The sequence below is a fragment of the Salirhabdus euzebyi genome (genome assembly GCF_014207435.1).
Taxonomy (GTDB): Bacteria; Bacillota; Bacilli; order Bacillales; family Alkalibacillaceae; genus Salirhabdus; species Salirhabdus euzebyi.
Genome location: NZ_JACHGH010000011.1, coordinates 56364 through 114034, shown reverse-complemented (window position 1 = coordinate 114034; position 57671 = coordinate 56364). Strand labels below are relative to the sequence as shown.

General features: G+C 37.1%; 50 protein-coding genes (2 of these 50 cut by a window edge). 11 read left to right on the top strand and 39 right to left on the bottom strand.

Annotation, left to right across the window (positions count from 1 at the left end; all coding sequences use genetic code 11):
• Together addA and addB are read right to left on the bottom strand one after the other, a co-directional pair.
• Window positions 1-1865, bottom strand: the 5' portion of a protein-coding gene (gene addA / locus HNQ94_RS15850) for a helicase-exonuclease AddAB subunit AddA (RefSeq protein ID WP_174497229.1). It extends 1858 nt beyond the left edge of the window; only the first 1865 of its 3723 coding nucleotides appear in the window; it begins with the start codon at window positions 1863-1865; its stop codon lies off the left edge, out of view.
• Window positions 1862-5356 (bottom strand): helicase-exonuclease AddAB subunit AddB, encoded by a 3495-nt coding sequence (gene addB, locus HNQ94_RS15845; protein WP_174497228.1) that lies wholly within the window; start codon window positions 5354-5356, stop codon window positions 1862-1864. The genes addA and addB overlap by 4 nt, the downstream gene beginning before the upstream one ends.
• A 178-nt stretch (window positions 5357-5534) precedes the next feature.
• On the opposite strand from addB, the gene HNQ94_RS15840 reads away from it, so the two are divergent.
• Window positions 5535-6683, top strand: a complete 1149-nt coding sequence (locus HNQ94_RS15840; RefSeq protein WP_174497227.1) for an MFS transporter — start codon at window positions 5535-5537, stop codon at window positions 6681-6683.
• A 337-nt stretch (window positions 6684-7020) separates the two neighbouring features.
• Here the strand turns inward: HNQ94_RS15840 and HNQ94_RS15835 are convergent, their stop codons facing one another.
• On the bottom strand, window positions 7021-7695 hold the full coding sequence (locus tag HNQ94_RS15835; protein ID WP_174497226.1) for a TVP38/TMEM64 family protein: 675 nt from the start codon (window positions 7693-7695) through the stop codon (window positions 7021-7023).
• A gap of 224 nt (window positions 7696-7919) precedes the next feature.
• Here HNQ94_RS15835 and HNQ94_RS15830 point away from each other — a divergent pair, with 224 nt between their 5' ends.
• A complete protein-coding gene (locus HNQ94_RS15830) occupies window positions 7920-8309 on the top strand; it encodes a YhjD family protein (protein ID WP_174497225.1) in 390 nt (129 codons plus the stop codon).
• 66 nt (window positions 8310-8375) lie between these two features.
• On the opposite strand, the gene HNQ94_RS15825 is transcribed toward HNQ94_RS15830, so the two are convergent.
• Window positions 8376-8891, bottom strand: coding sequence for a competence protein ComK (locus HNQ94_RS15825; RefSeq protein ID WP_174497224.1), 516 nt, complete (start codon window positions 8889-8891; stop codon window positions 8376-8378).
• A gap of 257 nt (window positions 8892-9148) precedes the next feature.
• Here HNQ94_RS15825 and HNQ94_RS15820 point away from each other — a divergent pair, with 257 nt between their 5' ends.
• The 3 genes from HNQ94_RS15820 (at window position 9149) to HNQ94_RS15810 (ending at window position 12004) form a co-directional block, all read left to right on the top strand.
• On the top strand, window positions 9149-9619 hold the full coding sequence (locus tag HNQ94_RS15820) for a DUF3939 domain-containing protein (protein WP_174497223.1): 471 nt from the start codon (window positions 9149-9151) through the stop codon (window positions 9617-9619).
• 123 nt (window positions 9620-9742) lie between these two features.
• Complete coding sequence (locus HNQ94_RS15815; protein WP_174497222.1) at window positions 9743-10330, top strand: SCO family protein; 588 nt, start codon at window positions 9743-9745, stop codon at window positions 10328-10330.
• Window positions 10331-10567: 237 nt separating this feature from the next.
• Window positions 10568-12004, top strand: a complete 1437-nt coding sequence (locus HNQ94_RS15810) for an aldehyde dehydrogenase family protein (protein WP_174497221.1) — start codon at window positions 10568-10570, stop codon at window positions 12002-12004.
• A 262-nt stretch (window positions 12005-12266) separates the two neighbouring features.
• Here HNQ94_RS15810 and ald read toward each other — a convergent pair whose 3' ends face one another.
• From ald to HNQ94_RS15700, 22 genes are all read right to left on the bottom strand, one after another.
• The gene (gene ald, locus HNQ94_RS15805) at window positions 12267-13391 is read right to left on the bottom strand and encodes an alanine dehydrogenase (protein WP_174497220.1); all 1125 of its coding nucleotides are present in this window, start codon (window positions 13389-13391) and stop codon (window positions 12267-12269) included.
• A gap of 27 nt (window positions 13392-13418) precedes the next feature.
• On the bottom strand, window positions 13419-14765 hold the full coding sequence (locus HNQ94_RS15800) for an aspartate aminotransferase family protein (RefSeq protein WP_174497219.1): 1347 nt from the start codon (window positions 14763-14765) through the stop codon (window positions 13419-13421).
• 27 nt (window positions 14766-14792) lie between these two features.
• Window positions 14793-16253, bottom strand: a complete 1461-nt coding sequence (locus HNQ94_RS15795) for a CoA-acylating methylmalonate-semialdehyde dehydrogenase (RefSeq protein WP_174497218.1) — start codon at window positions 16251-16253, stop codon at window positions 14793-14795.
• A 363-nt stretch (window positions 16254-16616) separates the two neighbouring features.
• On the bottom strand, window positions 16617-18197 hold the full coding sequence (locus HNQ94_RS15790; RefSeq protein ID WP_174497217.1) for a GNAT family N-acetyltransferase: 1581 nt from the start codon (window positions 18195-18197) through the stop codon (window positions 16617-16619).
• A gap of 39 nt (window positions 18198-18236) precedes the next feature.
• The gene (locus HNQ94_RS15785; protein WP_217423894.1) at window positions 18237-19661 is read right to left on the bottom strand and encodes an NAD-dependent succinate-semialdehyde dehydrogenase; all 1425 of its coding nucleotides are present in this window, start codon (window positions 19659-19661) and stop codon (window positions 18237-18239) included.
• 39 nt (window positions 19662-19700) lie between these two features.
• The gene (locus HNQ94_RS15780) at window positions 19701-20798 is read right to left on the bottom strand and encodes a C45 family autoproteolytic acyltransferase/hydrolase (protein ID WP_174497215.1); all 1098 of its coding nucleotides are present in this window, start codon (window positions 20796-20798) and stop codon (window positions 19701-19703) included.
• A 710-nt stretch (window positions 20799-21508) separates the two neighbouring features.
• On the bottom strand, window positions 21509-22786 hold the full coding sequence (locus tag HNQ94_RS15775; RefSeq protein WP_174497214.1) for an NAD(P)/FAD-dependent oxidoreductase: 1278 nt from the start codon (window positions 22784-22786) through the stop codon (window positions 21509-21511).
• Window positions 22787-22816: 30 nt separating this feature from the next.
• A complete protein-coding gene (locus tag HNQ94_RS15770) occupies window positions 22817-23671 on the bottom strand; it encodes an ABC transporter permease (RefSeq protein WP_174497213.1) in 855 nt (284 codons plus the stop codon).
• Window positions 23672-23688: 17 nt separating this feature from the next.
• A complete protein-coding gene (locus HNQ94_RS15765) occupies window positions 23689-24465 on the bottom strand; it encodes an ABC transporter permease (protein WP_174497212.1) in 777 nt (258 codons plus the stop codon).
• 108 nt (window positions 24466-24573) lie between these two features.
• The gene (locus HNQ94_RS15760) at window positions 24574-25632 is read right to left on the bottom strand and encodes an ABC transporter substrate-binding protein (RefSeq protein WP_174497211.1); all 1059 of its coding nucleotides are present in this window, start codon (window positions 25630-25632) and stop codon (window positions 24574-24576) included.
• 156 nt (window positions 25633-25788) lie between these two features.
• Window positions 25789-26847 carry an ABC transporter ATP-binding protein gene (locus tag HNQ94_RS15755; RefSeq protein ID WP_376697755.1) on the bottom strand — a complete coding sequence of 353 codons (1059 nt, stop codon included), beginning with the start codon at window positions 26845-26847 and terminating at the stop codon, window positions 25789-25791.
• A gap of 238 nt (window positions 26848-27085) precedes the next feature.
• Window positions 27086-27727 (bottom strand): GNAT family N-acetyltransferase, encoded by a 642-nt coding sequence (locus tag HNQ94_RS15750; RefSeq protein ID WP_174497209.1) that lies wholly within the window; start codon window positions 27725-27727, stop codon window positions 27086-27088.
• An 8-nt stretch (window positions 27728-27735) separates the two neighbouring features.
• Window positions 27736-29379: an amidohydrolase gene (locus HNQ94_RS15745; protein ID WP_246200041.1), complete on the bottom strand. Its 1644-nt coding sequence runs from the start codon at window positions 29377-29379 to the stop codon at window positions 27736-27738.
• A gap of 33 nt (window positions 29380-29412) precedes the next feature.
• The gene (locus HNQ94_RS15740; protein ID WP_174497208.1) at window positions 29413-30795 is read right to left on the bottom strand and encodes an aminotransferase family protein; all 1383 of its coding nucleotides are present in this window, start codon (window positions 30793-30795) and stop codon (window positions 29413-29415) included.
• A gap of 320 nt (window positions 30796-31115) precedes the next feature.
• A complete protein-coding gene (locus HNQ94_RS15735) occupies window positions 31116-32714 on the bottom strand; it encodes a PucR family transcriptional regulator (RefSeq protein WP_174497207.1) in 1599 nt (532 codons plus the stop codon).
• A 418-nt stretch (window positions 32715-33132) separates the two neighbouring features.
• Window positions 33133-33930, bottom strand: coding sequence for an ABC transporter ATP-binding protein (locus HNQ94_RS15730; RefSeq protein ID WP_174497206.1), 798 nt, complete (start codon window positions 33928-33930; stop codon window positions 33133-33135).
• Window positions 33908-34924: an ABC transporter permease gene (locus HNQ94_RS15725; protein WP_174497205.1), complete on the bottom strand. Its 1017-nt coding sequence runs from the start codon at window positions 34922-34924 to the stop codon at window positions 33908-33910. The genes HNQ94_RS15730 and HNQ94_RS15725 overlap by 23 nt, the downstream gene beginning before the upstream one ends.
• 13 nt (window positions 34925-34937) lie before the next feature.
• Window positions 34938-35945 carry an ABC transporter substrate-binding protein gene (locus HNQ94_RS15720; RefSeq protein WP_174497204.1) on the bottom strand — a complete coding sequence of 336 codons (1008 nt, stop codon included), beginning with the start codon at window positions 35943-35945 and terminating at the stop codon, window positions 34938-34940.
• Window positions 35946-36346: 401 nt separating this feature from the next.
• Complete coding sequence (locus tag HNQ94_RS15715) at window positions 36347-37888, bottom strand: fatty acid--CoA ligase family protein (protein ID WP_174497203.1); 1542 nt, start codon at window positions 37886-37888, stop codon at window positions 36347-36349.
• A gap of 201 nt (window positions 37889-38089) precedes the next feature.
• A complete protein-coding gene (locus HNQ94_RS15710) occupies window positions 38090-38626 on the bottom strand; it encodes a hypothetical protein (protein WP_174497202.1) in 537 nt (178 codons plus the stop codon).
• Between the two features lie 171 nt (window positions 38627-38797).
• Window positions 38798-38977 carry a DUF6954 family protein gene (locus HNQ94_RS15705; protein ID WP_174497201.1) on the bottom strand — a complete coding sequence of 60 codons (180 nt, stop codon included), beginning with the start codon at window positions 38975-38977 and terminating at the stop codon, window positions 38798-38800.
• Between the two features lie 166 nt (window positions 38978-39143).
• Window positions 39144-39866 (bottom strand): type 1 glutamine amidotransferase, encoded by a 723-nt coding sequence (locus HNQ94_RS15700; RefSeq protein WP_174497200.1) that lies wholly within the window; start codon window positions 39864-39866, stop codon window positions 39144-39146.
• A gap of 123 nt (window positions 39867-39989) precedes the next feature.
• On the opposite strand from HNQ94_RS15700, the gene HNQ94_RS15695 reads away from it, so the two are divergent.
• Window positions 39990-40988, top strand: a complete 999-nt coding sequence (locus tag HNQ94_RS15695; protein ID WP_174497199.1) for a DUF3231 family protein — start codon at window positions 39990-39992, stop codon at window positions 40986-40988.
• A 51-nt stretch (window positions 40989-41039) separates the two neighbouring features.
• On the opposite strand, the gene lplA is transcribed toward HNQ94_RS15695, so the two are convergent.
• Complete coding sequence (gene lplA / locus HNQ94_RS15690) at window positions 41040-42044, bottom strand: lipoate--protein ligase (RefSeq protein ID WP_174497234.1); 1005 nt, start codon at window positions 42042-42044, stop codon at window positions 41040-41042.
• A 94-nt stretch (window positions 42045-42138) separates the two neighbouring features.
• Entirely contained in the window at window positions 42139-42870 is a 732-nt protein-coding gene (locus tag HNQ94_RS15685; protein WP_174497198.1) for an MBL fold metallo-hydrolase, read from the bottom strand.
• Window positions 42871-42999: 129 nt separating this feature from the next.
• Here HNQ94_RS15685 and yhfH point away from each other — a divergent pair, with 129 nt between their 5' ends.
• Window positions 43000-43128 carry a protein YhfH gene (yhfH, locus tag HNQ94_RS15680; RefSeq protein ID WP_174497197.1) on the top strand — a complete coding sequence of 43 codons (129 nt, stop codon included), beginning with the start codon at window positions 43000-43002 and terminating at the stop codon, window positions 43126-43128.
• Between the two features lie 124 nt (window positions 43129-43252).
• Here the strand turns inward: yhfH and HNQ94_RS15675 are convergent, their stop codons facing one another.
• Window positions 43253-43426 carry a hypothetical protein gene (locus HNQ94_RS15675; RefSeq protein WP_174497196.1) on the bottom strand — a complete coding sequence of 58 codons (174 nt, stop codon included), beginning with the start codon at window positions 43424-43426 and terminating at the stop codon, window positions 43253-43255.
• A gap of 162 nt (window positions 43427-43588) precedes the next feature.
• Here HNQ94_RS15675 and HNQ94_RS15670 point away from each other — a divergent pair, with 162 nt between their 5' ends.
• Complete coding sequence (locus HNQ94_RS15670; RefSeq protein WP_174497195.1) at window positions 43589-44830, top strand: aminopeptidase; 1242 nt, start codon at window positions 43589-43591, stop codon at window positions 44828-44830.
• 75 nt (window positions 44831-44905) lie between these two features.
• Entirely contained in the window at window positions 44906-45640 is a 735-nt protein-coding gene (locus HNQ94_RS15665; protein ID WP_174497194.1) for a gamma-glutamyl-gamma-aminobutyrate hydrolase family protein, read from the top strand.
• 285 nt (window positions 45641-45925) lie between these two features.
• Here the strand turns inward: HNQ94_RS15665 and hemY are convergent, their stop codons facing one another.
• From hemY to HNQ94_RS15645, 4 genes are all read right to left on the bottom strand, one after another.
• A complete protein-coding gene (hemY, locus tag HNQ94_RS15660; protein ID WP_174497193.1) occupies window positions 45926-47329 on the bottom strand; it encodes a protoporphyrinogen oxidase in 1404 nt (467 codons plus the stop codon).
• Entirely contained in the window at window positions 47322-48266 is a 945-nt protein-coding gene (gene hemH, locus HNQ94_RS15655; RefSeq protein WP_174497192.1) for a ferrochelatase, read from the bottom strand. Before hemH ends, hemY begins: the two co-directional genes overlap by 8 nt.
• A gap of 14 nt (window positions 48267-48280) precedes the next feature.
• Window positions 48281-49318: a uroporphyrinogen decarboxylase gene (gene hemE, locus HNQ94_RS15650; RefSeq protein ID WP_174497191.1), complete on the bottom strand. Its 1038-nt coding sequence runs from the start codon at window positions 49316-49318 to the stop codon at window positions 48281-48283.
• Between the two features lie 142 nt (window positions 49319-49460).
• Window positions 49461-51641, bottom strand: coding sequence for a transglycosylase domain-containing protein (locus tag HNQ94_RS15645; protein ID WP_174497190.1), 2181 nt, complete (start codon window positions 51639-51641; stop codon window positions 49461-49463).
• 131 nt (window positions 51642-51772) lie between these two features.
• On the opposite strand from HNQ94_RS15645, the gene HNQ94_RS15640 reads away from it, so the two are divergent.
• A complete protein-coding gene (locus tag HNQ94_RS15640; protein ID WP_174497189.1) occupies window positions 51773-52276 on the top strand; it encodes an antibiotic biosynthesis monooxygenase family protein in 504 nt (167 codons plus the stop codon).
• A 541-nt stretch (window positions 52277-52817) separates the two neighbouring features.
• Here the strand turns inward: HNQ94_RS15640 and HNQ94_RS15635 are convergent.
• From HNQ94_RS15635 to HNQ94_RS15610, 6 genes are all read right to left on the bottom strand, one after another.
• A complete protein-coding gene (locus HNQ94_RS15635) occupies window positions 52818-53228 on the bottom strand; it encodes a thioredoxin family protein (protein WP_174497188.1) in 411 nt (136 codons plus the stop codon).
• A 2-nt stretch (window positions 53229-53230) separates the two neighbouring features.
• Window positions 53231-53662 (bottom strand): disulfide oxidoreductase, encoded by a 432-nt coding sequence (locus HNQ94_RS15630; protein ID WP_174497187.1) that lies wholly within the window; start codon window positions 53660-53662, stop codon window positions 53231-53233.
• Window positions 53663-53791: 129 nt separating this feature from the next.
• Window positions 53792-54436 carry a response regulator gene (locus HNQ94_RS15625; protein WP_246200040.1) on the bottom strand — a complete coding sequence of 215 codons (645 nt, stop codon included), beginning with the start codon at window positions 54434-54436 and terminating at the stop codon, window positions 53792-53794.
• A gap of 12 nt (window positions 54437-54448) precedes the next feature.
• On the bottom strand, window positions 54449-55489 hold the full coding sequence (locus tag HNQ94_RS15620) for a sensor histidine kinase (RefSeq protein WP_174497186.1): 1041 nt from the start codon (window positions 55487-55489) through the stop codon (window positions 54449-54451).
• Window positions 55490-55500: 11 nt separating this feature from the next.
• Complete coding sequence (gene liaF, locus HNQ94_RS15615; RefSeq protein ID WP_174497185.1) at window positions 55501-56280, bottom strand: cell wall-active antibiotics response protein LiaF; 780 nt, start codon at window positions 56278-56280, stop codon at window positions 55501-55503.
• A 237-nt stretch (window positions 56281-56517) separates the two neighbouring features.
• On the bottom strand, window positions 56518-57189 hold the full coding sequence (locus HNQ94_RS15610; RefSeq protein WP_174497184.1) for a phosphatase PAP2 family protein: 672 nt from the start codon (window positions 57187-57189) through the stop codon (window positions 56518-56520).
• An 89-nt stretch (window positions 57190-57278) separates the two neighbouring features.
• Between HNQ94_RS15610 and HNQ94_RS15605 the strand changes: the two genes are divergently transcribed.
• Window positions 57279-57671, top strand: partial view of a ferritin-like domain-containing protein gene (locus HNQ94_RS15605; protein WP_174497183.1) — the 5' portion only. 39 nt of this gene lie beyond the right edge of the window; the window shows 393 of its 432 coding nt (coding positions 1-393); it begins with the start codon at window positions 57279-57281; its stop codon lies beyond the right edge, outside the window.

The following is a 57671-nucleotide window of genomic DNA, read 5'->3' as shown; positions in this document are numbered from 1 at the left end:
GACAATTCCGCATAGACAGGGATACCTTGTTGCTTTAACTCTTCAACAATGGTCGGTGCCCAAGTCATGGAACGAAGCAAAATAACAATATCACGGTATTGGATATTTCGGAGTTGCTCTGTCTTCTTATCCACTACCTTGTAAGACTTTGTTTCTTCGTCCCCAATCCACTGTTTAATTTTCATTGCATAAGCTCTAGCCTCTAACTGAGCTTTTTGAAGATCACGAAAATCCTCTTCCCCATTATGTTCTGTTTCCTCTTCACCTAACTCTCCTCCGTCAATAAGAAGGAGTTCGGCATCATTTTGCTCTGTCACTAACTCATCGTAAATCATATTGCTATAGATTAATTCTGCATCCTCGTCGTAGTTGATTTCCCCTACCTCTTCATCAAGTATTTGACGAAATACATAGTTCGTTGCTGCTAGCACCTGTTGCCTACTACGAAAATTCCGAGAAAGATCAATACGAACATTTTCATTATCTACCTCAGCAAATCTTTTATATTTAGAAATAAACAAAGAAGGTTCTGCATGCCGGAAACGATAAATACTTTGCTTTACGTCTCCTACCATAAACAAGTGTCCTGCATCAGGACCAGCTGTAATTAACTGCAAAATCGTTTCCTGTACTAGGTTCGTATCTTGATATTCATCGACCAAAATTTCTCGGAACTGCTTTTGGAACTGTGCAGCTACTTGTGATGGTTTCGCCGCTTCAAAAGTAGAATATTCATCTAATAAAATAGCTAAACAATAATGCTCTAAATCGGCAAAATCCACTAATGCTTGATCTTTTTTTCGCTTTTGATAACGCTCATGGAAGTCTTTCACCAAAGTAGCAAGCTGCTGCATAACCGGAAACAGATCCTGTAAGTCTTGCAGGTAGGAGGAAAGTTTACGGGAAAACCATTGTTTCTCTACATCCTGCCATCTTTTTTTGTAACGATCTCTTATTGTTTTGAATTTTTCTTTTTTATCTTCATCACAATCTACCTTTTTACGAGCAAGTGCTTGGAATTTACTATTTTCTGCAAAAAAGTGAAACAAATTATCCCATGGTCCATCGACTAGCGCTTTCGCATTAGCAAATTTTAAAAGGTCATCATCAACGGCTTCGGCATAATGATAAGGTCCATCACTTTCTCTAGTAAGCTGTAATGCCTGATTTGCTTCTGCGATCATTGCTTCTAACTGACTTTTCATTTCAGATCGAATAATGTCCATCCACACGAGCTCTTCTTCATTCGTTTCAGGCGTCACCTGATACATACTCGTCATTTGATCCAACCAGTTACCCGGAGAAGGGTTTTGCATCGAAAAATCATATAGCTTCATCATTAAGGATTCAATTTCCATGTCACTTCGATCATTCGAAAATCGATCTACTAGATCAAAAAATCTTTCCTGTTCTTCTCCTTCTCTTCCATACCAATCCTCAAATAATTCCTCTAATACTTCTTGCCTGATTAAATCTGCCTCCACATCATCCGCAATTCGGAAATTGGGATCAATATCAAGCTGGTAACTATATTTTCGAACAACGTCCATACAAAAGGAGTGGAGAGTGGAAATATGGGCACGTTGTAACAGTGAAAGTTGCTTTTTCAAATGCACAGAGTTTGGATTATCTTTTAAGGCAGCTTCTAGCGCACTACCAACACGATTTCGCATTTCTTGTGCGGCTGCATTCGTAAAGGTTACAACTAACATTTCATCAATATTCATTGCCTTCTGTTGATTTAATAGTTTTTGAATAATACGTTCTACTAAAACAGCTGTTTTCCCCGATCCGGCTGCTGCAGCGACTAGGACGTCGGTACCGTCTGTATAAATCGCTTTTTCTTGATCTGCGGTCCACCTCATGACTGACTCTCCCCCTCTCTTCCCATTTTGTATAAAATTTCCTCATCCCCATGCTTTTTCAAGATGCGGTATTTATTTTCTTCTAATGTTGCGTCAAACTGACAGACAGATTTATACGAACAAAACGTACATGCTGTCGTCTGTTCCTTTTGAAACGGGTTTAATTCAACTGATCCACTAGTCATCGATGTCCCAGCCTGCTGTAGGAGTGATCGAACATAGCTACGAAGTCTATGGAATAAATCCTTTTGTAACGTTTGGGATCCTTTTCGGAAGCTTCCATCTGTTTTAAAACCAGCAGGAACGACAGGACTAACACCTGATGATAAATCGATATCCATTCGCTTCACAACTTGTTCATCTTCCAGTAGTAACCCTTTCATTTTAAACTGCTTAAAAATTTCTTCCTCAATATCGTCCACTTGCAATGATTTCGGATCCGATATCATTGGATTGTGTACGTGGAAATAAAGCATTCCTGCGGGCTCCGCACCTTTGCCAAGCCACTGTTCGGCGTTACTTAGCACAACATCTAAATAAGCGAGCATTTGCAGGGATAAACCATAATACACTTCTACTAAATTCAAATCCTTGGCACTAGATTTATAGTCAATAATACGTAAAAACATTTCATCATTAATATCGGCCCGGTCTACTCGATCGATTCTACCTCGAAGTATGAGTTCATAACCGTCTGGTAATGGTAGATTCATTGCTGGTAGTTTTTCTTTCGGTCCAAAACCAAGCTCAATCCCAGCTGGAGAAAACTCACTTCTTTTTGCTTGCTCCGCTAACACATTTGCTGCACGAGTAATAACTTTTTCTAGCTTACGCAAAATATATTGATAACGGTTTGTGCTAAATAAAATTTGGTGTTGCAGGATAGGAGATAATTTTTGCACGGCGCGCTTCGCATACGCCTCGACTTCTTCTGCAGTTAAATCCCGATAACTTTTCCCATCCTGTATGACCCAATCGGTAATTTGCTTTAAGGCCTCATGAAACAATTGACCAATATCAGGCGCATCTAGCTTGTACACTTGTCGTTCACCAAGGGCTAGAGCATATTTCGCAAAATGCTGGTAACCACATCGATAGTACGATTCCATCCTTGAAACACTCGTATTTAACTGCTGCGGATAAATTTGTTTAACCGTTTCCTTTGTTAAAGTAACAGGTTTGTTTTCATAAAATAAACTCATAAACACTTTTCGTGTACTACCTAATTTATCTGTATTTTTGACATACCAATGAAACGCATCCCAAAAGATTTCCGGTACTGGATAACCACGTAAATATTTTGCAAGCTGTGATGTGAGTACGGAACGTGTTTTTTGTGGTACTGAAATAAAACGAAACGGATTTTGTTCGTCTTCATCCTCAAGGAGTAACGTCTCTTCTAATTTCGGAAACATCTCTTTTACTCGGTTAATTAATGGAGATGGGGTTTTTGTTTTTCCTTCGTCATTACTTAAGGGATAGCTAATCCACAAGTAATCCTTAGCAGCTGTGAATGCTAAATACACATAAAAGCGGTCGTCCAAAAGCTGACGTTCACTACTATCAGCGAGAGCAATACCATGCTGTGATAACAACGAGCGCTCCTCTTCGGAAATCATCCCTTCTGCTGGTGGTTTTAATGGCCATAGACCTTCGTTAACACCAAGAAGAAATGCCCCTTTTACATTCGATATTCTCGAACGGTCAACACTAGCCACAATGACATGGTCCATACTCGGTGGAACATGGGCAAAGTTTAACGACTCAAAACCTGTCTCAAGGGTTGTCCGGAAAAGAGATAAAGACATCTCTTCTTCTCCAATCATTTCAACCATTTCATCCAGCAACTGAATAATCGCATCCCATACTTGCTCCTGCTCTCTCGCTCTTTCTAGTTCCCCTATTTCATCATATTGATTACGCCACTTTTCTAATGTTGTTGCTACATCTAGCTGCTCTAACCATTCAAAAATAGCAACACATCGATCCTTAACTGTGTTTTTCTCCCTCATGTCCTCGTCTATTGTCGCTAACGCATCTGTTACCTGCCTACGTAGACGATTAATTTTCGTTTCTTTTTCTTGTTCCTGCGTTGTTTTTCGCATGGAATCAAAACCACGAAATCGCTGAAAAATCCAGTTTTTATTTTCAACCCAGCGTGAACGAGCTCGTATGCCGTATTCCAATACGTAATTTTCTAGCTCGTCAATGGACTCTTGATGAAGAGGGTAATCGGGATCCTTAGTCGGAATAAAATCCGTTTTTAATACTCGAAAAATAGCATCATAGCGCCAATTACCTTCTACCATATCAAGCATAGAACGAATAAGCTCGACTAAAGGATGATTGAGCATCGTTCGCTTTTCATCAACAAACACTGGAATTTGATAATCAGAAAAAATCGTTTGGATTAAATCCTGATATACCGCGGACTCTCTAATTAATATAGCAAGGTCCCGATAACGGTACCCCTTATCTCTTACTAGATGAAGGATTTCCTGTGCAACACCCTCCACCTCTGCTCTAGGATGAACTGCCTGTGCTAGTTTAATAGGAACTGGGTCTGGATACATCCGAACAGGATGGGTATCAAAGTTTCTTTCCAAGTGGGCAAAATAAGATCTGCCCTCAAATCGTTCCTTTTCTGGATCTAACCAAATAGGTTTCTCCAGCCTTACTTGTACTTGTTCAGCTAGCTCCAACAAATGAAGGTACGTTTGCTTCGGTTGGAAAAATAAATCAAGCTCCTCTATACCCTCTTGCGGAACCTCATCTAACGTTAGCGTGATTGTCACTTTTTTCACTTTTTTTAATAATGCTTCTAATACGAATAACTCCTGTGGGGTAAAACGATAAAACCCATCAAACAATACTTCTGCCCCATCTAAAAAATCCGCATCTTCTATTTTTTCGGCCAACAATTGAAGCTGATCCTCATTATCGATATAGTGCTCCCTTAACGCAAAGACGAGCTGCTCATAAATATGGGATAGATCCTCTAGCTTTTGATGCAACATTTTTTCTCCTGGATATTTATGAACGTAATTTTTCATTTGGTCTGTTAGTTCAATTAGATGATCAGGAGTAATACGGTATCGCTTAAACTCGGTAATCATTCCTTCTAGCTGCTCCATAAAACCTTGTTTTTCAACGGCTTTCTGGAATACCTTCCAATCACCTTTTCGTTCTTCGGTGATTTTTCTAAGCATCATTTGTACCCCTGTCGAGGAAATAAATTTCTTCGTTCCCCCTCCTGTTTCTTGAAAAACTCGCCATGCAAGTCGGGAAAAGCTAAATACTTGAGCACGTATAGATCCTTTAAGCTCTTCCTTCTGTAACAGAGAATACTCCTGTTGGAATGTCATTTGGTCAGGCACGATATACAAAATAGGAGCACCTTGTGGTAACTCTTTTAACTTTTGTTCAATCGTATTTAAGCAAAAATTACTTTTTTCGGTTCCTGATCTTCCTAAAACAAATTGTAATGTCACGTTTTTACGCCTCCATTCCTTAACCAAACTATTGCCTATTGCATAAATTAAACTACGTATTATTCTGCAAAGAAAAGTTGCCTTCACTTAGCTTTGTTTCTAAATCGTGATTACCTACATCTAATACCATTTTTGTTAACATGATGTGCTTTGATATGGTAAAAGAGAGGGAGTTCTTATGATCAAAAATGTAAAAGTCACAAGTACAATACTCATTATTGCTGGTATTTTTATCGCTAGTAATTTATATACAATGTTACCTGTTCAAACTTTTTTAACGGAAAAGTTCTCTATCTCCTTACAACTTTCCTCTTTAGCTAGTTTTTGTTTCATTATTTCCTATGCCTTTGGTTTACTATGCTTTGGTATTGGTACCGATCTATTTAATGAAAGGACCATATTACTTATTGGCATGCTCATTTTAAGCATCGTTACCTACTCTATTTCGTTTGTGAACGATTATGGTGTTTTTTTGTTTTCTAGATCTATTCAGGGCTTTTTTGCTGCTAGCTTTGCACCAGCTGCTTTTAGCTATATATTTAAATATTTTCAAGGAAAAACCCAGACAATGTCGATTGCCCTTATCAACACTGGCTTTTTATTCGCAGGGATATTCGGGCAAATAATTGCAGCCTATTTTGTGTTTTCACATTCTTTTCAAACTCTATTTTACGCCTTCAGTGGCTTCTATTTCATCTGTTTTGTCTTGCTCTATTTAACATTAGCAAAAGAAGAAAAAACGACTACTGCTAGTACAAATCTCCTCCGTTATATTGTAACATTAATCCGCTATTCCCCATTGCAGAAATTGTATATTACCGCCTTCTTCCTATTGTTTACAGTGATGCTTTTTTATGGAGGATTTGAACTTTATTTAGTAAAAAACGGTGAATCCTTTCCGTTTTCCCTCCAAGTGTTTCGAATTATTGGATTAATTGGAATTGTACCAGCATTTTTCGCGAGCCGTTTAGAAGCCAAATATGGAGCAAAAGATGTCCTACTATACAGTTTAATTTTAATGACAATCGGTTTTATATTCCCATTAATTACATTAAATGAGTGGACACTTATATTCTCTTCCATCTTCATGATCGCATCTACTTCCTTAACGATTCCAATGGTTATTTTACTTGTTGGAAAATGTGCAGCATCCGCAAAAGGTCGGGCCATTTCCGTTTATTCTTTCATGCTTTTAACAGGAGCAAGCATCGGAAGCGTCCTTGCTGCTTTTATTCCGTTTCACTTTATCTTGTTGGGAATAGCAATCCTGTTCATCGGTTTGGTTTATATTGTTAAAATGCTAAAGGTAAATAACAGTTATGGGTAGGATTTTACTTGTAAACAGCATAGTGAGATTTTTTTTGAGGTAGGTTCTATTCTGTGGATTTTTTCGACTAACTTCCTCTCCAATCAACTATTACTAGACCTGAAAAAAGTAATAGAACACATGCTTAGCGAAGGAAATACACGTAGACTCCTGCGGGACAGCGAAGACGTTGAGACCCCACAGCGAGCGATCTTTGCGAGTGAGGAGGCTCAACGCGAGCCCGCGGAAAGCGAAGTGTATTGCCGTAGCGGTAGGATAAAAGCACATTTAGTTACTTCGTAGTTTAAGGAAATTGTGTAGACTATTAGAAAACCGCCTACGTCGTTGCGTAGGCGGTTTATTCTGATCCTTCTTCTGCTAACTTGGCGATTCTTTCTCTTTCTTCTCTCTCCGACTTTTTATGTAGCTTTCTTTCAATTACTTTCCCTATTATCCAGAACAGTAAAATACATATTCCAACTATAATCGTTTTCACTGGTTGCTTAGCGAAGGACATAATACCTTCTCCAATGTAGGAAATAGTAAAAATCATTACGGCTTTTCCCATCAAAACAGCTAATAAAAACTGTTGAAAGCTAACTTTAGAAAGCCCAGCTACAACATTGATAACGGATGACGGAGAAAAAGGAAAACAAAGCAGTAAAAACAACGGTCCAAAACCGTGTCGTTCAAACCATAACATAACCTTTTGAACCTGTTTATTTTTCCGAATAAATAGAAAAAAACGTGTATTTCCTAATCTGCGAATTAAAAGGAATACTAGTATGGATCCAATTACCGATCCGGCCCATGAAAGCAAAAATCCCTTTAATAATCCATAAGCCATTGAATTTGCTAAGACAAACACAAACAAAGGTAAAAACGGTAGCAACGCCTCTAACATTGGTAATAATAAACCAGGTAATGGGCCTAGGTTTTCGTAGCTAGCTAATAACATTCTTATATAATCATCAAAAGTATCATTTTCAATCATTTGTCCTATATCAGAAAAATTCTCGATTTTGAGTAACATCGTTTAGCTCCTAACTTATGCGCTCATAACAACTTATATTAATAGTTTACTTCCTTAAAGTATAAAGAAAATGTAAGATTTTGCATACATTTTTTCGCATCTTTTTACAATATTTTCTCTCCTTTATCTTAGTGTTCCATAACTTTTTAGTTTTAAAATGGTTATTTATCGTATATAATGAAATAAGAACAAATGTTCTATTATGTTTTTCGGAGGGAAGCAAATTGCGTTACCTAAAAGAAGAAGATTTTAAAGTCACCTCAAGATTTTTGTTTCTTTCCATGGCCATTGTTGTAATGGAGCAGGATATTAAGCATATTGAGCAAGGAGCATTTAAAATTAAAGAACCATATTTAGAGTTACTACGAAAAATGGAACACGTTGCACGTTTGGAAAGAAAGAAACTTCAAAGTACGATGAAGCAAAAAAAACTTCAAGTTATTTTTTTACAAAAAAATGATACTTTTTCTACTTACCTATTTCTCGGAAATGGTTATGAGGAAGAAAAACGCTATTTTAATCCGGCTATACGTAAAAAGGTACAGGACTTATTATATGACCTTATGAATCAAGTACTTCCCTCTCCTTCTTTTCGTAAACCAACAGGGACATAAAAATGCATTAGAAAAAGGTACCCTACCGAAAGTTCGTTTTAGTATGGTACCTCGTCCTATTATTTTTTAAACAAAAGGCTCTGCAACCTTTTCATTTCCAGGCGTCCATTTATACTGAATTCGTTCGGTCAATTTATATCGAAATTGAGCTGTCCGTTGTACTTGATTCATCATGGAACCGTAAGAAACGGGAATTTTAATTGATTCTCCATTTTTAAAATGGACTTCTGTTTCATTTTGGGATATTGGTCGAATGTGAGAAATGTGCGAGTGGGCAATCCATGTGCAGTTTGAATTATGTGGGGATGTGGTTGGAAAGAAAAACATTCCACTGTGAGGATCAATAGCAATTGGGGCTTTATGGGTGATACCGCAAACACCTTTGGTTCCTTCTTGTCTTCCCTTTAGGCTAGAACCGAAGAACTTACATGCTTGGTCAATCAACTTGCGAGGTGATTGTGTAATGACATACTCATTATTCTTTTCAAGCACTCGTGCACCTGCTTCACCATTTTCAAGCCATTCTGGAATTACAGCAACAGTAAATGGGGAAATTTCATATTCTGTTTTGTCAAAATTCATCAATATCTCATTCCTTTCTTCTTTTTCTTCCATAATATAACACAATTTTTAATAAAATGGAAATTTTTTGAATAATTAGTCCTATAAAATGGATTGTACTTACAAATAAAATATTTAAAAACTAGATAAAATAATGACATATTTCAGTAGAAAACATATCTAAAAATGGAATTTTCATATATCTGTTCCACCTGTCATATGCGATAGTAAGCGTTTTCCTTTATAATAAAGAAAAAGAGGTAAAGGAGGAGAATTTGATGTTTTGGAAAAAGAAGCAAGATAAAAAACAATTAAACGAAAAGAAAACATACCCAACGCGTCCTATTTCCATCCATGAATTAAGACAAGCTGTTCAACAATATGCCAATACCCTTCAGCAAGGAGTTCCTCTGTCTGTCATCATAAATGATGATTTAACCATTGACTACCATCTACTAGCACCTTATTTAAAAGCTATTCCAGAAGAGACGTACTATATGTCGAAGGAAACATATGAAATATTTGAAGAAAAAGACAAAGAATTGGCTGAACATATTGATAAGATTCAAAGAGCTGTTGACCAATACAAAAAACAAAAAGGTGAACTTCCTATTATAGAAGGGGATCCTTATAAAAAAGTGAGCTACTATAAATTAGAATCACTTAACCTGATAAGCCAACGTCCTGACAAAACTTTTTATATTACGAAAGAAGAGGACTTAATTACCTACAATCAACCAACTAAATAAGTTCACAAAGCTGCAATCAAATCGTCGTAGATTATTCACAAATCAAAGCCTATCCTCTCCCTTTTTCACGTTAAGATGAAAATATACAGTATTTCAAGACTGGTATATGGGGGAGATTGGCTCATGAAGAAAAAGTATTATGTGTTTTTTGCATCGTTTATTGCAATAGGGATAGGATTGGGGATCCTATACTTAGAATTTTGGCGAGATGCAGGTGTTAAGCTACCTGAAGATATAACCATGGAAACTGCTTCTGGAGAAAGCTTTGCTTTTACGAATATGGAACCTAAAGTAAGATTAGTTGAGTTCTTCTACACGAAATGTCCATCCGTTTGTCCAATTACTACTCAACGAATGATGCACTTACGGGATCTGTTTAAAGAAGAGGAAGTTTTTGGGGATAAGGTGGAGTTTCTTTCCATTACGATTGACCCTGAAGTGGATACATTAGAGGAAATAGAAGAATACATGAATAGGTATGGAATTGTAGACGAGCAAGGTTGGGTATTTTTACGTGGTGATATGGCAGCAACGGAAAAACTCGCAGAACCGTTTCGTTTCCAGTTTAAAGATAATGGTACAGATTTTATCGTCCACACCTCCTATACGTATTTATTAAATGAAAAGAATGAACTCATTGAAAAATTCCCTATGGGAAAAGCATTTGATAAAGAGCGGGTACATGATAGAATCATGAGATTAATCGATTAACAGTAGAATAACAGTTTACGTACGAAGCGTTTGGACTCTAATTGTCCAAACGTTTTTTCGTTTCCACTCATAAGCAACATAGTATACGTCCACATGTTTTTCCTTTATCCTTAAAGTAAGTTGAGTTAAGTTAATGTCCAATCTTTTCATTAATTAATTTACATTATGAAACTAGGAAATGTTCCTTTCTTACACATAAAATAGAACATAAGAAAAAATAAAGGTGAGGTGTTAAGAATGAGTGCTAGTTGGGAGAACTATTTACAGACTTTAGCGGAGGGAACGATAGAAACGTATCCTCTTATAAACCCACATACTCGTGAAAAAATAACCGATATTCCCGAGTGCACAGAAGAACAAATGGAAAATGCCATTACGAAAAGTGAACAAGCCTTTCAACAAATGAAAGCGTTAACCTCTGAAGAAAGATCCACCATAATAGAAACAGCATGTACATTAATAGCAGAACAAAAAGAGACGTTCGCGAAAACAATCGTTTTGGAATCTGGAAAGCCGATTAAATTTGCCCGTGGCGAAGTAGATCGCACCATCCAAACATTAAAATTTGCCGCTATAGAAGCCAAAAAATTAGAAGGAGAATCCATTCGTTTAGATGCTGCACCAAATGGAGCAGGTAGAGATGCTTATACTATTTTCCAACCAATTGGTGTAGTAGGTGCCATTACTCCATTTAACTTTCCACTTAATTTAGTGTCACATAAAGTAGGGCCAGCTCTAGCTGTAGGAAATACTATTATCGTAAAACCTGCAGAAAAAACACCCCTCTCCTCTATTTTATTAGCTCAAGTATTTGAGGAAGCTGGTTTACCAAAGGATGCATTTCTAGTTATCACAGGTGATGGTCCAAAACTCGGTAAGGTTTTAATTGAACATCCTGCCGTTGCGAAGATTACCTTTACGGGCAGCCCTCAAGTAGGTAAATTAATTAAATCACAGGCCGGGCTAAAAAAAGTTACGCTTGAATTAGGAAGCAATTCCGCTTTATATATAGACAATAGCGTAAAGGATAAGTTAAAAGACATTGCTCAAAAGGCAGTTGTTGGAGCCTTCTCCTATAATGGTCAAGTATGTATTAGTACACAAAGGATATACGTTCACGAAGATATCAAAGAGGAATTTTTACATTATTTTAAGGAAGCAACAGAGTCACTCGTTTACGGAGATCCAAATGAAGCCTCTACTGATATGTCGGGTATGATTGACGAAAAATCCCAGCAGCGCGTATTAAAATGGATGGAAGAAGCTGTTACAGAAGGGGCAACACTTGTTACTGGAGGAGTGGCAGAAGGTTATGGGGTAAAACCTAGTATTTTAACAGATGTATTGCCCCAATCGAAAGTGTCATGCCAGGAAGTGTTTGGACCTGTTGTAATCGTAAATTCAGTCGCTAGTGCTGAGGGAGCACTTACAGAAATGAACAATAGTGAATATGGCCTAAATGCAGGCGTATTTACATATGTTCTCCCACAAGCATTTGAGTTTGCCCACAATTTGGAGGTTGGGCAGGTATTAATTAACGACTTACCAACTTTACGATTTGATCATATGCCGTATGGGGGATTAAAGTCTTCTGGATACGGATATGAAGGAATAAAATATGCCATCCGCGAAATGGTTCATATGAAGTTTATTAGTATGAATTATCGATTTTAACTGACTATACCCCGCATAAAATATGCGGGGTTTTATTAATTGTTCAATTAATCTTGTTAAAATGCAATATTAATTGTTGAATCAATCATTCTAGCTTCTGAACCTTTAATTTTCCCTACTAAACCTTTAATTCTATCCTGTGAACCTTTAATTATTTCAAGTGGAAGCTTTAAATGCCAGCACATACGCACCAAAACTGCAAACAAAAAACCCTGTATTCAGCATATTTACTGAATACAGGGGAAACAATCAACAATTTTCCTTACGCATAATCATAAAACAAAGAACTTGCCTCTTTATATTCCAATCCATGAGCATCGGCTACTGCTTTATACGTCACATAGCCGCCTAGTGTATTAATACCTTTAAGGATGCCAGCATCTTCTTCGCTTGCTTGTCTGTACCCTTTACCAGCAATTTTTAATGCATAAGGAATCGTAACATTCGTTAGGCCTAGTGTTGATGTTCTTGGAACTGCTCCAGGCATATTAGCTACTGCATAATGTACGACGCCATGTTTTTCATACGTAGGATTATCATGCGTCGTAATTTTGTCGGTAGTTTCAAAGATTCCACCCTGGTCAATAGCTACGTCGACAATGACAGATCCTTTTGTCATGGATTTAATCATGTCTTCAGAAATCAGCTTTGGTGCTTTTGTTCCTGGTATTAAAACTGCTCCAATCACAAGATCTGACTCAGCCACAGCTTCTGCAATGTTTAGGGGATTAGACATCACGGTGTTCACTTGATTACCGAAAATATCCTCCAACTCTCGTAAACGAGCAGGGTTTAAGTCTAGAATAGTGACGTCAGCACCAAGCCCCATTGCTATTTTTGCTGCATTTGTTCCAACGACTCCCCCACCTATAATAGCCACTTTTCCTCTTTTTACTCCTGGGATTCCCCCTAGTAAAATACCTTTTCCACCTTTTGGTCGTTCTAAAAACTGAGCGCCGATTTGAGAAGCCATACGACCGGCAACTTCACTCATCGGTGTTAATAAAGGAAGAGATCCGTCAACTGCTTGGATTGTTTCGTATGCAATACCCGTTACTTTTGCATCAACTAGCGCCTTTGTTAATTCAGGTTCTGCTGCTAAATGAAGATAGGTGAATAGAATTAATTTTTCATGAAAATATTTATACTCTTCTTTTAATGGTTCTTTCACTTTCATGACCATTTCTGAAGACCATACATCCTCTGCCCTATCAACAATGACAGCACCTGACTGCTTATATTCCTCATTTGTAAATCCAGAACCAAGGCCAGCCTCATTTTCAATAACGATTTCATGTCCCGCTTTCACAAGGGCATTTACGCCTGATGGAGAAATAGCTACCCGGTTTTCGTTATTTTTTATCTCTTTAGGTACTCCAATACGCATGTTTGTTATAAACCTCCTATCTACTAACTAGATTCGTATAATAGCTTCTTTCAACGTTTTGATCATATAATCCAAATCATCATCTGTTAAACTCAAAGGAGGACTAAGGGTTAAAATATTGTTAAAACCTTTGACGGTATCTCCATTTTTGCCAATGATTAAACTATGTTGTTTACAATAGGATATTACCTTAGCTAATTTATCAGGATGGGCTGGCTCTTTCGTTGTCTTATCTTCTACTAATTCGATACCTAACAGTAGACCTCTTGAACGAATATCCCCAACGTTTGGATGTTCGCGTAATTCGGCTAATTCTTCGCTTAAGCGATTTCCTAACTGTGCGGAACGCTCAACTAAGCCTTCCCTCTCCATAATTTCAATGTTTTTCAGTGCAACCGCACAAGAAGCTGGGTGGCCACCAAACGTATTAACGTGACGGAAATGATCATATTCCTCTGTTCCTTTAAACGCTTCATAAATATCTTTTCTAACAGCTGTTGCAGATAAAGGCATATAAGAACTTGTGATTCCCTTCGCCATTGTTACGATATCTGGCTTAATTCCAGCATGCATAAAGCCGAAACGTTTTCCTGTTCTCCCGAAACCATTAATAACCTCATCCATAATAAGCAATGCACCATGGCGATCACAAATTTCTCTAACTTCCTGTAAATAGTTATCATGCGGGATTAAAACCCCACCACCAGTAATCATAGGTTCCATGATTACAGCTGCAATGGTTTCATCTAATTCCCACGTCATTACCCTTTCTATTTCACTAGCACTATGGGAACAGCACTGACCGTCTGATGTATCAAAAGGACTTCTATAGCAATCTGGCGGAGCAACATGTAAAAATCCTTGCCCTAGTGGTTCATACTTGTATTTTCTTTGTGCCTGGCCAGTCGCAGCTAGTGCCCCCATCGTATTTCCATGATAGGAACGATAGCGAGAAATTATTTTGTGACGGTCATAATTACCGTTTTGTCTATGATATTGACGTGCAATTTTAAAAGCTACCTCGTTTGCCTCTGACCCGCTATTGGAAAAGTATATGACATACTCATCCCCAAGCCATTCATTCAGCTTTTCTCCTAGTTCAATGGCAGGTTGGTGACTATGGGTTAACGGATAAAATGGCATCTTTTTCAATTGTCCATAAGCAGCCTCTGCAAGCTCTTCTCGACCATATCCCACATTTACCGACCACAACCCAGCCATACCATCTAAAAATCGATTTCCCTCTGAATCTGTTATCCAAGCACCATTAGCTTCGGATACAACCATCGTGCTGTTTGGATCAAATTTCCGCATGGAATGCCATACATATTTTTCGTCCTTTTTTAACAGGTCCTGCGTTCCTTTAACCGTCATTGGCTTTACTCCTCTCATGAAGGTAATTTAAAAGCGTGAGGTAATCATCTTCTTGCGGGTATAAAATTCCACACCATCTTTACCATTCGCATGAAGGTCTCCAAAGAATGAATTTTTAGCTCCAGAAAATGGGAAGAACGCCATTGGAGCTGGTACTCCTACATTCACCCCTAGCATACCTGGTTCCGCTTCTTCACGGAACTGACGAACAGCTTTTGCATCTCTTGAATATAGGGTAGCTGAGTTCCCGAATCTTGATTTATTTACTATATCTAAAGCGCCCTCTAAATCTTCCGAACGTAAAATGCTTAGAACGGGAGCGAAGATTTCATCTTTTGCAATACTCATATCAGGAGTAACATGATCAAATACTGTTGGGCCTAAGAAATAACCCTCTTTAAAAAGTTCTCGGTCCTTTCTACCGTCCCGAATTAGTTTTGCACCTTCTTGAATACCTAAATCAATATACTTCAGGGCGTTTGAGCAACTAGAATCTCTAATTACGGGTGTGAGGAGAACATCATCCTCCATTCCATTACCCATTTTGATTTCACCTATTTTAGTGTTCAGCTTCTCTACAAATTCATTGCCATCTCCCACTACTACAACAGCACTACACGCCATACAACGTTGACCTGCACTTCCGAATGAAGAGCTAATAATATTCTGAATGGCTGTATCAAAGTCTGCATCAGGCATGACAATATGGTGGTTTTTTGCTCCAGCGAGTGCTTGCACTCGCTTCCCATATGAGGCAGCTTTCTCGTATACATACTTTGCTACCGGTTCAGATCCTACGAACGAAATCGCTTTCACATCTTCGTGTGTAATTAATCCATTAACGACATCGTGTGCACCATGGACAATATTGAAAACACCATCAGGTAGACCTGCTTCAGTAAATAATTCTGCTAAACGATTAGCAAGAATTGGTGTACGTTCAGATGGCTTTAATACAAATGTATTACCACAAGCAATTGCTAACGGGAACATCCAACAAGGAACCATCATTGGAAAATTAAATGGAGAAATGCCACCAACAACACCTAGTGGATAACGGAACATCTGTGAATCTATATCTGCTGCAATGGTGGATAACGTACTTCCCATCATTAAACTTGGAGCACCTGCAGCAAATTCCACACACTCAATTCCTCGCAAAACCTCTCCATAAGCTTCCTTATAGCTCTTTCCATTTTCTTGTGTAACTAACTTTGCAAGCTCTTCATGATTTTCAGTCAAAAGCTGTTGATATTTAAATAAAACTCTAGCTCTTTTCGGAACTGGTGTTTTACTCCATGTTTGAAATGCTTTCTTGGCCATTTCCACGGCTTGATCTACATCACTAAATGAGGAAATTGGGACTCTAGCAATCGTCCTACCTGTTGCTGGATTTGGAACATCTTGATATTGATCGGTATTTGCTTCCACCCATTTTGCATTAATATAATTTTTAAGTACGAGCGTTTCTTGTTTCGTATCTGTCACATCAGCGCCTCCTCTAAGTTTTTATAATATTCGTTATATTTAACCTAAGTATATGCAACCGTACATTTCCATGCATTAGACAGAAGGTAAAAGAAAGAATCAATAGGTTTAACGGATTGATTACTTTTTTACTTATTTTTCCTTTTATCTAGAATAGTCACTTATTTTAGGTTCTTCATGGTCATTGCTATTTACAGCAATCAACAGTAGCAAACTATTGCAGCATACTATCAAAATCCCTAAATCACTGGGTGGAAAGCAACATATTTAATTGAAAACTTCAATTCGACTTTACCTTAACTAAAAAAGGGTAAAACAGAGGCCGCCGGTTCTTCCCGACGACCATTATTTTCCTATATAATTTTACCGACTTGTTTCTAAGTCTGAAGAGGTCGGTTCAATAAGTTGCACACGATACACATCATCACGTCTATCCTTTAAATGTGTAACTGTACCGACCTTTCGATATCTACGTAATACTTCCAAATCAATTTCCCCAATTACCATTGTTTCGATATTTGCTCCACATTCACTAATAATTCCTCTACTTGGGAAATTAAAATCACAAGGTGAAAAGATACCTGACTGCGCATACTGAACGTCCATGTGATAAACATAAGGTAAATGTCCAACTGTACCAGACATTACTGTATATACTTCATTTTCTACAGCTCTCGCTTGTGAGCAGTAACGAACGCGTAAGTATCCTTGTTCATCCTCTGCGGAGAATGGAGTGAAAATAATTTGTGCACCTTTATCAACAGCTATTCTTGAAAGCTCAGCGAACTGAATATCGTACCCTAGTAAAATGGATATTTTTCCACAGTCCGTATCAAAAACTTGCACTGTTCTTCCAGGCTGAATTCCCCACCATTTTTTCTCATCAGATGATATGTGGATCTGATATTGCTTTTCGATAGTCCCATCCCTTCTGAAAAGGAAGGAAACATTATAAATAGAGTTATCTTCCTCAACAAAATGAGAACCACCAATAATATTAATGTTGTATCGAATAGCAAGGTCAGTAAATAGTTTTAAATATTGATCCGTGTATTCGGCAAGCTTTCGAACTTGCTTACTCGGCACTGTCTCATCTATAAAGGAAAGTAACTGTAATGTGATAGATTCTGGGAAAACGGCAAAGTCACTCCGGATATTAGAGCTAGACTCAATAAAATACTCAACTTGGGCTGCGAAGTCGTCAAACTCTTCTATTTCTCTTAACATATATTGAATGACAGATATACGGACTGGTAAAGAACGTCTATAATGATGATCGGAGTCTGGACGATAATCAACGTTCACCCACTCCATTAAAGTTGCATATTCCAGCGATTCTTTATCTTCCTTTAAGTAGTTAGACATAACCTTTCTAAGTTCAAAACCATTCATAATTTGGAAAGTCAAAACCGGATCGTATATTTTCTTTTGGATGACTTCTTCCACATACTCTTCTGCTGTTAATTTATCAGCATATTTATGATAATTAGGAATTCTCCCGCCAAAAATAATCGATTTTAGATTAAACCTTTTACAAAGCTCTCGCCTTGCTTCATATAAACGTCTACCAATTTTCATGTCTCGATACTCTGGATGGACGACTACATCAATCCCGTACAAGTTGACGCCTTCTGGATTGTGGTTGCGAATGTACCCACCACCAGATATTTCACCTATTGTGTGGTTTTCACCATAATCCTCAAAATTAATAATCAAACTTGAACAGGAACCGATAATTTTCCCTTTGTATTCCACACAAATTTGCCCTTCCGGAAAGATTTGCAAATGTGTTTCATACTGTTTTCGGTTAAATGCTATGGCCGGGTCCCCAAAACCTAGATGGGCCATCGCAATAATTTCATCAATATCATCGTAACGAGTATTTCGTACGATAATTTCTTTTCCTAACTGATTAGAATCTATTTCCTTATTTTTCTCAACCATACATATTAGCCTCCCTAACTTGGTTGAACGTTAAATCAGCTAAATCAGGTTAATGGAAACGTACTTTTCTTCTAAGTATTCCAAAATACCGGATCTACCGCCTTCGCGACCATTTCCACTTTCCTTATATCCTCCGAATGGACCTTGAACAGTTACCGGAGCAGCATCATTAATACCAACGATTCCATATTCCAATTCATTCATAATTCGAAAACCACGACTTAAATCCTTTGTGTAAAAATAAGCCGCAAGCCCATATGGAGTGTTATTTGCTTTCTCAATAACCTCTTCTTCTGTTTTAAACGTGAAGATTGGAGCAACTGGACCAAACGTTTCTTCTGATGCAATTTTCATCTTTTCATTGGCATAGTTAATAACAGTAGGTTCATAAAAATAGCCTTTTAATTCACCAGCATCATATGGTTTACCACCACATAATAGTTGGCCATTATGTTCTAATGCATCCTCTACATGACTTTGTACTTTATCAAATGCTTGCTTGTTAATGAGGGGCCCTATTTTTGTCCCTTCATCTAAACCATTACCAATTTTTAATGCCGCTACCTTTTCGGCAAGTTTACGACCGAATTCTTCGGCAACTCCTTCTGCGACATAAATCCTGTTTGTACAAATACACGTCTGTCCATTGTTAACAAATTTCGTACCCGCAGCCCCTGCAGCCGCTGCGTCTAAGTCAGCATCTTCGAACACGATAAATGGAGCATGCCCGCCTAGCTCCATGGACACCTTTTTCACTGTATCAGCAGAGTCACGAATGAGCATTTTTCCAACAGCAGTTGATCCCGTAAATGTTAACTTTCTAACTAATGGACTTTTTGTCAGTACTGGTCCTATTTCCTCCGCAGCTCCCATAACTAAGTTAGCAACCCCTTTAGGTAATCCAGCTTCATGGAAACATTCAAATACTTTCATTGCTGATAACGGAGTAGCTGGTGCAGGCTTGATAACAACCGTACATCCCGCTGCAATGGCTGGAGCAATTTTCCTCGTAATCATCGATAATGGAAAGTTCCAAGGTGTGATGGCAGCCGTAACACCAACTGGTTGTCTTAAGACCATTAATTGTTTATTAGGATGGGAAGCAGGTATCGTTTCTCCATACACTCTTTTCGCTTCTTCCGCAAACCATTCTACATAGGCTGTTGCACTTACTACTTCTCTTTTTGCTTCTGAAAGAGGCTTTCCCATTTCCGTAGTGATGGTGTAAGCCATGTCTTCCGCCTTTTCTTTCATTAAGGCTGCAACTTTATTTAAATAACTTGCTCGTTCAGCCGCTGTCGTTTTTTTCCAAGTAGCAAAAGCTACATTTGCACATTTAATCGCTTCTTCCGTTTCGTCACGTCCACCTGATGCAACATTTGCAATGACCTGCCCAGTTGCTGGATTTACTACTTCGAAAGTTTCTCCGGAATTGGCATTTCTCCATTCTCCATTGATATACAACAAAGTAAAACCTCCTATCACTCAATTCATATTCACTATTTAAATAGAAATTTCTTCAAAAGAACCTTCTGCTGGTTTACCAATACAAAGAAGCATCTTCCGTTTTGAGAGATTCATAATAATAGAAAAAACAGTCTCCATTCTACGGTGTTCTGGTGCGAGCATATTCTCATAATGATTAATGGAATTAGGTGCGTTAAAAGTATCGGATAACCAGCCTTTAAATGTTTCTTCAGTTATAGGTTGGCCTGAAGCTATTGCTTGATCCATCAACTGTTCTGCACGACGTTTTCTAATCATGGAATCGTCAAATCTAAATTCGTTCATGTCACGAAGATTTTGTTTAATAACATCAGAAAGTAAATGGTTACTATGCACTAGTTTTCCTTCTGTACCACCAACAGAATCGATACCAAAAGGAGACACTTCAAAATTTAAAGCCATCCCATTTGAAGCTCCATTTCCTTCATCTATCCCCATTAAAAAGCTAGCTGCACCAGCCATTTGACCATGCTTTATTTTCGAAATAGCCTCTCCCAATGAATTAGAATTCAAAACACCACGTAACCCTAAGTGAATCGGAACTTCATTAGATTTCTTATCTGTTAAAAGGGCATTGAAACAAATGCCTAAACCAGCCGAATTCATCCCAATTTTGCCGATTATACCTCCTTCGGTTACCATCGAAATATCTGGTTTTGACTCATTATCATGTTTTATTTTTAAAACGAGTAAACTATCTTTTTGGCGTCCCTTCCAATCCCAGTTTTGACCTAGAATTGTATCTGACATAAGTGGTGGACATACCGCCATTGCAGTACAACCATCAGAAAAAGCAGATCCTTTATAACCTGCAAGAGCAATTTCACTTCGTGCGTTAAGTGCTAATATATCTTCAAAATCAACTCCAGCGCCTTCCGCTACCCCTTCCATTTCTTCAATTAATTCATAATCATACTTTTCAATAGCTTTTAGGTGGTCTAAGGCAAATTGTCTGGCTTCTTTCCAACTAATTTGCTTATAACCATAAAATAATTTTTCGTACGTTTCTAAACTATGCAGAACTTCTTTTTTCCCTTGGGATCCATGCTGCTTTCCAATTTCTTTCGCAGAACCTTCTAGCATTAGTTTTTTCATATTCCTGTCTAACCCTCTCTGTTTACCAGTTTTTCTCCGTATAAATAAGTAGATAGTAGACCAGCTCTTAAAGTTAACTTACTAATCTACTATCCTATGTTTTTAAGCTGATTTTCATTTACTATTATCTTTGGCTCTTCTCGTAAAGATTGTAGTTATTTTTGCACGGTACATAGAAAATGCGACATAACTAAAGCATGCATTCCCTATTTGAATCGACTGCTATAAGACTGGCTTCGGCAGAACACTTCGCGCACCTTAGGGTTCCCACTTAGCCTCCTCGACTTCGTCTCCGGGATCTCACTTAGGTCAGTGGTCCCGCAGGAGTCTACGTATTCTGCCTACGCTGATGATAGATTTTCTGATTTTATGTGTAGTAATTTTATGAAATAATTTTGTTTTGGCAAGTTTTCTCGTTTTACAAACCACCAAGCCAAGGAGCGGAAACATGCGAGCTCCTCGAAAATGAAAGGCAATTTTCTTCGTGCAATGTAATGATGCCGAAGCGTTCCTTATCCTATGGGAGAGCAAGAGTCTGAAGACCCCCGAGACGAGCGTTTTTTGCTCGCGAGAAGGCTGAAGCCTTGCCCATGGAAAGCGAGTATTTTTCCGCGGCGACGGACTACCACTCATCTTGTTCAGGATGGGCTTCACATAAATGAAGTACTTTGCAGTTTATGGAAAAAGCACCTACCTTGTAGAAAACAGCCTTATTTTTTATCTTTATAACGATAATAATATTTCATTAAGCTAACTGCCTTTTCATGTTGACTATGAAACGGTATTGGTCTGACACGTTTTATTTCTAGTGGATTCTCATCCTCGCTCATTTCACCATGAATTCTTCTCGCCAGTAATTGACCCATGAGGGTTGACATTGCTGCACCGTGACCTGCATATCCGTATGCAAAATAGGTGCCATCATCTAGTTGACCTATATATGGAAGTCTTTCTTTCGTTATGGCCACCTTGCCTCCCCATTGATATTCAATCTTAGCATCCTTTAATTCTGGGAAAACGCTTACCATTCCATCTCTTAGTTTTTCAAATAGTTGAAGTTGATCCTTCTTATTCGCTGACCGTCCTGAGCCACCGAATGCCATTCGATTGTCAGATGTTCTCCGGAAATAATAAAGCAAATTTTTCGTGTCTGAAACTGCCCTATTATTTTTAATTAAATCCTCCACCAATTCCTTTGATAACGTTTCTGTTGCAATCATAATACTCTCAACTGGTACGATCGTTCGTTTTATTTTTTTATTTAAATCACCAGAATATCCATTTGTTACAATAACAATTTCATCCGCAATAACACGGCCATTTTTTGTCGTTACGACCACTTTGTTATTTGCATCTCTTTCTACCTTTAACGCTTCAGAGTTTTCATAGATGGTGCTTCCAAATTTTTCAGCAGCCTCAGCAAGCCCAAGCGCATAATTTAAAGGATGAAAATGGGCACTCTTTTCGTCAATTCTACCACCGTGGTAAAAGGTCGTTTTCAACTCCGTTTGCATGTCATGGGGCTCTATCACTTTCACCTTGTGATTAAAATTACGCTCCAGTACTTCTTGTTCTTTTTTCATTCCTTCGATATCGCTCGGTCTATATGCTGCTAGTAAACTACCATTACGAGTAAATGCACAGTCAATATTGTTCGACTCAATAATTGTTTCAATTAAATCTATAGAATCAAGGGAAAGCTGATACATTTTTCGAGCAGCTTCTACCCCCTTCTTTTTAATTAAAGAACTAGCTGAACCCATATAGCCAGTTAACACTTCTCCACCGTTACGGCCACTTGCTCCGCTTCCAACTAAATCTTTTTCCAATACAATCGTTTTAGACCCTTTTTGTTGCAAAAAATAGGAGGTGGAAAGACCAGAATACCCACCGCCAATAATAACAACATCACATTGTTGATCTCCTTCTAAAGATGGTCGCTTACGCCTTTCGTTGGCTGTTGCTTCCCACATTGAGATCTTTTCCATCGTTTCACTCCTCTATCAGATAACGAATTCCTATACTAAAAAGTTTTTATCCTTGGAAGACGTAAACTTCATAAACACTAGAACGGATAAAAGAACAAGTACCATTAATAATATCGATAAAGCAGAACCTAATTGCCAGTTCATCTCAATTAAGAATGCATCACGTATTACGTTACCAACCATTACGAGCTTGGACCCAGTTAACAGGTCTGTCACAACAAACACACTGACAGCTGGTACAAAAGTAATAATAAATCCAGCTAAAATTCCAGGGAAAGTTAATGGCAGTGTAACTGTAAAGAATGTTTTCATTGGATTTGCTCCAAGGTCCTCTGCAGCTTCAAGATATGTTTTATCCAACTGCTCAATAGAAGAATAAATAGGTAAAATCATAAATGGCAAAAATCCATATACCATACCAAGTATGACCGAAGCAGGTGTATACATAAGTGTTAATGGATCAGATATTAATCCTAAATCCATTAGAAAGTTGTTTATAACCCCTTCTCCATTTAACAAAATAATCCACGCATATAGACGAACTAGTAAATTCGTCCAAAAAGGTATCATAACTAATAAAATTAATAAGTTTTTCCACTTACCAGCATGTGCGATAAAGTATGCAAATGGATAAGCCAAAAATAAACAAATAATTGTGGCAATAAATGCCCAAACTATGGAATTCCAAATTACTTTTAAGTACATTGAACTAAGAAATGCTGTTTCATAAGCCTCTGTACTAAATTCATAAATGATGCCACCATAACCTTCATTGGTTGTAAAACTAATAACGGTAACCATAACGATGGGAACGATTAGAAAAAGCAGTAGCCAAATTAAGCTCGGTGATAACATCGAATAAGCAAGTCTAATGTTTTTAATCATTTTCCATCTCCCCCTTTCTACTTACTAACACGCATTTTCCTACCGGTAATAACAACCATAATTACAATAAGTAGTACCATAATAGTGGACAATGCATTAATTTCAGGTGATACTCCAAGCCGTACCATGGAATAAACTAGAACTGGTAACGTGTCTGATCCAGGCCCGGTAGTGAAGTAGGAGATGACAAATTCATCTAATGAGATGGTAAATGCTAATAGTGCCCCTGCGAGAACCCCAGGGAAAATTAAAGGAAATGTTACTTTCCAAAAGGTTTGCCATTCATTGGCACCAAGGTCTTTGGCTGCCTCCTCTAAAGAGGCATCTAATCCTGCTAATCTAGCAATAACAACTAACATGACATATGAAATAGTGATTGCCACGTGACCTGGAAATACAGTGCTAATACCAAGTGTAATGTCTAACCAACCATATAAAGCCAATAATGCAACAGCTACGATGATATCTGGTATAACAACAGGTATGTAAAATAAGAAGTTAAATGCTTTTTTACCTGGAAAGTTGTACCGATGAATCGCAAGTGCAGCAAGGGTACCAAATACAGTTGCAATTAGTGTCGTGATAACAGCAATGATCAGACTATTCGTAACAGCACTTATAATTTGGTCATTTGAAAATAAACTTTTATACCAATCAAACGTAAATCCAGTCCATACCGTTCCAACCTTGGAATCATTAAATGAAAATGCCATTAGAATGATGATTGGAATGTAGAAGAACATAAAAATAAGTGTGGTAAATAGAAAGAGTATTTTTTTCGTTTTTGGTCTCATCCCTACACCTGCCTTTTTCAAAAAATGAAATGAAAAATTGAATAAAAGAGCCCAGACAAGAAACTCTTTTATTCAATTTTAAGTACTACCTGTAAATGAATCCCTTTACTATTCGACCTTCACTTCTTTATATAATCTGTTCATCGTTTGAATTGTTTCTGGTGGTAAATCTTCAAACCATTGTGCATTAGCCAATTGATCTTCTGGAGGATAAGAAGCTGCATTTGTTCTTTCTTCCTCAGACATTAAGTCAAGTGCTCCTTGGTTTGGGTTACTATAAGGGAATGCATCAGACAATTGTTTACTTACCTCAGGTTCTAGTAAGTAATTAATAAATACTTCTGCTGTGTATTGATTTTCTGAAGTTTTAGGGATTACTAAGTTATCCATCCAAAGCTCCCCACCCTCTTCAGGTAAAACGTACGTAATATCAGGATTTTCTAGCATAGCAATTCCAGCTTCACCAGAGTAAGTGTGAGAAATCCATGCTTCTCCACTAATTAATTGAGCTGATGGAGAGGAATCATATGCTAAAAGGTTTGGATGTAATTTAGCTAATTCTTCTTTTGCTTTTTGAAGATCTTCTTCAGAAGGATCGTTCATTGGTAATCCTAAAGTTTGAAGAACCATTGATAAAGATTCACGCGGGTCGTCCTGTACAGTAACATGTCCAGCATATGCTTCATTCCAAAGATCTGCATAAGAAGGAGTTCCTTCGATTTTTGTAGTGTTATACGCTATACCCGTACTTCCGTATAAATAAGGTACAGAAAATTTGTTATCTGGATCAAAATCTCTTTCATGGAAAACACTTTGGATATTTTCAAAGTTAGGAATGTTATCCATGTTCAACTCTAGTAATAAGTCATCGTTAATCATACGTTTTACAATGTAATCCGTTGGTACAACGATATCGTAGTTAACGGTACCGCTGTTAAGTTTTGTTAACATTTCTTGGTTAGAGGAATAAGTAGAATAAACAACCTCCACACCAAATTCTTCTTCAAAACTATCTAGAACTTCTTGAGGCATATATTCACCCCAGTTGAATAAATAGAGCTTATCTGCTAACTCACCATCACTAGAACCCCCTGCATCATCTGAACCACAGGCTGCCAATAAAAGTACCAAAACAATTGCTAAAAATAACTTTACAAAGTGTTTCATAATTTACCCCCTATTTTCTTGGTTTTTAAAGAGTAATAAAGATTCTAAGTAGAATTTAGTATGGTATAGCTTAATTAAATTAGCGTATTTTTAATTAAACTATTACTAACAAAATAGTATGTGAAGCTTGTTTATCCCTATTTGGAAAAATAGGTTTTAATCTTTAAAAACGACTGTTTCTTCTGGTTGCCAGCTTACATAAACGTCATTACCCGCCTTTACATCACGAAGACTGTCACCAGATTCGTTTACAACCATTTCTCGACCATTCGGTAATTGAACGATGATTTTTGTCACAGACCCAACGTATATTTTTTCCTTTAAAGTCCCATTAAGATGGGCTGTCTCATCTTTCGTCACAGAAACCTTTGCTTTTTCAGGACGAATCGACATGTATACACGTTCATCCTGCACTAATGAAATCGTTTTTGGGATTCCTATACTTACCCCGTCTATATTTAAATCTGCATATTCATTTTGGGTATTAGTAACTACGCCTTCAAAAATGTTTGTTTCACCAATAAAATCTGCTACAAATTTTGATGTTGGCTTCTCGTAAATTTCTTCAGGTAAACCGATTTGTTCGATTTCACCTTGATTCATGACGACAATTCGATCTGACATCGTTAATGCTTCTTCTTGATCATGTGTTACGTAAATAAAAGTGATGCCTAAACTCTGTTGAAGATGCTTTAACTCCATTTGCATTTGCTTTCTCAACTTTAAGTCCAACGCTCCAAGAGGTTCATCCAACAATAAAACTTTAGGATTGTTGACGATTGCTCTAGCAATAGCGATTCTTTGTTGTTGTCCACCACTAAGTTGCTTAGGCTTTCGATCAATATACCCTTCCAATTGAACAAGTTTTAATGCATTCATTACTCTTTCAGCAATTTCTTCTTTGCCAGTTTTTTTCATTTTTAAGCCAAAGGCAACATTGTCAAAAACATTCATATGAGGAAACAGCGAATAGCTTTGAAACACTGTGTTTACTTCCCGTTTATAAGGTTCTACATTTGCTACCTGTTGATCGTTAATCCAGACTTCACCTTCTGTTGGCTTCTCAAAGCCAGCAATCATACGTAAAGTAGTTGTTTTACCACACCCAGATGGACCTAGCAGTGTTAAAAACTCACCTGCTTTTACAGTAAGATTTAAATTGTTAACGGCTGTGTCCTTACCAAACTTTTTTGTAATATTTTTTAACTCAACCATATTTTCAGAAGTCAAGTAACACCCCTCCATGCTAATAGTTTTATAGTAATGAGTATTTTCTGTTCAACAATTAAACGGTGTAGTGCATGGTTGTACTGATTATCCAGTTGAATTTTCTAAACATTCTGACTAGATAAGTTAATCATACCGTGAACGAAAGTCCAATTCATTAGACAAAAAGTTAAAAGTTTATCAGCCTTTTCCGAATCGCGGGAAAAAAATTGTACTTTTAGTAAAATCAAACTTGATGATTTTGATTAATCCATTCCATAAACGTTGCCGTGAAACCTGAATCAGGATCTGTAGGCAAATATTTAGGTAACAAATGTTTGAATTTGAATCCTTTCTTTAATTGAAAGGTCATAACAGGGTCATAAACTTCCCCATTAATTACTTTTTCTACGTATTCAGTAGCAGAAAATTTATTAGCATATTGATGGAAATTTGGCATTCTTCCACCAAATACAATGGATTTTAGATTTAATTGTTCACACAGTTGTCGACGTGCATCATATAAGCTTTTCCCAATCTTCATCCCTTGATAGTCGGGATGAACGATTACATCTATACCATATAAATTTTGGCCATTTGGATTATGGTTTCGTATGTAGCCATCATCTGAAATTTGACTTAACGTATGTTCAGTAGGATAGTCCTCTATATTTACTAGTAAGCTAGAACAAGAACCAACTATTTCCCCGTTATATTCGACACATATTTGTCCTTCAGGAAAAGTGTTCATTTGACTAACATAGTGCTCTTTTTTAAAGGCGATTTCAGGTGGATCAAATGTCAACCTAGCAATCTCAGCAATCCTATCTGCATCCTCCACGCGACTATTGCGTACGAATAAATCCTCACGATCTGTTGTAAACTTCATTTATCTACTTATACCTCCTTGTTTTCACTAGTTTGATAGATTATCTTTCCATCCTTAACAGTCAAAACAACTTTCGTATTTCTTATATCCTCATTAGAAATACGAAATAAATCTTGATCTAGTACGATGATGTCAGCTAGTTTCCCTGCTTCTAGCGTACCTAGCTCCTGTTCACGGAAAGTCCCATAAGCAGAGCCAATCGTATAGGCTCGTAACGCATCAGCAAGAGAAATCTTTTCGGAGGGATTCCAACCGCCTTCTGGCTCGCCATCATCATGTAATCTAGTTACTGCTCGGTAAATTTCTGTCATTGGATCTAATCCAACTACTGGAAAATCTGTACCAAAGGCAATTGTCGAACCTTTATCTTGTAAGGATTTTATCGGCCATGTATATTTTTCACGTTCTGGCCCTAATCTTTTTCGGTACGTATTGTTAGCAAACGATCTGGCAACAGCCATATGCTCTGGCTGCATAGAAGCAATGACACCTAATTCTCCAAAACGATTCATGTCATCTGGATGAATGACTTCAATATGTTCAATGGTATGACGAGAATCTCGTTTACCGTTTTGTTGTTGGACAGCTTCAAAGCAGTCTAACCCCAGTCTAACAGCCCCATCTCCGCAAGCGTGGAACCGAATACGAAAATTCTCTCTGTCTGCCTCTATTGCCCATTCTCGCACATAGTCGATTGGAATGAGGGTATCACCTTTCGTTTCTAGCTTATCGGCATATGGATCAACTAAGTAAGCTGTATAGGCAATTGGTACACCATCTAAAAATTGTTTTAACCCGGAAAACTTCAAACTATCTGATTGAAATGTTTCCCTTAATTTTTTGGGTCGATCTAGATTCCCATCCAATGCCGCTAGAAAATGAACACGAGTAGTTAATTTATCCTGCTCATCGAACTCTTGATAAAGTTCCAAGTTTCCCAGCTCTAAGCCTGGCAGGGGAAGCATATCACTTATAGAAGTAACGCCTAACCTAGCAGAAGTTTTTAAAAAGTTTTCTAGTAATTCTACTTGTCTATCTTTTGGAATATTTTCAAAAACCTCACTAGCAAATGTCATGGCTGTTTCATATAAAAACCCTGTAGCTTTACCATTTTTGTCTCTAACAATTTCACCAAACGGTGGATTAGGTGTCTCGTCGTTAATTCCCAATAACTCTAAGGCTTTCGTATTTACCCAAGCTCCGTGACATTCATCATTAAATAAGAATACGGGGCGATCAGGGATTAACCTATCAAGAGTAGATCGATGTGGTAAGGTTTTATTTTCCCAATAAACGTGGTACCAACGAAAACCAAAAATCCATTCATCATGTGGACGGCTGTCCGCAAATTCCTTTACCATTTCTGCTGCTTCTTGTTCCGACTTTGCTTGATGAAGATGTACACTCTGCTGAGACAAACTACCTAAAAATAAATGAATATGAAAGTCATTGAAACCAGGCATTATAAGCTGATCACCATATTCGATTACTTTCGTGTTTTCCCCAATTAACGGGGTAACTTCCTCACGAGTCCCCGTTGCTAAAATAACATTATCTTTTATGGCAACAGAACCACGAAATGGAGATTCTTGAAGTCCTGTAAATATAGCATTACTAGATAAGACTAGGTCCGCATACTTCAAATCTTCCACCTTGTCACCCCCTAATTGTTTTTTTGAAGTCTATTACAATGTTTTTTTAAAAGCTGAAATCGAATCATCTATGATCGCTATTAATTGTTCAATTTCTTGTTTATTAATCACTAAAGGCGGGGCAATCGCAATTATATTTTTACCTTCCCCTACACGAATTGGCCTAATTAATAGTTTACGGCTAAAACATTCTTCGCCAACTTTCGCCGCAGCCATCACGGAGACATCAAATGGTTTTTCTGTAGTAGGATCTTCATAAAGTTCAAAAGCAGAAAGTAAGCCAATGGCTCTCGTTTTAGTGACAATATCGTACTTACCCTTTAAATATTCAAATCCATCCGCTAACACTTGTTCCATATTTTTCGCATTAACAACTATATTGTCTCGTTCCATCAATTCAATGTTTTTTAATGCAACGGCACAAGCAGTTGCATGACCACTGTAAGTGAAACCATGACTTAATACACCTTCATATTGAACAATTGTATCTCTAATGTGCTGACGTATTAACACACCACCTAACTGTGCATATCCACTTGTTACGCCCTTCGCAAAGCATAAAAAGTCAGGAACTACATCCCAGTTTTCAGATCCGAACATTAAACCTGTTCTGCCAAAGCCAGTTATTACTTCATCTGCAATAAACAGAATGCCAAATTCATCACACAATTTACGAACAGCCTGTAAGTACCCATCTGGTGGAATATATACGCCGCCTGATCCTTGCACTGGCTCCATAATAACTGCTGCAATGGAATCAGCACCTTCTTTTTCCACAATGTCTCTAATGCACCCTTCATAGTTTGGATCACTTTTATCACCAAGCTCACAATTTGTTAAATGAGGCTTTGCATGAAAGACATCCGATATGTTTGAGCTGGAGAAAGTATGGAAATTTGGAATGGATGTAGCTGTTTGTGCAGCAATGGTAACGCCATGGTAAGCGTTCTCTAACGCAATAATTTTTCGTTTTTTAGGTTGCCCCTTTAATTCCCAGTAGAAGCGTGCTAACTTAAATGCGGTATCGTTAGATTCTGAGCCACCAGAAGTATAAAAGACGGAATTCAAATCCCCAGGTGCAAGGGATACAAGTTTTTCGGCTAGGCGAACAGCTGGTTCGTTCGAATATCCTATAAAAGAAGAGCTATATGCTAACTTTTCCATTTGCTCCTTTGCCGCTTCCGCTAGTTCTTTCTGTCCATGTCCAAGGTTTACGTTCCACAACATAGAAACCCCATCAATATAGGAATTTCCATCCATGTCTTTCACGTATATACCTTTACCTTCTGAAAACATTATTTTTGGACCTTGCTCTGCGTGTACTTTCGGAGCTGTAGTTGGATGTAAAAAATACTTTTTATCTAGTTCTGCAAGTTCTTGAACGGATAACTGTTTTGTTGATAGATTCTCAGCCATATTAAAAACCTCCTCATTTCGAATTTATTTTTACAAATAAAGTTACATGTACATAAAAGAATAATTGTCATACCGCCTTTATCAATCTACTGAAAAGGTTAGTTCATGACATTAAATAAAAAAACATTTTAAACGTACTTCTTAAATGTAAATGATACCGCTTTCATATACATTGGTTAATTTGTTTAAAAATTCAAATATTTTTTTTACATGATGTAAACAATTATTTTTGATAGGAAGGTTTTTGAACAAGAGATAGAGGAATTTCTTATATGTCTAATACAGCTCTTGTTATTATCTGAGATGGGGTACAAGGTGAACTATGTCAAAGATGGTTTCTTTAAGAAATCATGGGCATATACAGCAAACTCTATAGCTAAACGCTTGTCTGAACGCATAAAATCATCACCCAGTAACTCTTTTAATTTTTCTATTCGATGGTATAGTGTTTGGCGCACGATAAAAAGTCGTTCTGCTGCATCTTTTTTCGAGCCATTAACCTCCAAGAACACTTTTAACGTTTCTAGCATTTGGCTATTTTTTGTTTGATCATATTTTAAAATCGCTCCAATATAGTCTTCAATAAAGACTTCCAAGCTTTTCTCTTTATTTAACTGGGATATTAAGCGGTAAACATACAAATCTTCATAGAAAGATACAGTAGTATCACCTGTTTTTTTCTGGATATATATTGTTTCCATCGCCATTTCATAAGACTTGTGTAATTGGTCTAATTCAGAAAGTTTTCCAATACCGAATGTCGTTTTTTCGGATACCTGCTTTTTCATCAAATCTGTTTTTCTAATTTGTGCTAACGCGTCAGAAAGTCGGTTTCTCCAATCTTGTTGGTTCCTTTTATTAATAAGCGCAAAAACTAAATTATTTCGCTCAAAAGAAACAAGGGAAAAGAAACCGTGCTGTTCAAAAATCGTCCTAAATATCATAGAGAAATAGGTTAAATCGTGGTCTTGTTCTTGTAAATCTATTTTACAAATACATACCGCACAACCATTAGGCTTCATGGATGGTTCGATACTAGCAATATACTGTTCTACATTTTCTTTGCCATGCTCACCCTTTAACCATTCGAGGAGCCAGCGGTTCTCATGATGCTTCCTTTTTTCCTCTACGTATAATAGACGCAATTGATCTTGTGAGAGAGCTGTAGCTGCACGATCTAAAACTAAATAATCAAAATCGGTCAAATCTTGCCCTTTCGATAAAATGATTAAGTCAGCAAATTTGTGACCAAGCGCTTGAATAGGCTTTGAAGCACTTTTTGCAGGTGAATTAATCACATTTTGGGGCTGAGCTCTGTTCGCTAATTTCTCTAATTCTTTTTCCTGCGACTTTTCTACAGGTGGATAGAATTGGACTTGCCCTTCTGCAGGTGCATAAGCAACTTGAACATTTAAAAACTGATGAAGTAATCGTAAAATACGCTTGAATCCATCTGTTGATAATAATAATCGGTTAAACTGATTCGAAACAGACTCTAAATTAATCATCGTTTTGTAGTGTGCTTCAATAAAAAGGCCATTTAATTCTTGTGTAATATCAATAAACCGGACTTGTTCGGTAAAAACAATAATTGGAAAGTTATGTTTATTTGCTAGTTCAATCATATTGTTAGGTATAGAAGGAATGTAAGTGCCTAGCTCTACACATATGCCAGCCGCTTTCTTGTCAATTAACTGCTGAAGAAGCGATAGACTGGCCTCCCCATTCTCTCTCCATCCCAACCCTGTTGTTAAGATGAGTTCATTACCATTTATTAAATGTCCAATTTCCGTTACTTCCATAATATGTACCCAACGGATGAGCCCATTCAATCCATTTTTTCCAGCAACTACTTTTGCATTTTGGAAATGAGGACGAGTGAGAATATCTCCTACTGTTAATTTAAAAGTGTTCTTCATAAATCACCTCCGAAAAAATGACCTTGCCCCATTCGCTTAGACAAAATGTATAGCCTCTCTTTAATTGTTACAATTTTCTTAACATTTTGTCAACCAATAACTAGAAAATTATGGATTAAAAGGTAACGAATCATACTAATTGTAAAACCATCCGTCATTTCAGAGATTTTTCAAAAAAATGTATCCTATAGAAACATTCCCATCAATAATGTAGTTGATATATGTTCTTTTTTCTGCATTCACACCATTCTTTGCAAGATTCCTGGTAACCGTACACTAATTAAATACTTACTTCCCGCTAGTAAGATTACTTTCTGTCCAAGTGAGAAGATCATTTACAAAATAATTTTACACAGCCATCTTTGATCCAAATAAAAAGACTGTGAAGAAATAAATAATCCTTCACAGTCTTTATTGATTAAACAGATAAAACCGACCGGTCGTTTGCAAATTGCTTTCCTCTAATTTTCTGGAATTCATTAATTAATTGCTCTACTGTCAGCTTTTCCTTTTGTTCATCATTAGCTTCAAAAATAATTTGTCCCCCATCCATCATGAATAAACGATTACCTAGTTGAATAGCTTGATCCATTTGATGGGTTACCATAAGAGTGGTCAGTTGGTGTTTCGCGACGATATCCTTTGTTATTCTCGTTATTAACTCAGCACGTGCTGGGTCTAACGCTGCTGTGTGTTCATCTAATAATAAGATGCGAGGCTTCGTAAAGGTTGCCATTAATAGCGAAAGCGCTTGCCTCTCCCCACCTGATAATAAACCTACTTTTGTATTTAAACGATCTTCTAAACCAATATCGATTGAATTCAAAAGCTCTTTAAATTCTGCACGTCTGTTTTGGGTTACCCCTTTAAATAAAGAACGCTTTTTTGTACGACCGAGAGCTAAAGCGAGATTCTCTTCAATCGTCATGTTTGGTGCTGTACCAGCCATCGGGTCCTGGAACACTCTTCCTATCCATTTTGATCTTTTATATTCTGGTAGAAAGGTAACTTCCTTATCATCAATCGATACTGCTCCGTAATCAGGGAAAAGAACACCGGCTACAATATTTAACAATGTTGATTTACCGGCTCCGTTACTGCCAATTACCGTTACAAAATCGCCTTCATTCAGCGTTAAATCAATTCCTCTTAATGCACGTTTTTCATCAGGGGTCCCTTCATAAAATACCTTCTCAATCTGATTTAACTGAAGCATTTTCTTCTCCCCCCTCTTGCTGTTGTTTATTTAACGTTTTTCTTCTCGTATATCGTTTCCTTTTTTCTTTAAATTCCTTCCACCATTTCGGGAATACGAGAGCACCAATAACAATAACGGCTGTAATAAGCTTCATGTCACTCGCATCCAAGAAATCCACTCGTAATGCTAAAGCAATAATGATTCGGTAAAGAATAGCGCCTAAAATAACAGCAAGTGTCGCACGAACAACACTTTTCTTGCCAAATAACCCTTCCCCAATAATGACGGAAGCAAGCCCTACTATTATCATACCAATTCCTAAGTTAACATCACTAAAACCGTTATATTGTGCATATAGAGCACCACTTAAGGCCACTAGCCCATTAGATAATCCTAACCCAACTACGATATAGCTACCTGTATTAGCCGATAAACTTTTTACCATTCGTGCATTATCACCTGTAGCACGTAATGCAATACCCGCTTCAGTGCGAAGTAACCAATCCATAATCTTTTTTAGCATAAAGACAATAAAAATCATGCTTATAATAACTAAAAAAGTTTTTGGGGCATATTCACCTAAACCTAGCGCAGTAAACGGTTTTAGCAAATACTCATCAATTTGAAGACCTTCCCACCAAGACCCAATTTCCTTAAACACAGTAGTTTGGTTCAATAGTGGGATATTAGGTTGCCCCATTATTCTTAGATTGATAGAATACAATGCGGTCATCATCAGAATACCGGATAATAAAGGATTTATATTTCCTTTCGTATGCAACAATCCTGTTATACAACCGGCTAAAAAGCCAGCAACCCCTCCCATTAAAGTCGCAAGGAAGGGGTCAGACCCATTCATAATCATAATAGCGCTCACTGCACCACCAGTTACAAAGCTCCCGTCAACTGTTAAATCTGGGAAGTCTAATACCCGGAAAGTTAAATATACTCCTAAAGCCATTAAGGCATATATTAGTCCTGATTCTAAGGCACCATAGAGAGCACTAACCATAACAATTCACCCTTTATTCTTCTTGTTGTGTTTTAACTAGTTTTGCTTTCTCTTTTAGTTCATCTGTAAGTTCAACACCCATATTTGCAGCTGCATCTTCGTTAATCTCTAAAACTAAGTTTTGTGGGAAAGTTGCTGGAATTTCTCCTGCTGTTTTTTCCCCTTTCAATATCTGAACGGCCTTTTCGCCTGCCTCATAACCAATATCATAGTAACTAAATCCGTAAGCAGCAAAGCCTCCACGTTTAACAGAGTCTAACTCTCCTACGAATAACGGTAAACTCTCTGATTCACTAACCATAATGACAGATTCAAGTGAACTAACAACTGTATTGTCCGTAATAATATAGAATACGTCTACGCTTCCAACTAGTGACTCCGCTGCCTGTTTTACATCAGCTGAAGTAGATACTGTTGCCTCTTTAACTGTTAGCCCTAACTCTTCTGCTGATTCCTTTGCCTGATCTATTTGAGTGACAGAGTTTTGTTCTCCAGCATTGTATACCATCCCTACATTCTCATAACCCATATCTTTAATTAACTGCATTGTACTTGGGATTGCATCTGGATTAGAGTCAGATGTACCAGTAACATTTCCACCTGGATTTTCCATCGATGCTACTAGCCCTGCCCCTACAGGATCGGTAACAGAAGTAAACACGATCGGAATTTCAGTCGTCTCATTCAATGCACTTTGAGCACTTGGGGTTGCATTAGCAAAAATCAAATCTACATTATCCCCTACAAACTTATCCGCAATAGATTGATTGTTTTTTGCATCCCCTTGTGCATTTTCATCTTCAAAATAAACCTTTAATCCTGCATCAACAAGTGCATTTTTAAAGCCTTTTGTCGCTTCATCAAGTGATGGATGCTCCACATGCTGGATAACACCTACAATGTGGTCTGCTTCATCTTCTGAAACACCTAAACTCCCTGACGCTTCCTCATCACTTGTTCCACATGCTGCCAATAGCAAAAGTAAACCCAATAAAAGTATCATACCAATTTTCTTTATCATAACCTTTTCCTCCCCTTTAACACTTTTATGCTTTTATGCGTGTGTGCTTTTATGTGTTAAAGAAATTATAATGAAAATGACCTATTATTTCAAGCCCAAATTTTGTTATTAGTACAAAAACGGAATCTTTATTCTTAATCCTATGAACCTATTTGCTAAAATGATACATTAGAAAAACTTGGCTTGTCGCCAAGTCATTATGGCGAAAGCCCAAGTTTTTCTTATACTTTAATCCTCTAACAAAGTTAAACTTTCTTAAAGTATAAAAATAACTTGGTTTCACACCAAGTCCGAACAAAAAGCCTTCTATGACCAATTCTAAATCCTTTAACTTAACCTTCTTCTTTCTTAAAGGACAAAAAAGCAATCCCTATAAATAGAGATTGCTTTTCATATGCTTATTACTTTTTAATAATTTCCTTTAAAGACCTACGCAGAATTTTTCCAGTCGTATTTTTTGGTAACTCTTCCAAAAACTCCATTTTTTTCGGCACTTTGTATTTAGCAAGGCGTTCTGAGCAAAATGCTAATAATTCTTCTTGTGTTGCTTGCTCATTTTCTTTTAGCACGACGAACGCTTGAACGGCTTCTCCAGTATTTGGATCAGGAGTCCCAATAACTGCTACTTCAGCTAGTTTCGGATTGCTATACAACACTTCCTCTACTTCACGTGGGTAAACATTATAGCCACCGACCAATATTAAATCCTTTTTACGATCAACAATATAAAAATATCCGTCTTCATCCATTTTTGCCATATCACCAGTATATAACCAGCCATCCTTCAATGCTGCAGCTGACTCTTCAGGGAGTTTATAATATCCCTTCATTACGTTAGGGCCACGAACGACTAGCTCACCCACTTCACCTATTGGTACTTCTTCTCCTAATTCATCCACTACCTTATTTTCTACGTTGACAATGCTAGGTCCAATAGATCCAACCTTTCTCGGACGATCTAAAGGATTGAAGCATGTAACAGGTGAAGCTTCAGAAAGCCCATATCCTTCTGAAATGACAACATTAAATTTCTTTTCAAAATTTTTCAATAACGCTTCAGGCATTGCAGCTCCACCGGAAATACATAACCTTATACTTTCAAGATCGGCTGCATTTCCATTCGGATATTGTAGTAAATAGTTATACATCGTTGGTACACCTGCAAAAACGGTTAGTTCATACTGTTTCATTACTTTGAATACAGTATCTGGTGAAAATTTTGGCATAATTAACACCGTTCCACCATTCATTAAAGGAGCATTAAGAGCCACTGTTAAACAGAACACATGAAACATAGGGAGAGCAGCAAGTACTTTATCTTCCGTACTTATATGTAAATAATCTGCTACATCCTTCGCATTCGAGTATAAATTTTTATGCGTTAAAATAGCTCCCTTTGGTTTACCAGTTGTTCCAGATGTATACAAAATAACAGCTGCATCGTCATCATTTAAAACTGGTCTGTCTAGTTCTAAACTACCTTCTAGGACTAACTGAGTAAACGGTTTCAATTTTGCACCCAATGGAGAATTTTTAACTGCAAAGTCCGGGCTCGTTTCACCAGTAATATAATGCTCAACCTTAGGTAGCATTTTGTCCATTTTCTCAAATTTTTCTAACAATACATCTAATGTAATAATGCCTTTTACATCCCCATTGTTGACGATGTAAGAAATTTCATCTGCTGTGTAAATTGGATTGATTGGAATTACAGTAACACCCGCTCGCAGTGCACCGTATAAACCAATAACAAAATGAGGAGTGTTCCCAACAACGAGTCCGATGTGGTCTCCTTTTCCATAACCTAAATTTTGTAGGCTGGATGCGAATTTTGTTACTGCTCCTTCAAGTTCTTGATAAGTCTTTTCATCGTCTTGAAAAATATAAGCAGTCTTCCTTAAGTGATTCTTAGCTGTCATGGATAGTTGATCACTTAAGTTCATGAATTTCCCTCCCCTAAGATGTATTATGAATGAGTAGTCATTCATTTTTAAAAGCTATGTTTCTATTATAAATTACTCCATAGGGATGAGCAAGAAAAGGTTTTCAAAGAATGAACAAACCCCCTTAGCATAACGTGTAATTGTGCTTAGAGGGTTTGGTTATCCATAACAAAAATACCTTTTTATTCCTATTGTGAAATATTATCTCATTTTACCTAGACGATATTTAACATAAATAACTAATCCAAGAACGACAGTAAATACTAATGCTACAATAACTTCATCAATTGTAGATTCGTCTGGTTCTGGGTTATCATCTAAATCAAGCATTGGCTGTTGAGTTAATTCTAAATCTATCAGTTTACCTTTTTGTAGTTCTTCTATTTCTTCTTGTACATTGCTAACATTTGATGTAGGACTACAAAGTGGATGATCCCATTCTGTCTCATTTTTTTCCTTTAAGAAAAAGAGGTACTCCTCTCCCTTCTTACTGTCACCCCAGAAGTGATCTTCTTCCACGAGAATCCATGTTTTCGTCACACCTTTGAAGCTTTGCTTAACGTTTACTTTCAAAATGTTTCCTGACTCCTTTTTTGAAATATCTTTTACAAAGCCAACAATAACACCGTCATACTCTGCATATCCCTCTTCTAAGGATGGGATGGCACAGTCTAATGCTTGAATGGAAGTAGGAGAAGCAAACATGATAAAAATAAATAAAAATAACAGTTTTTTCATTTCTATGACCACCTTATATACAATTCCATTTGACTTTTGCACGTAAAAAATATTTTTTTAATGACTTCTCAACAATAATTGAATAGAACGGATAGATTTTTGAAGAGTTGGGAGGACTTTTTCTAGCGTACAGGAAATTTATTTGCACATTTTGGAGAAGATTTAAAGCTTTTAAAGTCTTCTTCTTATCCTAACAAGAAGTATAGTTAGTAAAAGATAAATAATGATGACAACAGATAACGTTATCATCCTTTCCTGAAATGAACCATCAGCAATTAAAACAGGACCAATTCCAAAAAAGGTTACGCATGCGTATAAAATGAAAAACAATAGGTAAATATACCACTTCATCCCTATCCCCCTTTTCCTTATTAGAAAAAACTTAGCTAGTCTCTTCACTTATGCTTTAAGTCATTGTGGCGTCAGCTCTTACTCTTTAATCAAATTAAACTTCCTTCAATTATAAAAAAGACTTTTACCTTAGTGTAAGTAAAAGCCTATAAATGTATCTTTTATTCTATTTTATCAACTGTTTTTCCTTTACATGACTTATTTGTTCTTGAAAATTATTTAATAGGTGAAAAAACCATTGTCGACTTTGTTCTATTAATAGATTATCCTCTACTCGTTCAATTGGTTGAACGAATGGACCCTTTTTCTCTTTCGGATATAGGTTTTGTGCAAAAAAAGATACCGTATGCCCATCAACCTCAGGATGAAATTGCATAGCTAGTACACGGTCTCCAATTGTAAAACCTTGTTTAGCACAACCGTTTGTTGCAAATAAACGAGCATTTTTTGGCAAATCAAATGTGTCTGAATGAAACTGAAAAAATTTTTGCTCTCCTGATACATACCTAAGTAAAGGATGAGAGAAAGCAGTTTCATCCTTAAAATGAATAGTTTGCCAGCCTAATTCAGATTGTTCATTTGGATAGGCTCTTCCCCCAAGCGCACTTGCAATTAATTGACTTCCTAAGCAAATGCCTAAAATAAATGTACCAGCTTCGTATGCTTCCTTTATATATTTTTTCTCTTGAACAAGCCAAGGGTAACGTTCTTCTTCATAGGCACCCATTCTGCCGCCTAAAATAATGAGAAAATCTAATGAATGTACATTTGGGAACGGCTCATTTAAATCTACTCTCGTTACGTTCGCTTTTACTCCGGTTTTCTCCATCCAATGTTCTATTACCCCTAAACCAACTACAGGATCATGCTGCAGAACATGTACTCTCATCGTATCAACTCCAATCTTTTTCTAGTCCACTTCTATACATATTTGTTTATTTGCTAATCATTATAAAAAATGCACCCATTGGACAAAATAAATTTACTCGACCTGCAGTGAAAGGAGTATTTCATGACGAAAATAAAATTATCAACATCAGAAATGGCTCATTTATGGACAACCTACATAAACGATAGTTTAGCGAACTATGTACTTTCCTATTTTGCCAATCGTGTAGAAGATAAAAAAGTAAAAAAGATATTAGATTTTGCCATAAGTATATCGCAAAATCACCTCATATATTTAAAGTTTCTGTTTGAAAAAGAAAATTTCCCTTTACCGACAGGATTCACTAGTAATGATGTTAACCTAGCTGCACCACGTTTATATTCGGATTCTTTTTATCTTTATTATTTAAAAAATATGGCCTTAATAGGTGGGAATGGATATAGTTTGGCTCTTGGTAATTCGGCAAGGGTAGACATTGTAAAGTATTTCAAAGAATGTGTTGGGGAATCAAGTGATTTATACGAAAAATCATCTAAATTATTGCTAGAAAAAGGACTTTTTCTAAGACCCCCCCAAATCAATACGCCTAAAAAGATTGATTTTGTCAATGACCAAAGCTTTCTTACTGGATGGTTCGGCAAAAGAAGGCCACTCACTTCTATTGAAATTATGAACCTACATTTAAATATTGAAAGAAATGATTTAGGCAGAGCCCTTCTGACTGGATTTCAACAAGTAGCTAAATCTAAAGAGGTTAGAAATTATGTGCAAAGGGGAATAAAGATATCCTCTAAACATATAGAAGTTTTTGGATCCATCCTTAGCGAATCAGGATTACCTAGTCCGATGATTTGGAACACACTACCAACCGAGTCTACGGAGGAAACATTTTCAGATAAGCTCATTATGTTTCATATTTCTGCTTTAACTGCAGCTAGTACGAGCCATTACGGAACAAGTGTCGGTTCTAGCCCTAGACGTGATATCGGCACTCATTTTACCAGGTTAACGTCTGAGATTTTGAAATACGCAGAGGACGGGGCAAACATCATGATTAAGAATGGATGGTTAGAGCAACCCCCATCCACTACTGACCGAAACAAATTAAGTAAAGACAAGTAACAAAAAATAAAGGGAGTGTGACATTTTCCTCACATTCCCCTCACAAATAGTCTAATATACTAAGCTAATAAATTCTTCTTTTTCTACTTTACCGAAATAGTGCTTTATGTCAACGTCTTCAAAAAGTTTTTCTAACGACTCTCGTTCATAACGTGTTCCTACTAGTTTTTCCTCAATGTCCTTAACGTCGCCAACGCCAAAGAAATCGCCGTAAATTTTACACTTTTCAATAACACCTTTTTTCACGTCTAGACGAACGTCAATACTGCCTGCACCTTCAATGCGTTTTGAATGTTGGATATCAAATGCTGGTGATTTACCATAGTTCCAGTCCCATTGTTTATAGCGATTCTCTGAAATCTCGTTTATTTTCTTCCAATCTTCATCTGTTAGTTTGTATTGAGGCACATCATCCACCGATTCAACGTTAAAGATATATCGTAGTAGCATATGTTTAAATTCTTCCATTGTAATTTTTTCTTCTAAATACTCGGATATATTGGCAACACGGCTACGAATGGACTTAATCCCTTTTGATTGAATTTTTTCTGTTTTCACTTTTAGGGCCGAAACAACATTTTCAATTTCAGAATCAAACATTAATGTACCATGGCTAAACATACGACCCTTTGTGGAAAATTGTGCGTTCCCTGAAATTTTGCGCCCATCTACTTCAAGATCATTTCGACCAGAAAGATTGGCATTGACGCCTAATTTTTGTAGCGCATCTGTAACAGGCTTCGTAAATTTAGCAAAGTTGTGGAAGCTGTTGCCATCATCCTTTGCCAAAAAGCTAAAGTTTAAGTTTCCTAGGTCATGATAAACAGCTCCACCACCAGAAAGGCGACGAACGACAGTAATATTATTTGCTTCTACATAGTCTGTATTAATTTCTTCTATTGTGTTTTGATTTTTTCCGATAATAATAGATGGTGCATTGATGTAGAAAAGCAAATATGTATTATCCCCTTCAATATTTAAATGTTTAAGGGCATATTCTTCAATTGCTAAATTGATTTGCGGATCTGTTATCCCCTCGTTATCAATAAATAACATCATGGTCATTACCTCCTATTGAATACTTCGCCTACTATTTTATAATCTTCTTTACTAGAAAGCAAAAATTTGGAGACGTTCCCCCACTTTACGTTCATGACCCATAGGAAAGATCTTCTTCTGCAAGTTTAATTGGACCATTAAATAGCTGTTCTGCTTCTACTTTAAGCTTCATTGTGTCTCCAAAGTGAGGTAAGTGCGTTAACCATAGTTCCCCTACTCCAGCATCTCTTGCTAGTTTTCCACACTCTTCACTTGTCATATGTCCTGGTCCGCTTCCATCCATTCCTTCATAAAAGCTACATTCTGCAATCAATAAATCTGCCCCTTTACAGAATGTTATCAGTTCCTCAAAGTAACTCGTATCGGCAGTATATACAATTGTTTTTTCTCCATCACTAATTCGCATCGCATAACAAGGAACTGGATGCTTTGTTTTTAAAAATTGAAACGTTAAAGGGCCTAAAATAAGTGTATGAGCGGGATCATAAGCAATTCCTATAGTAGATTGATGACTCAAATTAGCAAACTTCTCAGCTTCCTCTTGATGACCATAAATCGGCAATATTTTATTTGTTTGATGTATCGCATTTTGAACGAGCATAGCATATTGCATTGGCCCAATATCCGCAACATGATCATGGTGATAGTGGGACAAAACAATCGCATCTAATTGGGTTGGATTAAGCCTACGTTGTAACCTAGAAAGTGCTCCACTTCCACAGTCAATCAAGCAATGAAATCCATCTTTTGATACTAAATAACTAGAAGTTGCCGATTCCGCCTCAGGATATGCCCCCCAATAACCAATAGTACTTATTTGCATGACAAAACTCCTTTTTAAAAATTTTTATAAAATTACCAATTATTATATAACAGACTATTGCATATTTCATTGTGTTATAATACAATACTACTAACAGAAACGAAAAAACAAAAAAGTGGAGGGATCTAGATGCTAAGTATTTTAGAATTTTTCCGAAACCTGCCTCGTAAAAACTGTTCCGTTTGTGGTAGTCAAATAGACGAGAAAGCTGATTGCTATGGTAATCTTTGCGATGAGTGTGATCATCCAGCGCGATAAAATTTAGTTCCTATTCAGAGCGGTTAACATTAACTGCTCTTTTTTTATTGTTCTAATCTGTATCATAACACATGCTTATAAGTAAAAAAGAGATGCCGCTGCACCTCTCCAACCATGATATAAATTAAGTATTATTACCTTTTAGATTAAACAATTCCTGTTCAATAAAGCTTGCCTTTTCATAAATTTTTATCACTTTACTTATTAGGAAACTACTGAATACACTTGTTAATATAGCACTTCCCACCCCTAGCCAAATAATCAATTTTAATTTATTTTTATTTCCCATACCTAACATTAGTTTCACCCTTTTATTTTGATAAGTAGTATTATTTGTTAGGCAAAGGACTTTATACACGCCATGTAGAAAATTATAAAAGCAAAGAAAAATGCTTTAAAACTTTTGTAAGAAATTTCGTATTATGAAATAATATAAAAGATAATAAAGGAGGAATAAAACATGACTAATTTCCAACAAAATCTAGAAAAATATGCAGAGCTTGTTCTTCGTAAAGGAGTTAACATTCAAGATAAGCAAACTCTAATGATTAGTGCACCAACAGAAGCAGTTGAATTCGTACGTGTTGTAGCAAAAAAAGCATATGAATTGGGTGCAAAAGATGTACATATGAACTGGATGGATGAAGAACTTACTCGCTTAAGATATGAACATGCTCCACTAGAAGTACTTGAAACGGTTCCACAATGGGTTGTTGACAAGTACGATTATTTTGCAGAGGATGGGGCTGCTGTATTATCCATAAAACCATCAAATCCTGATCTTCTTAAAGGTATTGATGCTAGTCGTATTGCTGCGTCTAATAAGGCGAGCAGTCAGGCAATGACCAATTTCCGTAACTATACAATGAATGACCGCTTAACGTGGTGTGTTGCTTCCGTTCCTGGAAAAGAGTGGGCAAAAAAGATTTTCCCTGATGCAACAGAAGAAGACGCTGTTGAAAAGCTGTGGGAACAAATTTTCCGTATTACTCGTGCCAATCATGAGGACCCGATTGCTTCATGGGATGAACATAATAAAACATTAGCAAAAGTAAAAGACTTCCTTAACAAAAAGAACTTTAAAAAATTAATCTATAAAGCACCTGGAACTGATTTAGAATTAGAGCTTCCTGAAAACCATGTTTGGAAAGGTGGAGCCTCCCCTACAGAAAAAGGTATCCCATTTAATGCAAACATTCCTACAGAAGAAGTTTTCTCGATGCCACATAAGTACGGGGTAAATGGTACGGTTAAAAATACGAAGCCATTAAACTATGGTGGAAATCTTGTTGATAACTTTACGTTAACATTTAAGGATGGAAAAATTGTAGACTTCACTGCTGAAGAAGGATATGACACGTTGAAACACTTACTTGACACAGATGAGGGAGCGCGTAGACTTGGAGAAGTTGCTCTAGTACCACACGAATCACCAATTTCACAATCGGGATTAATTTTTTACAACACGTTGTACGATGAAAATGCTTCTTGTCACTTAGCATTAGGAAAAGCATATCCGACAAGTATTCAAGGTGGTTCCAACATGAACGACGAAGAACTTGATAAACATGGGGTTAACAATAGCCTGATTCACGTCGACTTCATGATGGGTTCTGCGGAATTAGATATTGATGGTGTAACAGCTGACGGGAAAACCGAAGCTGTCTTCCGTCAAGGCTCTTGGGCAATTGATTTTAACTAACCAAATAAAGATGAAGATTAAGCCATTGTCAGAAATGATAATGGCCTTTTCGAAAAAAGTTATAGGGGAGAAATAATGAAACCATTAATCGGAATAACATCATCGCTGGAAGTAGACCAAGAAACTGCACTAGTAAGCTACGATAATATTAATGCTATTTCTAAAGCAGGCGGCGTACCAATTATCTTACCAAATCTTGCCATAGAGGAAGATATCGATCAACTCGCAAACAAGTTAGACGGTCTATATGTAACTGGTGGATATGATATTGATCCCACTTTATTCGGTGAGGAACCCCATATAGGCTTAGGAACGATTACGCCAGCTCGGGATAAGTACGAATTGGCACTACTCAAAAGATTTTTAGAGTTAGATAAACCGATACTAGCAGTTTGCCGAGGTCTTCAAATCCTAAACATAGCTGCAGGTGGGAACATGTATCAAGATATTTACTCACAGATTAGTGAGCCGTTACTACAACATAGTCAAAATGCACCAAAAGGGCATGCATCCCACTTTGTTCACATACACCCTAACACAAAGCTCTATGAAATTACAGGTGTAGATAAAATAAAGGTGAATAGTAGACATCATCAAGCAAACAAGTATGTTCCTAATTCATTTCAAATCTGCGGGGAGGCAACTGATGGTATAGTGGAGGCCATGGAAAGTAACGTCCATCAATTTGTACTAGGATTACAATGGCACCCGGAAAACCTCGCATCTACAGGTGATGAAGTTTCTATAAAAATTTACGAAGCTTTTTTGGAAGCATGTACAACTAAAGTGGTTGCTCCAAAAGTTTATTAACTTTTGGCTGCAACCTTTTTTATTTGTCGCGACTTTGTTATATGTCGATCAACCTTTATTGATTATTGAGCTACTCTTGTAGGTAGTCGGGTTACTTTTACAGTCTATTGAGCGATTTACATCTTTTATTGCGCCACTTTCTCCGTTTATTGCGCGACTTTCACCGTTTATTGCGCGACTTTCACCGTTTATTGCGCCACTTTCACCAGCAATCGCGCCACTTAGGTATAAAGACCCATCAAAAAAACATCCAGCCATATTTCAGACTGGATGTTTCTCTCATCATTAATTTTTCAAATAATCCAACACTAACTTTACCGCTTCTTCCCCTTGATCAATACAATCAGGTATGCCAATTCCTTCAAATGAGCTGCCTGCTAGAAATACTCCAGGTAAATACGAATTCATTTGCCCTTTTATTTCAGCGAGTCTATCTTTATGCCCTACAGTATATTGAGGCATTGCATTTTCCCATCTTGTCACCACTTTAAATTGTGGTTTTGCTTTTATATTCATTGTTTTATTTAAATCTTTTAAGACGATTTCTTCAATTTCATCATCTGATAACTGTACTACTTCTTGATCATTAGGACGCCCAACGTAACAACGTAGAAGTGCTTTTCCTTTTGGCGTTGTATGTGGCCACTTTTTATGCGTCCACGTGCAGGCAGTTATCCGGTGGTCACTGTTCCGAGAAATAACGAAACCCGTACCTTCAATATCTCTTTCAATGTCTGATTCATCGAATGCCATAGCAACGTTGGCAACAGATGTCGCTGGCATTTCTTTGAAGCTCTTCATGAAATCATATTGACTAAATAACTTCTGTGTAACAAAGTGTGGCGCTGCCATAATAACTGTTCTTGCCTTCACTACTTGTCCGCTATCCAATAATAGATCGTAGTAGTCATCCTTTTTCTCGATATGACTTACAGCTGTGCCTTTGATCACAGTCCCTTCATCAAGCTTATCTTCTACAGCTTCGACTAGTGACTGTAGTCCTCTTTTCAACGTTAAAAACATACCCTGCTTTGGCTTATTACTAGGACTTTTCGGCATTGTATAGTTTAAGCCTTTTACGAGACTTCTATATTTTTGCTCCAGGTGATAAAAGTTAGGAAAAGTAGACATTAAGCTTAGGCGATCAATGTCACCTGCATAGATACCAGATAAAAGAGGTTCTATTAAGTTTTCAACTACTTCGTCCCCTAGACGTCTCCGGAAAAATTCTCCTAAGGACTGGTCATCCTTTGGTTCGCTTTTCGGTAAGACAAAATCACCTGCCGCTCTTAATTTTCCTCGTACAGAAAATAAACTAGAAAATAAAAACGGCTTAACACGTGTAGGAATTCCCATAAATGACCCTTGTGGCATTTTATGTAAGCTCCCATTAGCTAAAATAAACGATTGTCCAGAAGACACCGTAACTAACTCATCCTCTAGCCCAACGTTTATTGCCAAACGTGATGCGCTCTTTTTTCTAGCTAAAAAGGAATCCGGACCACGTTCAATCGTAAAACCATCCTGATGGAGGGTGTTAATCTTGCCTCCAAGCTCGTTAGTTGCTTCAATAAGCAGTACTTGATAAGGCAAGTTGTTGGTCTTAATTTCTTGTTGTAAATAATAAGCAGCGGTTATACCTGCTATACCGCCGCCTACTATTACAATCTGTTGTTCATGATTAGCCATGAAGAGCACCACTTTTAATTTTTGTTAATACGACATCTGCTAAAGTTGCAATAAATTTAGGATGGCTATTTGGCATTTCTGGTCGGTAATAACTTGCACCTAATTCATCACATACAACTTTACACTCATAATCATTATCGTATAAGACTTCTAAATGGTCAGAGACAAATCCAACTGGCGCATACACAAATGTACGATAACCTTTTTGTTCAAATAATTCACGAGTTAAATCTTGAACATCAGGACCTAACCAAGGATCTGGTGTATTACCTTCACTTTGCCAACCAATTTCATAATTTTTAATTCCTGCTTTGTCGGCAATTAAGTCAGCCGTTTCTTGCAGCTGCTGAGGGTATGGATCACCGTTTTGTAATATCTTCTCAGGTAAGCTGTGCGCAGACACGATTAAAGCCGCTTTGTCTTTTTGCTCATCTGTCATTTTGTCATATACTTTATTGATTTCTTCAACCCAATAATCAATAAAGCCTGGTTCATTATACCAGCTTTCTACGGAATGCATCGTGATACCATATTTCTCTGCTTCTTCTTGCGCCCTTCCATTGTATGATTTCACACTGAAAGTTGAGTAGTGAGGAGCCAATACAATAGTTGCAGCCTCTTCAATTCCGTCTTTAGCCATTTGCTCAACAGCATCTTCAATAAAAGGTTCAATATGCTTTAAGCCTAAGTACATCGTAAAGACAATTTCATCTTGTACTTCATTTAACTTTTTCTCTAATGCTTCAGCTTGCTCTTGCGTAATTTTCGCTAATGGAGAAATACCACCAATAGCTTTGTAACGACTTGTTAAATCCTCTAACATTTCGGGAGTTGGCTTTCTACCATGACGAATATGTGTGTAATATCTTTCAATGTCTTCCTCTTCGTATGGCGTACCATATGCCATTACTAGTAAGCCCATTTTTTTCTTTGACATTAACAAACACCTCTCTACTTAGATTGAACTGTATATTCGTGAATAAACGCTGTTAAGCGCTTCAGTGTATCCGGATTAACATCAGGAAACACGCCATGTCCTAAATTAAAAACGTATCCTGGTGTCTTCATCCCTTGATCTAAAATAGGTTTCACTCTTTCTTCAATAATGGACCAATCTGTTAACAGAATAGCAGGATCTAAATTACCTTGGACCGTCTTTTGGATTCCTAGACTTCTAGCTTGATCAATAGAAGTTCTCCAATCTAAACCAATTACATCAACAGGAAGATCATTCCACTCTTTCAATAGATGCCCAGTTCCTACTCCAAACATTATCGTCGCAGCATCTTCCTCTTTAAGCGCTGCAAAAATACGTTCCATCGTCGGTTTTATGTAGACGCGATAATCTGCTGCACTCACTGCTCCGATCCAAGAATCAAAAATTTGAACAGCACGAGCTCCTGCTTTAATTTGGGCTTTTAAGTATCGAATCACTAAATCCTCTAATTTATCCATTAGCAAAAACCAATTTGCTGAATCTCCATACATGAGTGCCTTCGTCTTATTGTAATCTTTCGAAGGACCACCTTCAATCATATAACTTGCAAGTGTAAAAGGAGCTCCACTAAAACCGATTAATGGAACATTTAATTGTTCTTTCGTTAATATTTCAATTGTTTTTAATACGTAAGGAACATCGTTTTCAGGATCGAGCTCTCCAAGACGCTCAATATCCTCTTTTCTTCTAATCGGGTTATCAATAACCGGCCCAATTCCTGCTTTAATATCAACGTCAACTCCGATTGCAGGTAAAGGGGACATAATGTCTTTGTATAAAATAGCAGCATCCACATTATAGTGATCTACTGGTAGTTTGGTTACATAAGCACACAATTCAGGTTGGTGGGTAATTTCGAATAAAGAGTATTTTTCCTTTAACTTACGATATTCAGGCTGTGAGCGACCCGCCTGACGCATATACCACAAAGGTACATAATCTGTTTTCTCTCCTCGAAATGCCTTTAAAATTGTATCGTTAAATTGACTCATCCATACTCACCCTTCGTCTCTTTTCGGACTTCACGCCCAAAATGCTTCTTATATGGTAAACTAAAATGCTCTAACTGTACACAAAACAGCTTTGATTGTCACGAAATTGCCTTATTATAATAAAAATTAGATTAGAATGAATCTAATCAGTTGACGCTTCGTTTGATTTTTGTCCCACTTGACCAGTTAATGGGTTAAATGGAACAACATAATACGTCTTTTCATCAAAGATAGATGCTTCTTTGTCCTCATATCTACTTTTACCTTTTACTTCAGCAATTAAACGAGAACCGTCTGAAGTTTTCTCGTATATACGATAAATAATCCTCTCATCAGTAGCTACACTCCATTGGAGGGTTGCCCTCACCCCTGACAAAAATCCAAACGATTTTTCCGCAGTAAGATCTTGTATAACAGGTAATGTTATTGGTTCCGGAAGATCTTCTACGTTATTTGGTTTTTGAAATGCTGCAGCTAATTCCACCTGATTATCTACTTCCGATAGTATCTGTTTGAACAATGCGGTTGGTACACTACTTCCTTCCGTTAAATAGTGTTCCTCATCTGTCTTATCATAACCAAGCCAGACAGCCCCTACATATTCCGGAGTATACCCAACAAACCAGACATCCTTCATACGATTAACTAAAGTTGGGTGTTCTGTTGAACCTGTTTTCCCCGCAAGTTCTTTGTTATAATCACCCGCTGTACCTGTCCCTTGTTCTACTACAGCCTTGAGCATTTTTGTCATGTTCCAGGCCGTTTGCGAGGAAAATACTTTTGTGTCGACAGCTTCACTAGTAGCAATGACGTTCCCTTTCCTATCCTCAATATGAAGGATAGCGTAAGGATCAGTGACCTTTCCATCGTGAATAAAGGAACGATATGCTTTTGCCATTTGAAGAGGTGTCACACCTTCTGAAAGACCTCCTAGTGCTAAAGCGAGGTTTTCATCTGGTAAATTGATTCCCATCTGACTGAGGTATTCCTTGGAATAATCTAGTGAAATTTCGTTTAATAGCCAGACTGCAGGGGCATTTTTTGATTTCTGTAACGCCTCATACATACTGACCTCACCCAAGTACTGATTGTCATAGTTTTTTGGTATATAACCTCCGTTGTAAGTCATTTGTTCATCCTTTAGCATGGAGTATGGGGAGTACTTTTCCATCTCCAATGCTGGACCATATACAGCAAGAGGCTTCATCACAGATCCTGGCTGTCTATTTACGAATACTCGATTTAAATCACCACGTTGGAATTGTCTTCCACCAATAGCCGCGACAATTGTACCGGTTTTTGCATCTAATAAAACAAAAGCACCTTCTTGTCCTTCACCTGTCCCAGTAAAATATTGATCGTCTTGAAAGGCCTCGTATGCAGCTTGTTGGACAACTGGGTTAATTCCGGTAACAATTTTGTAACCTCCACGATAAATTTCATTTCGGCTAATATGATGTCTTTCCTCAGCTTCTTTCAATACAAGATCAACGTATGTTTCAATCCATGGCCTATTTTTTGGTTCACCCTGTTGGAGGCCCATTGTTCGTCCTTGTAACGCCACCATTTCCTCCGCATTAATCATATTAAGTTGTTGCATACTGGAAAGGACAATGTTTCTTCTTTGAATTGCCTTTTCAGGATAATCAATAGGAGAATAATTACTTGGTGCTTTTGGTAATCCTGCTAATAAAGCTCCTTCTGACACAGTTAAGTTTTGAACACTTTTTCCGAAATAAAATTGAGCAGCTTTTTCAATCCCATATACACCATGGCCAAAATAAATTTCATTTAAATAATACTCTAAAATCTTTTCTTTACTAAATTCTCTTTCTAAATAAATAGCACCCATCACTTCTTGGGTTTTGCGTAACCATGCCTTGTCGTTTGTTAAATAAATATTTTTTACTAATTGTTGCGTAATCGTACTTGCACCTTCTACTTTATCGAATGCAATAATATCTTTATACAATGCACGGAGAACAGAGAAAAAGTCTACACCGGCATGGTCATAAAATCGTTTATCTTCAATAGCAATAAAAGCATCTTGAACATGCTTTGGAATTTGGTCAATCGAGACGAAAGTTCTGTTTTCACTGTATAAGGTTGCGACTTCTACTCCATCTACTGTTTCAATCACAGTTGCTTCTGAGAGAACAAACCCTTTTTCATCGACAACCATTTTCCCACCTAGTAATATAAGGTAAAAGCCAATGATACTTATAAGGATTGTAGTCGCACTAAAAATGAGACCCCATTTTACAGCAGGATGCTTTAATTTTTTTAGCGATTTATGTAATATTTCCTTACTATCAAATTTCATGTCTGAGCACCTCTCTGTTGTTTAAAACAACAACACACCATATTATACTGTATTTTCTTTTTCGTTGTTAAGGTTATAACGAAAAGTCGAATTTTTGCAAATTATATCAATTAATGGAAAGGAGAAAAACAATGAAAGTAATGATGACAAATGGAACAGTGGACTTTTTACAAAAGTTACAACAGAAACACCCAGAAGCAAATATGTTAGTGATGGAGAACGCCAATGGTGGGCTTGCTTATTATGAGGGGAATAACGACGACTTATTTGAAGAAGAGCGTGTATATGAGACAGTGGATCAGGTGGGAGAGTTAAAACCAGATGGATATGTTGTGATGAACAACATCCCAGTTACGGATGAAGGTCGTCCCATTTTTGAAGATCGCTTTAAAAATAGAAAGGGAAATATAGAGGGAATGCCGGGCTTTACTGCACTAAGAATATTGCGTCCACTTCAAAGCTCAACATATGTTGTGCTAACCCAATGGGAAGATGCCAATAGCTTTCAAAATTGGAAAAGCTCCCAAGCATTTGAACAAGCACATCAAAATACCGATGCACATAAACGAGACCGCCCTTCCTTTAGTGCAGGTCCAGCTTATGTTACCCAATATAACCTTGTTAAACCCCATTAAATGAATGTTTGTTATAAGACTCTTTTCGTAAAGAGTATGTTATTTATTCGCATGTAATAGAAACTGCGACGTAACTTGATGTGTGGAAATCCAACCGCTACGGAAATACACTACGCTTTCCACGGGCTCGCGCTGAGCCTCCTCACTCGCACAAAACGCTCGCTGTGGGGTCTCAACGTCTTCGCTGTTCCGTAGGAGTCTACGTGTATTTCCTTCGCTAAGCATGTGCTCTCTTTCTTGCTTTCAATTCAAGTACCAGTTGAAAAGAGAATTCAAATACGTGGTGGTTTTCCGCGAGGAGGCTGAGGCCGTGCCCGTGGAAAGCGAAGTATTCTGCCGAAGCGGTCATATAGCACTGACCATATTACAAAGTTACTTCGCAGTTTAAGAAAATTGTGTAAAAAAACAATCGATTAGAAACCAGCCTTTCGTAAAGAATATTGTTATAGGACCCCCTGATCAAGTCTCTACTCTCACTTATCAATATCATAAAGTATTAAAAAAAACGCGGATAACCATATATTATGGCTATCCGCGTTTTTTATTGAAGCACTTTATCGTTAAAAAATGACTCAAAGTTTTCTTTTGGCTGAGACCCTTGTACACGACCTTCTTCTTCTCCATTTTCAAAATGAATAAGCGTTGGTGTTCCTTCTAAAGCATATTCATCCCAAGCCCCACCATATTCTAGAACATTTAACAGCTGGACATTCACACCCATTTCTTCTGCTAAAGGAACAAGAACAGGAGTTGTTTCTAAACAATATTGACACTCAGGACTATAAAAATAAATAGTTGCCGATTCACCAGCACTTAGAGTTTCTTCAAGCTCTGATGGTGTTATTTGATTTTGGTAGTAATCTGGTTCTTGTGCTTTTTGATATTGAACGACAGCAATTAGAGCACCAAATAATACAATAATGATGGCACTAAATATAATTATTTTTTTCATTTTTAGGACAGCTCCTTTTTCTGTTTACGTAAAATCACAATATACATGACCATAATGGACGTAAAGGCTACAAAAGCCAAAAACGGAATAGTAATAAAACCGAAGTAGTTTATGTATTGGATAGTACAAGGTACTTGTCCACATAAGCCATCTGAGGACACCCCAATAAACTTTTGTAAGGAATAATGATAAAAAGAAAGTGGTGCGCCAATTAAACTTAAAATGAAGCCTGGTAATGCGATGTTTACATCTTTTTTCACATATGCTACACCAAATATGATAACTAATGGGTACATTAGAATTCGTTGAATCCAGCACAGCTTACACGGAACAAATTGCATCACTTCTGAATAAAACAAACTCCCAAGTGTTGCGACAAATGCAAACACCCACATGGCAAAAAGTATATTTTCTGTAGCTTTACTTAATTTCATTCTTGATATTCTCCTTATAAGGTACGTATTCCTATGTATTATACAAGGCTTTACACATTTATGAAAGTAGAGATGCTTGGATCAATATAAAAGAAAAGTTGGGGTTTCACCCCAACTTTTTTATCTCGTTTATTTATCACGCATTAATCCGTTTCGATGCGCATATACAGCTGCTTGAGTTCGATCTTGAACCCCAAGCTTACTCAGTACGTTACTTACGTGTGTTTTGACTGTTTTAATACCAATAAATAGCTTTTCGCTAATTTCTTGATTCGTTAAACCGTTCCCGATACAGATAAGTACTTCCTTTTCTCTTTCTGTTAACTCTTCGTGGGGCATAGATTCGTTCTGTCTAAACCTATTCATCATCTTCCCCGCTACTTTTGGCTCAATAACATTTTCTCCCCTTGCAGCTTTTTTTATAGCCGTAACAATTTCATCAGCTGAAGAGGTTTTAAGCATATAACTAAATGCACCAGCTTCTAATGCTGGAAACACCTTTTCATCATCATAATAACTTGTTAAAATGATAATTTTACATGTGGGATGAAATGACATAACTTGCTTCGTTGCCTCAATACCATTTCCGTTTTCCATCATTAAATCCATTAACATAACATCTGGCTTTTCAATCTTTGCAAGACTTGCTCCTTCGTTTCCACTTGAAGCTTCTCCAACTATTTCCAGTTCATCTTCCGTCATTAAATAAGTAATAATGCCTTTACGTACTACTTCATGATCATCGACAACTAACACACGTATTGGATCACCCAAAGTCTTCTCCCCCTATAACGGAATTCGGATAATGATATAAGTACCTTCACCCTTTTTAGATCTAAGGACAAAACTTCCGCCGAGTTCTTCGGTGCGCTCTTTAATGGTTTTCAATCCATAGGAAGTTTTGCTTTCTAGTTTTTCACTTACATCAAATCCATCACCATTGTCTCTAATATATAAATAAATTTCGTCTGTTTTTTCTTTTAACTCTATTGTAACCTCACTGGAGTTTGCATGCCTTAAAATATTCGATAATATTTCTTGGATCATTCGGAATAAATGTTCTTCCGATGCACTAGAAATATCTTTTATTTCCTCTATATGTAACGTAAAGTCAATTTGACATCTTTGTTTCAGTTCTTCTATTAAATTATATAAACCACTTTGTAAAGACTCTCCTGATAGGTGAACTGGTCTTAAATGTAAGAGAAGTGCCCGCATTTCTGTTTGTGCCTGTAAAGCCATGTGAGCAATTTCTTCCATCTGTTTTTTTGCTTTCTCTGGGTCTTTATCTAGTAAACGTAAAGTAGCTTGGGACATCATCGTTAAGGCAAAAAGCTGCTGACTAACTGCATCGTGTAAGTCACGTGCAAGCCTTTGACGTTCTTCCATCGTTGCTACTTTATAAGCTTCTTTTGCATAATCATTTTTTTCATCTGCCATACGTTGTAGCGACTTTACTTGATTTTGCATTTTGTCCGCTAGATTATTCAACTCCGTCGTAATATGACCAATTTCATCCCCGTATTCTTTATCGTAAATTCTAGAACTATACCTACCTTTGGAGAGCTGAGATATCAAAATGGAAATCCCATCAATTCGCTCTTTAAGTTGACTAGCAAAATGAAAACTTACATAAATGCAAACTGGGGTCATGATTAAGCTTATTAAAAGGATAGTGAGAAAAATAGAACGTAACGTTAGCCAAGATGGGCTAAAAACCGAATACATAAAAAACAAAATAAATGCGATCACTAAAAGTGAAAAATAAATCGTTTGAAATTGCGCTCTTACAAATCGAAACCGCAGACTGTTCAGATTACTAAACATTTACTTCTCCCCTATACCCTATCTATTCGAATATCCCCTACTTGAAACTGGAGATTGATCGTTAGCTTTTTCGTCGCATCTTCATAATTTGGTGTTTGATAAACAACTTCTTTTTTAAGTCCATCTGATTTTTTATCAACTACTTGGATTTCTCCTACATTTACAGAGGCTACGACTTGAAATGCTAAATGCTCTGGCATTAACATCCGGATATCTCCAACCCAGCCTTTAATAGAAATAGGTGTCTCCGCATCTGGTATATAAGCTTTCGTAAAATCAAAATAGTAATCTCCTACACCCGTCCACATTTGAAGAGGTTCTACTGTCCAATTTTCTTCTGAAAAGTTCTGATCACCAACAAAGGTTTTGTGGTTCTTACCGTAATCTTTGGAAGAACTAGAATTGCCTACAGTGAATATTTTAACGCGTTTCCCCTTTTCCCCTTTACCTTTAGCAAAAAGTAAAGAATTAAATCCAATATAAATTAATAACAATGGCCATAGTGACCAAATATCCCCAAACCCAAAATCTAATACATCATATTTCCCAAGAACAACAAGTAACCCATATATAATGAAAAAAGACCCGAATGTCCAACTACCATTTTTGCCTGGAAGAATTCCACCAATAAACCATTTCAAACCGATAATAACAAATAATAATGGCCAGTTTTTAGAGACAAGTTCTGATATTTCCACGGAAATAATTCCAAAGTTAGACAAAATTAAAAATACACCAAGACCAATTAAAGTTACGGATAAAAGAACTGTGAATAGACTGCGTGACTTCATTTTTCACCCTCTACCTTTCTTTTATATATATTAAACATAAACGACATTTTTCCTCTATCAATCTTAAATTCCACTAAAAATGTACCAAATGACTTTTCATAGAATGGTAACAAAAGGACCTATACCAGCATGATTATATTACTGTTAAGACCCATATTTTCATTAAGAAACTTTTTACCAGTATATAAAAAAAAATGACTAGTATAAACGAGCTTAGGAAGGTTATCATATCCGTCTCTAGTCTGATTTTTTCTTTTGATTACGTATTTGTATCCATAACTGATGGAAAAAGATGACAACAAGTAACCATACATAACCCAAGATAAAACCTGCTACTACGTCCGTTACATAATGTGCTCTTATCATTACTCTACTGAAACCAATTAGTAATACGAAAATACTGCTTACAGCAATGATGAATCGATTAGCACTTTTTGAATGAATATAACGCATAAACAAGTACGTGAGGAGACCATAACAAATCAAGGATACCATTGCATGACCACTAGGAAAGCTATAACCTTCTGCATCTATTGCCGCCAAAATGCGAGGCCTTTCCCGTTCCACAATAGACTTCACCATCACATTTAAAAGAAAGCCAGAACTAACTCCAATGATTAAGAAAAAGGCCGCTGCACCATCCTTCCACTTAACCCATAAAAGAACACTAACCATTCCAATTACCACACTCATAAATGGTATAGAACCTAACTCTGTTATCCATCGAAACAAAATATAAAGAAAATGATGCTCCTCTATTTCTTGTACAATAGCACTCGACCAATCGTCGATGAAAGGCAAATTTGTCTGCGATACTCGTATAGCCAGTAAAAGAACAATAAGAATGGATAATAAAAATAAGGAAGTTTGATACCATATTCTTTTTGTTCGATGTCTATTTTGCAACAATTGCAATTCCTCCAACATTGAATAGTTTAATTTTATATCATAAGGGAAATGTAACAATATAAACGTCATTTCAACAAATGAAAGGATGAATGTCATTGGATACAAAAAAACAAGAATTAATTGATGGATTGAATGAAGACCTTGCAAATGAATACGCTGCAATGATTATGTACACCTATAATGCAGCAGTTGTATCCGGATTATACCGTCAAGTATTAAAACCATTTTTCGAAAGTGAAGTTAGTGATGAGTCAGGACACGCTTTATATTTATCAGAAAAAATTAAAATATTAGGTGGTGTACCTACAACAACCCCTGCACCAGTCAAACAGCTGGATAATGTAAAAGAAATGTTGGAAGAAGCAAGAAAGGCTGAAATTGATACCATTGATCGCTATGAAGTGCGTAAAAAGTTAGCCGAGGAACTCGGTTATACGGAGCTTGTTGTAAAGTTGGATGATATGATTGCTGATGAAACACAT

Coding starts and splice junctions, on each gene's coding strand:
- hemY (WP_174497193.1), bottom strand. CDS start 47,329: ATGGCTAATCATGAACAACAGATTGTAATAGTAGGCGGCGGTATAGCA.
- HNQ94_RS15840 (WP_174497227.1), top strand. CDS start 5,535: ATGATCAAAAATGTAAAAGTCACAAGTACAATACTCATTATTGCTGGT.
- HNQ94_RS15630 (WP_174497187.1), bottom strand. CDS start 53,662: ATGAAATTAAGTAAAGCTACAGAAAATATACTTTTTGCCATGTGGGTG.
- HNQ94_RS15725 (WP_174497205.1), bottom strand. CDS start 34,924: ATGGTTAGTGCTCTCTATGGTGCCTTAGAATCAGGACTAATATATGCC.
- HNQ94_RS15700 (WP_174497200.1), bottom strand. CDS start 39,866: ATGAGAGTACATGTTCTGCAGCATGATCCTGTAGTTGGTTTAGGGGTA.
- HNQ94_RS15645 (WP_174497190.1), bottom strand. CDS start 51,641: ATGAAATTTGATAGTAAGGAAATATTACATAAATCGCTAAAAAAATTA.
- HNQ94_RS15825 (WP_174497224.1), bottom strand. CDS start 8,891: ATGAATTTTGACAAAACAGAATATGAAATTTCCCCATTTACTGTTGCT.
- HNQ94_RS15835 (WP_174497226.1), bottom strand. CDS start 7,695: ATGTTACTCAAAATCGAGAATTTTTCTGATATAGGACAAATGATTGAA.
- HNQ94_RS15640 (WP_174497189.1), top strand. CDS start 51,773: ATGAAAGTAATGATGACAAATGGAACAGTGGACTTTTTACAAAAGTTA.
- HNQ94_RS15760 (WP_174497211.1), bottom strand. CDS start 25,632: ATGAAACACTTTGTAAAGTTATTTTTAGCAATTGTTTTGGTACTTTTA.
- HNQ94_RS15740 (WP_174497208.1), bottom strand. CDS start 30,795: ATGGCTGAGAATCTATCAACAAAACAGTTATCCGTTCAAGAACTTGCA.
- yhfH (WP_174497197.1), top strand. CDS start 43,000: ATGCTAAGTATTTTAGAATTTTTCCGAAACCTGCCTCGTAAAAACTGT.
- HNQ94_RS15765 (WP_174497212.1), bottom strand. CDS start 24,465: ATGAGACCAAAAACGAAAAAAATACTCTTTCTATTTACCACACTTATT.
- HNQ94_RS15820 (WP_174497223.1), top strand. CDS start 9,149: ATGTTTTGGAAAAAGAAGCAAGATAAAAAACAATTAAACGAAAAGAAA.
- HNQ94_RS15720 (WP_174497204.1), bottom strand. CDS start 35,945: ATGATAAAGAAAATTGGTATGATACTTTTATTGGGTTTACTTTTGCTA.
- hemE (WP_174497191.1), bottom strand. CDS start 49,318: ATGAGTCAATTTAACGATACAATTTTAAAGGCATTTCGAGGAGAGAAA.
- HNQ94_RS15715 (WP_174497203.1), bottom strand. CDS start 37,888: ATGAACTTAAGTGATCAACTATCCATGACAGCTAAGAATCACTTAAGG.
- HNQ94_RS15780 (WP_174497215.1), bottom strand. CDS start 20,798: ATGAAAAAACTAATGCTAGAAGGTTCTGCGAAAGAAATTGGAAAGCAG.
- hemH (WP_174497192.1), bottom strand. CDS start 48,266: ATGTCAAAGAAAAAAATGGGCTTACTAGTAATGGCATATGGTACGCCA.
- HNQ94_RS15815 (WP_174497222.1), top strand. CDS start 9,743: ATGAAGAAAAAGTATTATGTGTTTTTTGCATCGTTTATTGCAATAGGG.
- HNQ94_RS15635 (WP_174497188.1), bottom strand. CDS start 53,228: ATGAAAAAAATAATTATATTTAGTGCCATCATTATTGTATTATTTGGT.
- HNQ94_RS15665 (WP_174497194.1), top strand. CDS start 44,906: ATGAAACCATTAATCGGAATAACATCATCGCTGGAAGTAGACCAAGAA.
- HNQ94_RS15770 (WP_174497213.1), bottom strand. CDS start 23,671: ATGATTAAAAACATTAGACTTGCTTATTCGATGTTATCACCGAGCTTA.
- HNQ94_RS15755 (WP_376697755.1), bottom strand. CDS start 26,847: ATGGTTGAGTTAAAAAATATTACAAAAAAGTTTGGTAAGGACACAGCC.
- lplA (WP_174497234.1), bottom strand. CDS start 42,044: ATGTTATTTATTGATAACGAGGGGATAACAGATCCGCAAATCAATTTA.
- HNQ94_RS15620 (WP_174497186.1), bottom strand. CDS start 55,489: ATGTTTAGTAATCTGAACAGTCTGCGGTTTCGATTTGTAAGAGCGCAA.
- HNQ94_RS15800 (WP_174497219.1), bottom strand. CDS start 14,765: ATGACGGTTAAAGGAACGCAGGACCTGTTAAAAAAGGACGAAAAATAT.
- HNQ94_RS15750 (WP_174497209.1), bottom strand. CDS start 27,727: ATGAAGTTTACAACAGATCGTGAGGATTTATTCGTACGCAATAGTCGC.
- HNQ94_RS15735 (WP_174497207.1), bottom strand. CDS start 32,714: ATGAAGAACACTTTTAAATTAACAGTAGGAGATATTCTCACTCGTCCT.
- HNQ94_RS15730 (WP_174497206.1), bottom strand. CDS start 33,930: ATGCTTCAGTTAAATCAGATTGAGAAGGTATTTTATGAAGGGACCCCT.
- HNQ94_RS15695 (WP_174497199.1), top strand. CDS start 39,990: ATGACGAAAATAAAATTATCAACATCAGAAATGGCTCATTTATGGACA.
- HNQ94_RS15810 (WP_174497221.1), top strand. CDS start 10,568: ATGAGTGCTAGTTGGGAGAACTATTTACAGACTTTAGCGGAGGGAACG.
- HNQ94_RS15790 (WP_174497217.1), bottom strand. CDS start 18,197: ATGGTTGAGAAAAATAAGGAAATAGATTCTAATCAGTTAGGAAAAGAA.
- HNQ94_RS15675 (WP_174497196.1), bottom strand. CDS start 43,426: ATGTTAGGTATGGGAAATAAAAATAAATTAAAATTGATTATTTGGCTA.
- liaF (WP_174497185.1), bottom strand. CDS start 56,280: ATGAAGTCACGCAGTCTATTCACAGTTCTTTTATCCGTAACTTTAATT.
- HNQ94_RS15775 (WP_174497214.1), bottom strand. CDS start 22,786: ATGGAAAAGATCTCAATGTGGGAAGCAACAGCCAACGAAAGGCGTAAG.
- ald (WP_174497220.1), bottom strand. CDS start 13,391: ATGCGTATTGGAGTACCTAAAGAGATAAAAAATAACGAAAACCGGGTA.
- HNQ94_RS15710 (WP_174497202.1), bottom strand. CDS start 38,626: ATGAAAAAACTGTTATTTTTATTTATTTTTATCATGTTTGCTTCTCCT.
- HNQ94_RS15670 (WP_174497195.1), top strand. CDS start 43,589: ATGACTAATTTCCAACAAAATCTAGAAAAATATGCAGAGCTTGTTCTT.
- HNQ94_RS15685 (WP_174497198.1), bottom strand. CDS start 42,870: ATGCAAATAAGTACTATTGGTTATTGGGGGGCATATCCTGAGGCGGAA.
- HNQ94_RS15705 (WP_174497201.1), bottom strand. CDS start 38,977: ATGAAGTGGTATATTTACCTATTGTTTTTCATTTTATACGCATGCGTA.